The following is a 56472-nucleotide window of genomic DNA, read 5'->3' as shown; positions in this document are numbered from 1 at the left end:
GCCGGTGGCGCTGGTCGAGTCTCACGAATGGAACGGCAAAATCACGTTTCCCGACGATCTTGAACTCGCCCGCGCGATCGTGCGCGGACGCCGGCCCCCCCGTTGACACTCGTGTTTTGGCGATTCTTCATCGTCGGCCTCGTTTGTTTTTTTCTCGGCACGGGCGCGGCGATGTTATTCGCGCCGATGCAGCAAAGGGGAGGCCCGCAAGAAATGCCGTCGTGCCCGTTCCTCGACGGCAGGAATTTTTCGGCGATGCGTCCCGAGGTGATCGCGGCGGCGGGTTCCTACGAGGCGATCCGCGAGACGTTGGCCCGCGCTTCGCTCGATGGCGTGGCGGCGCAGGCGGAGGTCATCGCGCGGGCTTTCGAAACCGGCGATCCGCAGATTGCAGCCTGTGCCAAGAAAGTCGCAGGGGCTCCCGACATTGAATCCGCCCGGCGGGCTTTTCTCCGACTGCACCGCCTGATGGCGAAGCACGCACAGCTTGAGCCGCAGGAGTAAGAACGATCAGTAGCTGTGCGGGGTGAGTTTCACCTTGCCCCGGAAAATGTAGTAAACGCTCGCGGTGTAAGCGAGGACGACGGGAACGCCGATCACGGCGATGACGAGCATGATCGTATGGGTCTTGGGCGTCGAAGCGGCGTTGTAGATCGTAAGGCTGTTTTGCGGATCGGGCATGGAGAGCACCATGTCCGGATAAACGGTCAGTCCGAACAGGGCCATGAGCAGGGCCATCGCGGCGCACGAGGAAAGGAACGCCCGGAATTCGTTGCCATTGCGATTTTCGCGCGGGATGTTCATCACCGCGAGCACGTTGAGGGCGAAGACGGCGAGCAACCACGGGCGGTCGCGCAGTTTCTCCAGCAGATGCGGCGCGTAAAACAGCGTGGCGATGTTCAGGGCGATATAAAAAAACAGGAACACGGCAATCGTGCGCCCGACCCATGTGCGCACGCGCGCCTGCAAGTTCCCCTCGGTTTTCATAACGAGGTAGATCGACCCGTGCATGGCAAAGAGCGCGACCGTGGTGAGCCCGAGCAGCAGCGCGTAGGGATTCAGAAGATGGAAAAATCCGCCGGTGTAATTGCCTCGCGCGTCGAGCGGGATGCCCTGGAGGATGTTGCCCATGGCCACGCCGATGAGAAGGCCGGAGACGATGCTGCCGAGGGAAAAGCCCGTATCCCACATGGTGCGCCACCAGTGCCATTGCTCTTTGCTGCGGAACTCGATGGCCACCGCCCGGAAAATGAGAGCGGCCAGCAGGGCCATGAACGCGAGGTAAAACCCGGAGAAAACCGTGGCATAGACCCCGGGGAAGGCGGCGAAGAGCGCACCGCCGCCGGTGACAAGCCACACCTCGTTGCCGTCCCACACGGGCCCGATGGCGTTGAGGAAGATGCGACGGTCTTCGTCTTTTTTGACAAAGAGGTGCAAAGCGCCGACGCCGAGATCGAAGCCGTCGAGCATGGCGTAGCCCGTGAAGAGGACGCCGACCAAAATGAACCAGATGGTGTTGAGGTCCATGGTGCGATCAGCCGGCCGCGCTGGCCTGCCCTTTGCGCCGTTCCATCAGCGCAATCCAGCTCTCCGGCATCGTTTCACTGTCCTCCTCGTTGTCCGGACCCCGTTGGATCTTGCGCGCAAGCAGGTAAAGGAAAACGGCAAAGAGCAGCGCGTAGATCAGGCTGAACATGATGAGCGATGCCAGCACGTGGTTGGCCGCGACCACCTCCGACAACCCCTGCGATGTGCGCATGAGCCCGTAAACGATCCACGGCTGGCGCCCCATCTCGGCGGTAAACCATCCGGCCTGGTTGGCGACCTGCGGTCCGAGCACCGAAAGCACGAGGATGCAATAATACGCGCGGACAAGAGGGTTGGCTGTTTCGAAGAGCCATCCGCGCCACCACAGAAATATCCCGAGCCATGCGACGCCGATGAGAGCCATGCCGATGGCGATCATGATGTGGTAAAATTGGAACACGGGTTGCACGGGCGGCCACTCCTGCGCGGGGAAAGCATCGAGGCCCTTGACCACGGTTTCCGTCGATCCGCCGACCAGATAGCTGAGCATCCCGGGGATTTTCAGTCCGATAACCTCTTGGCTGTCCGTATTCACCCAGCCGGCGACAGACATCGGAGCGTCGGTTTGGGTTTTGAAAATTCCTTCCATCGCTGCCAGCTTGGCGGGCTGGTTTCTCGTCACGCCATCGGCGGACTTTGCGCCGGTAGCCAGTTGAAGCAGCGACGCGACGGCCGCGACGCACAGTCCGATTTTCAGCGATGAGGCCGCGAATTCTTTGTGGCGTCCGCGAAGCAGATAAAACGCGCTGATCCCGACCACGAGGAACGCGCCGGTCTGCCAGGCGCCGACAAGGACGTGCGAAAGTCGGTCCATCGACGAAGGATTGAAAACCATGGCCCAGAAATCGTGGATGACGGCGCGCGAGTGGAGGATTTGGTCGGCGGTCGGCACGAAGCCCGGCGGCATGATCTCGCCGTTGTATTCGATGGAAAACCCGGCCGGTGTTTGCATCCAAGAGTTGGCGACGACGATCCACACCGCGCTGAAGTGCGCGCCGAGGCAGACCATGAGGGTGGAGAAAAAATGAAGTTTGGGCCCGACCTTGTTCCATCCGAAAAGCAGGATGGCCAGGAATCCGGACTCGAGGAAAAACGCGAAGATGCCCTCGGCGGCGAGGGCGCTGCCGAAGACGTCGCCCACGAAGCGCGAATAAGCGGCCCAGTTCGTCCCGAATTCGAATTCCATCACGATGCCGGAGGCCACACCGATGGCGAAGGTGAGGCCGAAGATGCGGGTCCAATAGCGGGCCATGTTGTGGTAGCGCACGTGGCCGGTTTTCAGCCACATGGCCTCCATGATGACCAAGATCACGCCGAGACCGATGCTCAGCGGCGGGTAGAGGTAATGAAACGCGACGGTGAACGCGAACTGGATCCGCGAGAGTATTTCAACGTCCATCGTCCGGGAGACTACAGCGGCGGGGACGCGAGCCGAGAAATAACTTCACTCGGCCGGAACCAGCCGCACGACTTTGCCCGGCTCGTCGTAAACGACGTAGAGAAATCCGTCGTCGAACACTCGGACATCGCGGATGCGTCCCGTATCTTTGAGCAGAATTTCCTGTGCGGCAACGATCGCTCCGGAGAGTTCGATGCGCACGAGCCGCTGTCCGGCGAGCCCGCCGGCAAAGAGGTTGCCCTGCCAGCGTGGAAATTTGTCCCCGCGGTAGAGCGCGAGCCCCGATGCGGCGATGACCGGGGTCCACTGCGCCACGGGATCCTCCATGCCGGGAAGGCTGGTTTTGTCGGTGATGGTCGTTCCGCTGTAGTTGATACCGAAGGTCGCGACCGGCCACCCGTAGTTGGCGCCTTTGCGGATGATGTTCAGCTCGTCGCCGCCCCTCGGTCCGTGTTCGGTTTCCCAAAGTCTTGCCGAAGCGGTGTCATAGACCAGCCCCTGCGGATTGCGCACTCCGTAGGCCCAGATGGAAGGCATCGCGCCCGGCGTGGCGACGAACGGGTTGTCCGGCGGCACCGCGCCATCGTCGCGAAGCCGGTGAATTTTTCCCGTCACGCTCGAAAGGCTCTGCGCGAGGTTCCGCGGATTGGTGGGTCCGCCGCGGTCGCCGATGGAAAAGAAAAAGTTGCCGCGTCCGTCGAACGCGATGCGCGATCCGAAATGGACCACGGCTTCGGTGGCCTGATCCGCGGGCGGTTCGAAGATGGTTTCCAAGTCCGCGAGTTTGCCGCCGTCCAGTTTCGCCCGGACAACCGAAGTGAGCGCGCCTTTGCCGGTCGGTTTGGAAAAAGTCAGATAGATCCATCCGTTCTCCGCGTAGTCCGGATGCAATTCCACATCGAGCAGTCCCCCCTGGCCGCGGGCGAAGACGGGTGGAACGCCCGCGATGTTTTGCGGCGGCGCCCCGGCTCTGTCGATCAGAAGCAGATTGCCTTGGCGCTCGGTGACGAGGAAGCGTCCGTCGGGCAGTTTTTCGACAGCCCACGGATGGTCGAGATTTTCGGCGACCGGCTCGACGCGGAAGCGGTGGGCTTCGGAGGTGACGGTTTCGCCCGGCGACGCGTGGCAGAAAACAAGGAGACTGCAGAGGACGGGGATGCCGCTCTTCATGGTGTATTGGTGTGCACAAGTTCAGCCGTCCCGTCGAAGCGAAAAACCGCACGGCGATCGCCCAGAGGCGGATCGGGCGGTGCGTTGGCTTTCCATGGCGCCGCGGCCACTTGGGGCTGTTTGCGGTCGGCCGTGCTCATCATCCACAAGGCCGCCGGCCCGACAACCGCGGCAAGGGGCATGTTTTCCACCGGCGGTTGCCCCGCGGTCGCAACGCGTCCGAAAGGCGAAATAACTGCGCCGCTGCCGTTTGTGACCGATGAGTTCATAACCCACACGCGCATCTGCGAACGGTCCGAGGGTTGCGCCACGCGGACATAAGCGCGGGGCAGCAGGGATTCGACGATGAACTTCCCCTCGTTCGTCCGGATCCCGAGGTAAGCGGCGCACTCGGTGACAATGCGCCCGCCGCGTCCGTGCTCGTATTCCAACACTTGCCCGGGGAAAAGGGGCGGGAGCAGACCGCCGTGGTCGGAGGCGTAATGCAGCACCGCCGCGCCCATGGCTCGCGTTTTGGCCAGTGCGTCGGCCCGGTCGCCGCGGTGCATCATGGTGCCGAACACCGCCGCAGCGAGCGCGGCGAGAAGGGCGAGAATGGCGATGGCGACCAGCAGCTCGCTCAGGGAGAAAGCGTGATTGCGCCGTCGGCGGTCTTGTCTGGCGCAAGGCCGCATGAACAAAAGGCCCGTCCTGGAGGACGGGCCTTTTCCGGATAAAAATCCGAACCTGATCAAGCAGGCGTTGTTCCGCCTCCCTTGGCTGCGCATTCCGCGCAGGCTCCGTAAAGGGTGAGCGAGTGGCGTTTGACCACAAATCCCTGCGGAGCAATCTGATCGATGCCGGAGGCGCAGGCCTCGACCTCGAACACGCGCTGGCATGCGTCGCAGAGGAAGTGGTGGTGGTGTTGAGGGTGCTTGCGCTCGTAGTGGGGCGGTGCACCCGGAATCTCCACGATCTCCACTTCCCCCATGTCCATGAGGATGCGCAGAGCGCGGTAAACGGTTGCGATGCCCAACCCGGGCGACAGGCCGCGTGCAACCGTCCAGATGTCAGCAGGCGTCATGGGACGGCCAGCATCCTCCAGCGTTTTCTGCACGGCGGATCGTTGTCTTGTAGCGTAGTTCACTTTTGTTGTTTCTTGTTGGATTATGTCTATGACACGAATGTCACATCCAAACAATTCCCACAGACCATTTTAATTTGCAAATTAATTTTACCTTCCGGCGCCAAGCCCAAGGACAAAGCAAATAACGTAAACGCCATTCCTATTGACTCTGGGCTCCGACAATTTGGCGCTGCGCAAGATCAGCGATGCTGGCGCGGCCCGACTAGGAATCGTTCCTTAACACACGGAAGACGCCGTTCTTGTCCCGGTAGAATCCGCGCAATTCGGGCTCTTCGCCGGTCAACGTTTTCATTGCGCGTTCCAGCCAACTGATATTCGCCTGTTTCTTGTCGGCACGCAGGCTGCCGTCCGGATTGTTGACCTCCTCGAATGGTCGCGTGATGGCCGCGTAGGCTTGATCCGGCAACCGCGCATGCTCCAGCAAATCGGGGCGATAGACGACAAACCAAGTGCCTCCGTAGCCGTCCGGATCGCGGGGCCGGATGAGGCGGAAAGCGAGTTTGCCGGCTCGAGCGTCCTGCCGCTTCGGGCTCAAACTGTAGAGCGCGCGTATCTGGTCTTTGCCGTCGAGATGGCCGGCGATGAATTCCCGGAAAATCCGCAGCGTCTTGCCGTTGAGCGGGCGGTCGCCGTAAATGCCCAACTCCACGGCGACCGGGCTGTCGGGGCGCCCGTAAACATTAAGCTCCCACTCGTGGTTCACCTTGAAGGAGAGGTAAGGGATGTTGCGCAACAGGCCGTTGTCGATGGCGGTCGGCGGAATCTGCTCGAAGGCCTGCACCGAGTCGTAGGTGCGCATGTCGTGCACGATCGAGCGCCACGAAGGCAGACCGTTCTTCTCGACGATGTCCTGAAAGATCGCCTCGCCGTTGGGCGCGTCGTCGATACGGCGGATGTATTCCTTGGGAAGCCGCGCTTCGCCTTTGTCGGTCTCCAGCACGACCATGTCGCGCGTGTTCTGCAGGATCAGGCCGTGCAACTCCGTGCCGTCGTTGAGTTCCACCGAATCGGGGGCTTGTTCGGATCGCAGCGCGGCGCCCGCAACGGTCGGCAGCAAGCACCCGATGGCGACAAGGACGCGAATTGCCAACATTTGGCGAAGATACTAACGTGCAAAATCCGATGCAAGCAGCCCGACTTCTTCTCGCCACCGCGCTGGTTGCTCTCGCCGGTTGCGTCACGCCGCCGGGTCAATACCGGAAGCCCGCGGATGCGGTGGTGTTGAAGCCTTTGCCGAAGGAAAAATTCTGGTGGGGCACATCGACCGCCAGTTTCCAGAACGAGGATCGCGGCATGGCGGCGGACGATCCGATGAACTTCCGCACCGACTGGGACGTCTTTGCCGGGGAGGGCAAAGCGCCGGCGCGCGGCGACAAAGCAGTGTCTTCATGGTCGAGGTTCGATCTCGACCTCAAAGCGCTGAAGCAGCTCGGGGTGTCGCATTTCCGTTTCGGCGTCGAGTGGGCGCGCGTGGAACCCAAGCCCGGCGTGATCAACGGGCAGGCCTTGGCCCGTTACGTGGGAATGGCGCGCCAGCTGCGCGCCGCGGGCATCGAGCCCGTCGTCAATCTCTGGCACTTCACGTTTCCCGATTGGCTTTACGACGGTCACGACAAGAGCCGTGCGAACTTTCTCCACCCTGATGCGCAGGAAGCCTGGCGTGCGCACGTGACCCGCGTGGTCCGCGCCATGAAGCCTTACGTGCGCATCTACGTTCCGCAGAACGAGCCCAACGGTGCGCTCAATCTGGGTTACATCGCCGGACACTGGCCGCCGGGGCTCCTGCTTCATCCCTTCGCTTACAAGCGCGCCATGCGCGCCTCTGCCGAAATGTTCCGCGATGCGGCGGCGATCATCCGCCGCGAACGCCCGGATGCCCTTGTCATGGGGATTTATTCCCTTCCGGACTGGCGACGGAGCTTCTTCGGCGATCCGACCGCGGTGGTTTACAATGTCGTGCAGCGCCAGAATTTCGACCATCTCGACAAGGTGGCCGACACCATGGACATCATCGGCGTGAACTACTACTACGCGCAGGATGCCAATATTATGCGCTTCCTCAACCGCGGCCACGGCGAAATGTCATCCAACTACACGCAGATGGGTTGGGAGATCGTGCCGGAGGGGCTCTACAACGTTCTCACCGCGGTGAACAAGCGCTACGGCAAACCCATCGTCATTTCGGAAAACGGCCTCGGCACGCAGAGCGAGCAGAAACGCATCCGCTACCTGCGCGAACATATCGCACAGATGCGGCGCGCGATGGCCGACGGCGTCGATGTGCGCGGCTATTTCCCTTGGACCCTCGTGGACAACTACGAGTGGAAAGAGGGCTGGCACGGCCAGTTCGGTCTATTCTCCTACGACAAGGAAACCAACGTCCGCAATCTCGAGCCGGCCGGCAAATGGTTTTCTGCCTACATCAAAGCGCGCCCCAACCCTTGAGCGTTCCCCGCACGCGGTGCGCAGCGGCCTGAACGACCAACGCAACATTTGCTTGATGCGTGGAGAAACTTTGACATCATATGATAACGCATTCTGCATTTGCTAATCATATGAAGATCAAATTGGCGGCTTGGTTGGGTTTGGCGGTGGCTGCGGTCACGTTTGCGCCGGGACTTCGGGGCGCGGAGCCGCTGCGCGTGGTCACGACGTTCTATCCTGTTTACGTGGCCACCTTGAATGTCGCCGCGGGGGTGGACGGCGTGACCGTGGAAAATTTGGCCAGCCCGCATGTCGGCTGTTTGCACGACTACCAACTCACGGCCGGCGATGTGCGCAAACTTTCGGAGGCGGATCTTTTGCTGGCCAATGGTGCGGGCATGGAATCCTTCCTCGGGAAAATTGCGCGGCAGTCGCCGGGGCTGCGCATTGTCGAGGTCAGCGAAGGAATTCCGCTGACGGATGGCAACGCGCATGTGTGGGTCAGCTTCGACGGGGCGAGGCGGCAAGCGGCCAACATTGCCGCGGCATTGTCCTCGGCCGCTCCGGAAAAATCGGCGGCGTTCCGTGCAAATGCGGACAGCTACAAGGCGCGGCTCGGCCGCTTGGAAGAAAAAATGCGCGCGGCTCTTGCCCCATTTGCCGGCACGCCGATTGTCACGTTTCACGAGGCGTTCCCTTATTTCGCGCGTGATTTCAAATTGGAGATTGCCGGCGTGGTGGAGCCCGAGCCGGGGACCGAGCCGAGTGCGCGCGAACTTGCCGATATGGTCGATCTTGTGCGCACGCGGCGCGTGAAAGCGCTTTTCACCGAGCCTCAATTTTCCGGCAAGTGCGCGCAGATCATCGCGTCGGAAACGGGGTCCAAAGTTTATGAGTTGGATCCCGTGGTGACCGGTCCCTCCGATCCCGGTGCCGCGAAAGACGCATGGCTGGCCGCGATGGAAAAAAATCTCGCCGTTCTGCAGGAGGCCTTGCGCTGATACGATTGCCGCCGATGGAACTCCCGTCCGACAACGCACCCGCGCACCACGGCATCGCCCCCCACCGCTGCGGGGAATGCTGCACGACGCTCCGTGACGTCGGCGTGCGCTACCACGGTGTCCCCGTGTTGGAGCATGTCGATCTGCACCTTCATTGCGGCGAACTCACGGCGGTCATCGGCGAAAACGGCGCGGGCAAGACCACCCTCGTGCGCTGCCTCTTGGGCGAGATGCCGCACTCGGGCGAAGTGCATTTCATGGACGCAGCGCACCGCCGCAAAGACAGCCCGTTGATCGGCTACGTTCCGCAGCATGCGTCGTTCGACCGCGATGCGCCGGTGAGTGTGCTCGACCTTTTTGCCGCCTCGCTTTCCAAGCGCCCTGCATGCCTCGGTGTTCCCCGGGCGGTGGTCGGCCAGGCTCGCGAGGGGTTGGCGCGCACCGGCGCCGAGCACTTGCTGCGTCGCCAACTGGGGACGCTGTCCGGCGGCGAATTGCAGCGTGTGCTCCTCGGGTTGGCGCTCACGCCGGTGCCGAATATTCTCGTGCTGGATGAGCCGATGTCCGGCGTGGACCACAGCGGTCGCGAGAAATTCTACGAGCTGATTTCGAAGCTGCGCCGCGAATACGATCTGGCCGTTCTCCTCGTTTCGCACGACTTGGCCACGCTCGCCCGATTTGCCGACCGCATGGTCTTTCTCGACCGGCGCATCGTCTGCGAGGGCACGCCGTCCGAAGTATTGCACGATCCCCGCGTGCGCGAGGCCTTCAGTCTGGAGTCTTTGTCATGACCGGTGCTTGGCTCGAGTTCTGGCACCGTTCGGTGTCGCAGCTTCCCTTCGAGTGGGCGCAATACTCGTTCATGCGCCTCGCGCTGCTCGCGGTGCTCGTCATCGCCCCGCTGCTCGGCGGTCTGGGCACGGTGGTGGTGGCCAACCGTTTGGCGTTTTTTTCCGAGGCGATCGGCCATGCGGCCTTCACCGGCATCGCCATCGGCGTGCTCCTCGGACTCGGCAACCCGCTGTGGTCGATGGTCGGATTTGCCTTGATCCTGACCCTTGCCATCGCGTGGGTGCGGCAACGCGGAGGATTGTCGTCCGACACCGCGATCGGGCTGGTCATGGCTTTCACGGTTTCGCTTGGCATCGTCATTTTGTCCAAAGGCGGCGACTTTGCGCGTTACACGAATTTTCTCATCGGCGACATGCTCGGTGTCACGCCGTCCGACATTGCTGTGCTCGGTGTTCTCGCCGTTGCGGTGCTCGTTCTCTTTTTCGCTTTTTTCAACCGTCTTCTGCTTGCCAGCGTGAGCCCGGCTTTGGCCCGCAGTCGCGCGCGTCATCCGGGCGCAGCGCAGCTTGCTTTCGCCTGCATGCTCGCCGTGGTGGTGACGTTCAGTCTCCCTTGGATCGGTATTCTCGTGATCAACGCACTGTTGCTCCTGCCGGCCGCCGCCGCGCGCAATCTCGGGCGCAGCACAGCCCAATTCTTCGGATGGGCGGTGGTCATCGCCATCATCTCCGGAGTCGCGGGATTGGTCGTCTCGTTTTACGCCTCGACCGCGACCGGCGCGACCATCGTGCTCGTGTCCATGGCTGTCTATGCAGCCACGCTTTTTGTGCCGGGCCGCGCGTCGTCGTGAAACCGCGCGTCGTTGCTTTGCACGGCTTTCTCGGCCGGGGAAGAGATTGGGATGCCGTGCGCGCTGCGTCATCTGCGGACCTCGAATGGATTTGTCCCGATTTGTTCGCGCCCGGTGCGCCGGCGATCGGCGAGGCGCCCGCGTTTGAGGCAAAGGCGTGGCTTGCGGGCTATTCGTTCGGGGGAAGGCTCGCCCTGCGGTGGCTGATGTGCGAGCCGCAGCGTTGGCACGGCGCGCTGCTGCTTTCGGTCAATCCGGGAAATTTCCAGACGGACGAGGAGCGTGAAGAGCGCAGAAAATCGGATGACGCTTGGGCGGCTGCGTTCCGGAGCGAATCGTGGGAAAAACTCATGGCACGCTGGAATGCGCAGCAAGTTTTTGATGGAAGCGGCGTCCTGCCACGCCAAGAAAGGGATTTCGACCGTGCCAAGCTCGCCGGGGCATTGGATAGGTTTTCCGTCGCGGAGGAGTTCACCGATACGGCCCGCCTCGAGGGAGACTTCGTTTGGATGGCCGGGGGAACCGACACAAAGTTCCGCCGGTTGCTCGAGGAAATGCGCGTCGGCGGTTTTCCCGGAAGCTTTTTTGCCGTCCCGCGCGCGGGTCACCGTCTGCTGATCGACGCCCCGGCCGCGATCGCTGCTGCCGTGGACCGGCTAACGGCTTGATTTCATCCGCCGCGGCAAACGACCCTTCCAAATCTCATGGCCAGACTTCTTTGCGCGCCGAGCCCGCAATCCGCCGACATGCTTTACGCCACCGGCTTCCAGGCCCCGGATCCCTTTCTGTTCCTCGAGCACGGCGGGGTGAAGACCATCGTGCTCGGCGATCTCGAATTCGACCGCGGACGCCGCGATGCGCGCGTGGACGAGATTCTTCCGCTTTCGGAGCTGGCGCGCGAAGCCGGCGGGAATCCTTCGCTCCCGGCCATCGCCGTGCATTTGCTGCGGCGTTTCAAAGTGCGGCGTGTCGATGTGCCTTCCGATTTTCCCCTCGGAATGGCCCGTGCGATCGAGCGGGCGGGAGTCAAAGTCTTCGCGATCGAGGGACATTTCTGGCCCGAGCGCGAATGCAAAACCGCGGAGGAAATCCGCGCCGTCAAACATGCGTTGCACATCACCAAGGCGGGGATTCTTCGTGCCGTGGAAGTGCTGCGCGCGGCGGGCATCGGTCGGAACGGAATTCTTCGCTGGAACGGCAAAACGCTGACCAGCGAAATTGTCCGGGCCGAATCCGACGCCGCGGTTCTGCGGGCCGGTGGAGTGCCGGATGGGACGATCGTGGCGGGCGGGCGGCAGGCCTGCGACCCGCACGAGCGCGGTCACGGTCCGTTGCGCGCACACGAACTGATCATCCTCGATATTTTTCCCCGCGATGCGCGGAGCGGTTTTTTCGGCGACATCACGCGCACGGTGGTGCGGGGACGGGCTTCCGATGCACAGCGTTGCATGTGGGAAACCGTCCGTGCGGCGCAGCGACTCGCCATCAGCATGATCAAACCTTCGGTCCGCGGCGCGGAGGTGCATGATGCCGTGAAGCGTTTTTTTGCGGACCGCGGTTATCCGACCGGTCGCAAACGCGGCCGTTGGACCGGATTTTTCCACGGCACCGGACACGGACTCGGGTTGGATTTGCACGAGGAACCGCGGCTGGCCGCGACGACATTCCGGACCGGGCAGGTATTCACCGTGGAGCCGGGGCTTTATTATCCGGAGACAGGCGGTGTGCGCCACGAGGATGTCGTTGCCGTGACCCGAGCCGGCTGCGAGCGGCTCTCCCGGGTTGCGGTCCCCCTCGAGCTGCATTGAATCTTCGAACGGGATTGCGCATTTGTTGTCTGTTGAGATGATTTCCAAGCCATGAACATGTCCATTTACCTTCTTCTTATCGGTGTCCCTTTGGTCCTGGGACTTTATGCCCAGATGCGCGTTTCGGGCGCGTTCGGCAAATACAAGAGAGTCCCGGCCACCTCGGGGATCACCGGTGCGCAGGCGGCTCGGGAGATTCTCAACGCGGCCAAAATCCACGATGTCGAGGTGCGGGAGATCAACGACATGCTCGGCGACCACTATGATCCGATGAAAAAGCGTCTCTGCCTTTCATCGCACGTTTACAACTCGCCGAGTGTTGCCGCTCTCGGGATCGCCGCGCACGAGTGCGGCCATGCCATCCAGCATGCGCGCGCCTACGCTCCCCTCAAATGGCGCATGGCCATCGTCCCCGCCACGCAGTTCGCCTCGCAGATCCTGCCGCTCGTGATCATCGGCGGTTTCATGTTCCATATCAGCGGACTCATCACCATAGGCATCATCTGCTACGCGGTGTTGGCCGTGTTCCAGCTCATCACGCTGCCGGTGGAATATGACGCGTCGAACCGCGCGAAAGTCATCCTCCAGCAAATGGGCATGGTCCAACCCGGCGGCGAAGCCGCGGGTGTGAATGCCGTGCTCAACGCCGCGGCGCTCACCTATGTTGCCGCCTTTGTCGCCGCGCTCGGCAACCTCGCGTATCTGATCATGGCCCGCCGGAATGAGTAAGCGTGCCCCCGCTCCGCCGGTTGCGTTGACCATCGCCGGCTCCGACAATTCTTGCGGGGCCGGCATTCAGGCGGATCTCAAGACTTTCACCGCCTTCGGTGTTTACGGGCTCACGGCGGTGACCTGCGTCGTCGCGGAAGTGCCGGGTCGCGTCGAGCATGTGCAGGCCGTGAAGCCCGGTGTTCTGCGCTCGCAGATCCGCATGCTTTTCGACGCATATCCCGTCGTCGCTGTGAAAACCGGCATGCTTTATTCCCGCCCCCTTCTGCGCGTGGTCTCCGAGGAACTGGCCGACCGCATCGGTCGCTTTCACCTCGTGGTCGATCCCGTGATGGTGGCAAGCAGCGGGGACCCGTTGCTGAAGCCGGACGCGGTGCGCGCCTATGAACACGAATTGTTCCCGCTGGCGGATGTCATTACGCCGAACCTCGACGAAGCCGCCGTCCTGCTCGGACGCAAAATCCGGACGCGGCATGCGATGGATGCCGCGGCCCGGGAGTTGCATGGAAAATACAGGGCTGCGGTCCTGCTCAAAGGCGGGCATTTGCGTGGATCGCGTGCGGTGGATGTGCTCTGCGACCGCAAAGAAATCCAGGAATTCGTGCTTCCGTTCATTCCGCGCCGCGAAACCCACGGCTCCGGGTGCACGCTGTCTTCGGCTGTCACCGCCGGCCTCGCGCGCGGACGGTCCCTGCGGGTCGCGGTCGGCGATGCGAAGAAGTTTCTGCATCGCGCCATCGAACGCCAGTTGGCGTGGCAACGCGGAAACATCCGCACGGCCGCGCTGCGTTTGGCGTGACGACTCTTTGTCCTGCATCCGCGGAATCGCTTTGAAAACGCGGCCCGCGCCCCCCACATTGGGCGGCATGGCCGCCATTAAAAAATCCGCTGCAGTCGTCACGGTTCTTCTCCACGCGGCGTGCGCTTTTTCGCGGCAGCCCGCGTCCGGTCCCGGGGATCTCGACTCGGCGCAGGTCAAACAGGCCATTTCCATCCTGCGCGAGAATTCGCTCAGCGGCACGGGGATCGATGACACCACCGTTGAGCGCGCAACCTTGGCAGGATTGCTCGAACTGCTGGAGCCCGGCGCGGAAGTGAAGCAGCAGGGCAAGGCGGAAACCAAACCGTCGCCTTTCCGTTCCGAGCTGCTCGAGGGAAACACGGGCTACATCCGTCTCGGCGCGCTCGGATCCGAGAATATCGCGCAGCTCGACGCCGCGCTGCAGGACTTTGCCTCGAAAAAAGTGGACGGTATCGTTTTGGATTTGCGGGCCACGCCCGAGAACCAGGACTATGACCTGGCAGCACAGGCCGCTTCGCGTTTTGTGCCGCCGGGGACAAAGCTTTTCTCCCTTGTCAAGGCCGGTGGCACCGAGGCGCGCGCCTTCAATTCCTCATCTGCCCCGCTTTTTTCTGGCATCCTCATCCTGGTGGCCGACGGTGAAACAGCCGGTGCGGCCGAAGCCTTGGCTGCCGCGCTGCGCGGCAAGGCTGATGCCATGCTCGTGGGTGCACCGACAAGCGGACGCGCCGTCGAGTTCACCGAAGTGCCCCTCGGCGGTGGAAAGGTCCTGCGCTATGCGGCGTCGGAGGTGCGCGTCGAAAAAGAGCCCGCGCTTTATCCGGACGGTCTGGTCCCGGATCTCGAGGTCGAGCAGGACGAGGAGACGAGGCAGGCCGTGTTGGACGGATCGTTGGACAAAGGCGTCGCCGGGTTTGTTTTCGAGACGGAACGACCGCACATGAACGAGGCCGCCCTTGTTGCCGGAACAAACCCGGAAATCGAGGAGGACACCGAAGAAGCTCCCGCTCCTGCGACGATCGACCGTCCGCTCCAGCGCGCCGTGGATCTGGTGACGGCGATGCGGATTTTCCGCAAGCGCGGCTGAAGGCTCAGCGGCGCAGGAAGCCGCGAAGCAAACTGCCTGCAGCTTCCACGGCGGTGCCCGGCATTTCGGCTGCGGCTTCGACAGCCTCGGTCGCGGGTGCCGCGGCGAGCGCTGCCACCACGCGGGCCGTCAGATCTTCCGTCGGTGCGGCGGGCGTGCCGCCCACGCGCACGGACGTCCAGAGATACCCGTCCTTTTCACCGCGGAACAAAAGCGGCACGAACCCGACCAACCACGGACGGCCTTGGCGGCGAACACCGAGCTGCAGATCGGCGCCCAAGCTGCCCGGTGCGTAATGACCCGAACCGTTAACCGAGAGACCCTTGCCCGATACAGCTTCGAGATTGGAAAATTCCATCCGCCCGTCGGGCGAGCGGATAAAGTCGAAGCGGAAAGTTTCCCAAGGGATCTCGTTCCAGTTTTCGCCGGCGAACAAACTGGCCATTTTGACGAGTTGCGGCATCGACTTGCTCACCCCGCCGGTGATTTTCATGCTGCCGCGGAGCGTTCCGCCGCTCAGCCGGGCGTCGCCGCTGCAGCGTCCTTCGAAGTGCGTGCTCACCGCGGGAGACAAAACCGCATCGAGACCGACATCCTGCCACGAGAATTCGCCGGTCCACCCGCTCTCGCTGTGACGCGCAGAGCCGCCGAGCACACCGCCGTGACTGTCGTGCACGGCGAAGCTCCCGATTTCCAGATGTCCGTCGCGCAACTGCGCCGACACACGCTCGATCTTCAGGGGCGGGGTGCCCGGCAAAACGGCCGTGCCGTCTTTTCCCGAGAACGACCAGACACCGTTCTCGCAACCGGCTCGCATGGACATATCGCGCAGTTCCCATCCGCTGTGGTCTGCGTGGCGGAATGTGAGTCTGCCGACGAGAAGATCCAGCGCCGGCAGCCCCGGTCCCGTCGTTGATTTTGCGGCGGATGCGGCGGCTTTTTGGCGTCCGTTCCACACCAACTCGGTGCGGTCGGTCTCGATGTGCAAACGTCCCTGCGCCGGATCGAGGAGTCGCTGCCAGGCGACCGGTGCGCGGACGCCCTCGGCCGCGAGCGATTCCAGCGGCAAATTTCCTTCCCCTTCCAAACGGAAATGTCCCGCGCGCAGAAGCCCCGGTTCCCATGACACATCGTGCAAAGAAACCTTCGCGCCCAATACCTGCGAGAGCGACGAGGCAAGTTCCCTCCGGATCCACCAATTCACCAGATCGTTGCGGAAGAAATAGAGCCCGCCGGCAAGCAGCAGCATGGCGACGAGGAGTCCCGTCGCGGCACGCACCATCTTCATGCGGAAAATAGAGCACCGGCCGGGACGATTGGCCAGAGCCGCTTTGTTTTCTGCTGTGCAACGGGCCCGGCAGCCGTTTTCATGCGCAGGAGATGCAGTCACGATTTTTCCCCTTCGCCGCGGCAGCCTTGCTCCTGCTGACCGGCTGCCCGAAACCCCAGAAGCCTCAACCGCCCGAATTCACCGTTCCCGTTGCCCCGCCGGTGCAGAAAAGTGTGCCCGTCGTCCGGGAATGGGTCGGACTGACCTACGGCATGGTCAATGCCGACATCCTCGCGCAGGTATCCGGCTACCTCGTGTCGCAAGATTACGTGGACGGCTCGCTGGTCAAGAAAGGCCAGTTGCTTTTCCAGATTGACCCGCGTCCGTTCAAAGCCGCGCTTGATCAGGCCTCGGGACAGCTCGAGCAGGCGCAGGCCCTGCTCATCCGCGACGAAGCCAACGCCAAGCGCGCGGTGGACCTGTTGGCGAAAAACGTCATAAGCCGCGAGCAATACGACGACCAGATCCAGAGCTTCGAATCGAGCAAGGCGGCGGTGTCCGCGGCACAAGCAGCCGTGGAACAGGCGCGCCTGAACCTCGAATTCACCAGCATCACCGCGCCGGTCGATGGTTTGGCGGGGATCGCCAAGGCCCAGGTGGGCAACCTCATCGGACCGTCCTCCGGCACGCTCACCACTGTGACCATGGTCGATCCGATCAAAGTGCGGTTCTTCGTCAGCGAGAACGAATACATCAGCTACATCAAACCTTACTTCGGAGATCCCGCGCATCTCTTGAAGGTATCGCAGCGCGGCGGGCTCGGTTTGCAGATCATGCTGAGCGATCAGACGATTTACCCGCAGCCCGGCCGCCTTCTGGCGATCAACAACCAAGTAAGCCAGAATACCGGATCGCTGCAGGCCGAGGCCGAGTTTGCGAACCCCGGTAACCTCCTCCGCACCGGCCAGTTCGCCCGCGTGCGCGGCGTCACCAGCTGGGTGAAAGACGCGCTCCTCGTCCCGCAGCGCGCGATCAACGATCTCCAAGGCAAATCCCAGATCGCCGTTGTCGGCCCGGACGGAAAAGTCGATTTGCGCATCGTGGAGACCGGTCCGACTTACGCGTCGATGCAGGTGGTGACCGACGGGCTCAAGCCGGGTGAAAACGTTGTCGTCGAGGGAATGCAGAAGCTGCGCCAGGGAATGACGGTGAAAACCACTCCGTGGAAGATGCCGCCCGGATTCGCCGAGGATCCCACCTTGCCGGCTCCCGTCGAACCGGAAGATACGGATTTCCAGCGATTGCCGCCCGAGGCCGCCCTCGAGGGAGCGCCCGCTCCTGCCGAGCCCGTCGTGCCGCCCACGCCCGCTCCGACACCGTCGCCTGCAGCATCACCTGCGCCCGGCGCCTGAGGATCGCCCGCATCGAACGCCATGCCGCAGTTCTTCATCAACCGTCCGATCGTGGCGATGGTCATCGCCATCATCACGGTCATCGTCGGCTTGGTTTCCATGGCCGGGCTGCCGGTCGCGCAATACCCGAACATCGTTCCCCCGCAGATCCAGGTTATGGCGACCTACGTGGGTGCCGACGCGCTCACTGTCGAACAATCGGTGGCCACGCCGATCGAGCAGCAGGTCAACGGCGTGGACAACATGGAATACATGTATTCCATCAACGCGAACAACGGGCAGATGACGCTGAACGTTTTCTTTGGCGTCCAGACCGACGCGACGACCGACCAGATTCTCACGCAGATGCGCCAGAGTCAGGCCGTCTCGCAATTGCCCGCGGCAGTTTCCAATTACGGCGTGACCGTGCAGAAAAGCACGTCGGCCCCGCTGCTGCTCTTCTCGCTTTATTCGCCCAACGACGAGTTCGACGCGACCTTCCTCGCCAACTACGCCTACATCAACATCAACAACGAACTCGGCCGCGTGCAGGGCATCTCGCAGGTCTCGATTTTCGGAGCCGGCCAATACGCGATGCGCATCTGGGTGCGCCCCGACCAGCTGGCCAAACTTGATGTCACCACCGACGAGATCGTCGCTGCCGTGCGCTCTCAGAACCGCGTCAATCCGGCGGGCAAAGTCGGCGCGCCTCCCGTCCCGCAAGGCCAGGAGTTCGCCAAGTCGGTCATCACGCAGGGATATCTCACGACGATCGAGGAATTCGGCAACATCATCGTGCGTGCCAACCAGGACGGCTCGACGTTGCTGCTCAAGGACGTGGCGGAGATCCAGCTCGGCGCGCAGAACTACAACCTGCAAGGCCGCTTCAACGGGAAACCTTCGGCGATCATCGCCTGTTACCAGACGCCAGGCTCGAACGCGCTCGACGCAGCGGAGAGCGCAAAGAAATTGATGCAGCAGCTTTCGGAGCGCTTCCCGCCCGGGCTCGCCTACGTCGAGTCGCTCGACACGACCAAGGCGGTCACCGCCGGCATCGAGGAAATCGTCAAGACGCTCTTCGAGGCGCTGCTGCTTGTCATAGTCGTCGTCTTCGTTTTTCTCCAGGGCTGGCGCGCAACGCTCATCCCGCTGCTGGCCGTTCCGGTCTCGCTCATCGGAACGTTCGCCTTGTTCCCGCTCGTCGGTTTTTCCATCAACACGCTTTCGCTCTTCGGGCTCGTGCTGGCCATCGGCCTCGTCGTCGATGACGCCATCGTCGTGGTCGAGGCCGTGGAGCACCATATCGAGCAGGGGATGAGCCCGCGCGATGCCACGATCAAAGCCATGCAGGAAGTGTCCGGCCCCGTGGTCGCGATCGCACTCGTGCTTTCCTCGGTCTTCATCCCGACGATCTTCATTCCCGGCATCACCGGAAGTCTCTACCAGCAATTCGCCGTCACCATTGCCATCTCGGTCTGCATCTCGGCTTTCAACGCCCTTTCCCTCAGCCCGGCGCTTTCCGCGCTCATTCTCAGGCCCAAGACGGGAAAAACGCGCGGGCCGCTCGGCGTTTTCTACGACTGGTTCAACCGCGTGTTCGGACGCGCGACCGACAACTACGTGCGTCTCTGCGGCACCGCGATCCGCAAACTTGTCATCAGCCTCGGGTTCCTCGTCGTGATGGGGGTGCTGGCGGGATTCTTCGGCAAGAAGCTTCCGCCTGCGTTCCTGCCCGAAGAGGACCAGGGGTATTTTTACGCCGGCGTGCAACTGCCCGATGCCTCGTCGATGGAACGCACCAGCCAAGCGTGCAAACAGATCGAACAGATCATGATGAACACGCCCGGGGTGGAATATGTGACGACGGTCGTGGGCTTCAACCTTCTGAGCACGGTGCAGACGACATACAATGGATTTTTCTTCGTCACGCTCAAGGATTGGGATCAGCGCACCACGCCCGAGTTGCAATACAAGAACATCATGCGCCGGATCAACGCGCAGTTGGCCGCGTTGCCCGAAGGAATCGCGTTCGCCTTTTCGCCGCCGGCCATTCCCGGTGTCGGCACTTCGGGCGGTGTCAACTTCGTGCTGCAGGACCGCAGCGGGGGATCGGTCGATTTCCTCGCCCAAAACACGAGGGTGTTCATCGAGGCCGCATCCAAACGCCCGGAACTTGAACGCCTCAACACGACGCTGCTTCCGAGCGTCCCGCAGATCAAAATGGACGTCGATCGCGAGATGGCCATGACCCAGGGTGTTCCGATCGACAGCGCCTACAACACGCTGCAGACATTCCTGGGCGGCACGATGGTGAACTACTTCAACCGTTTCGGCCTGCAGTGGCAGGTCTATGTGCAGGCCGCCGGCGAGTTCCGCAATTCGATCGAGAAGGCCGGGCAGTTCTATGTTCGCAACGGCGAGGGAAAATCCGTTCCGCTTTCCGCGCTCATCACGTCCAAACCCCGCTACGGCCCGGAATTCACCATGCGCTTCAACATGTATCGTTCGGCGCAGATCAACGCCAATGCCGCGCCCGGCTACAGTGCAAACCAGGCGATGGCCGCCCTCGAAGAAGTCTTCGCCCAGACCATGCCGAAGGAAATGAGCTACAATTACCTGGGCATGTCGTTCCAGGAAAAGCAGGCGGCCGAAGGTGTGTCGCCCGCCGTCATTTTCGCCCTGGCCCTGGTCTTCGTGTTCCTCATCCTTGCCGCGCAATACGAAAGCTGGTCGCTTCCGTTCAGTGTCCTCCTCGGCACGCCCATCGCCGTCTTCGGCGCGTTCTTCGCGCTGTGGGGACGCTCGATGGACAACAACATCTACGCGCAGATCGGCCTCATCATGCTCATCGGCCTCGCGGCCAAGAACGCGATCCTTATCGTCGAGTTCTGCAAGTCGGAATACGAGGGCGGTAAAAATCTTTTCGATGCCGCGCTTGCAGGTGCGCGTGTCCGCCTTCGCCCGATCCTCATGACCGCCTTCGCCTTCATTCTCGGATGCGTCCCGTTGTGGACTGCCACCGGCTCGGGCGCGATCTCGCGCCAGACCATGGGCACAGCTGTCATAGGAGGCATGCTTGCCGCCACGCTGTTCGCCATTTTCATCATTCCGGTGACTTTCTACGTGGTGGAAAAATTGTCCGGATCGAAACCGGGCGAATCCGGGACAGAAGCTTCCCCAAAGTGAAAAGCGCGCCGGCACTGGTCGCCTGGCTCGCATTGACATTCTGCGCGGCGCTCACAGGCATTTTCATCCAGCCGGCGGGCTATTACGACGAGCTGGTCAAACCTGCCTGGAGCCCGCCCGCGTGGGTCTTTGGTCCGGTATGGACAGTGCTTTACATCATGATGGCCGTCGCCGCTTGGCTCGTCTGGCAATGCGGCGGATGGCGGAAGCAGAGTCGTCCCTTGGGGATTTACCTCGTGCAGCTCGCGCTCAACGCGCTATGGACGCCCCTCTTCTTCGGTTTGCGCAGCCCGGGTTTGGCTTTCGCCGAGATTCTCGTCCTTTGCATTTTTGTCATTCTCACCCTGCGCGCCTTTTTCCGTGTGCGTCCCGTCGCCGGATGGCTGCTTGCGCCCTACGGGCTTTGGACGGGTTTTGCCGCCGCCTTGAATTTTGCCATCTGGCGCCTGCAGGCCTGACACTGCGAGTTCGTCCATTTCGAGCATCCGGCGTGCGCTGCGATCACCCAGCCATGCGCCGAAGCGGATCCACCCGGAATTTTTCGCGGCCTCGGCGATTTTCCCGAGCCGTTCGTTCTCTGCCCGCATCTTGGTTAGATCTTCGCGTGTGCGCCGCAGGGCGGAGGCGTAAGCGGCCAAGTCGGGGGCGTCTCCGCCCGTCAGGAGATCCTCGAGCCGCGCGGGCATGGCGAGTGCCCCGAGTGCGTTGGAAATTCTTTCGGTGAGGCGTTCCGCGAGCCTTTCGTCCGCATCGGCGGCGAGGCAGAGGACGACTTGCTGGAACAAGTCTTCGCGGACACCGGAAATATTCTGCCATGCGGCGCGGTGGTAGTTCACGAGGTTGCGGCGCGTCTCGGGCGAGTCCGGCAATTTGTCCCCGAGTGTCTTCAGGATTTTGACCTGCATGCGCAGCAGGTCCGTGGCCGTGCTGGCGGAGTGCTCGGGCTGTCCGCCGCCCGGGTAGTGGCGGAGCAGAGGCTCGTCGATGACCGTCAGAAGACCTCGCAATCCGGTCAAAACCGTCAACCACTGGACCAAAATAGGCACGTCTTCGGGAAGTGGATTGCCTTCGAGAAAGGCACGGCGCACGAACAAATTGGAAAGCGGGCCGGCGAAGTTTCCCGCGCCGAGCCAATCGGCCAGACCAATGCCGCACCTGCCCGGCTCCCAGAGACGATCGTAAAATTGGCTGCGCCGGTCCTCCTCCGGAATGTTTTCGCCGCGGCTGTCCACGGCGACGAGGGCGGTCACGGCGACCGCGGGTGGGCGTATGGCGTGCGCGTCGCGCATTTCGACGAGGCAACGCTCGATCCGTGCCGGGGCATAAGCGTCGCCTGCCTGCAGAAAGGCGATGTAGTCCGTCTCCGACAAGTGTTTGGCCACGTGGTTGACCGCGGCAGGCAGAGGGCCGTGGGGAACTTGCACAATCTCAGTGCCAATACCGTCGAGAGTTTTTGCTGCGGTATCCGCTTCTTTGCTTGTTCCGTCGTCGAGCAGGACCACCGTATCGGGCCGCCTGCTTTGGGAGAGCAGGGACTCGAGCGACTTGCGCAGTCCCGGCATGCGCGGAAAGAGCGGCACGACGACCGCTACTTTTTCGTCGTTTGTTGGCTGTTGCATGCTGCTGCGCAGTGCTTCCATTCCTATCCGATCGTGTTGTAGAATTCCACCCACATTAAATTATGAGCAACCGCACCTTTCCTCCGTTCAGTTTGAGCCGTCTGCTCAAGACCACATTCGATCCGAAGCCCGGGCAGCGTGTCGCGGTCCTTATCGATCTGAAAAATCCGCGCGACATCGAAGGGTTCAAGTTTCTCCAGGATCAGGCTTTGACCGTGCAGCGGAAGGCGCACGATGTTTTCTACCAGGGCCTCAAGAGCGGTGTTCTCGCGGAACTCGGGCTCAAGGGTGGCGAGCTTTACGCCTACGAAATGACCGGCGGCAGCAACCTCGACCTCCCCGATGAAGCGTTCACGCCAGAGGGCAAACAGGTCAGCTTCGAAAAAGATATTTATCCCAATTACGACCTTATTCTCTGCGTATCCACTTATTCGGCGACTGCACCGCTCACCGCATCCGCGAAGAAACACGGCTTCCGCGGCGCCACGTTGCACGGGGTCAACGACATCATCCTGGGTTCGGGCCTGGCCGTCGATTATGACGAAGTGAGCGCCGAAGCCGAGAAGCTGCGGCAAGGCATGACCCGCGCCGACTGGGTGGAGCTGGATTTTTATCTGGGCGACAAAAAGCACACGCTCAAATTGGAACTCGGCAAGCAGGAGGCGCAAAAAAGCCACGGCCTTTGCCGCGGCACCGAACCGGATGTCGCCAATCTTCCCGCTGGCGAAATTTATTTTGTGCCGGTCGGCGCGGAAGGTGAGTTCCCCATGAAATACGAGGACGGGACCCTCGGCCTCATGCACGTGACCGGCGGGCGGATCGCCAAGGCGACGCTTATCAAGGGCAACGCCCCGACCATCGAAGCGCACAACCGCAAGCTCCAAGGTGATCCCGTCACCGGCGAACTCGGCGAACTCGGTTTCGGCACGCAGGTGCTCCCGGTGTCCGGCCGCGACATACAGGACGAAAAAATCCGCGGAACGTTCCACATTGCCACCGGCCGCAGCGACCATTTGGGCGGGAGTCTCACACCGGACCGCTTTGCCAACAAAATGAACGCGACGCACGACGATATTCTTTTCTCCCCGGAGAAAACGCCCGAGATCACAGCATCCGAAGTCCGCATATGCCGCGACGGGAAGGTCGAGGTTTTGCTCGAAAACTTCCGGCCCGCGCCCTACATGGAAGGCCTGCTGAAATAGGGGGGTGGCCGGAGGCGTGGTGGCGGCGATCTACGAAAGCGACCGGCTTGTCCGGGAATATCTTTTGTTCCACTACGGGGAGCCGGAGGAGGTTTTGCCGTGGAAGTCCGGACCGCGTGATGCGTTGGAATTTGCGCGGCGCTGCGTCAGCGAGTTGCTGAACTCATCCTCGCTGGGTCGCGGATCGCGGGCGCTGGATCTGGGCTGCGCGGTGGGAAGATCCGCTTTCGAACTTGCCGGTCATTGCGGCGAGGTGATCGGAATCGATTTCTCGCGCGCGTTCATTGCGGCGGCGGAACAAATCCGGACGGCCGGAAACTTGGATTACGAATATACCGTCGAGGGTGCCCGCACGGCGCGCGCCACGGCGAAAATTCCCGCGGGAATCGATGCCGACCGCGTGAAATTTTCCGTTGGCGATGCCATGCAACTGCCGGAGGATCTGGGGGCATTCGACGTGGTCCTCGCCGCGAATCTTGTCTGCCGCCTTCCGGATCCGGCGAAGTTCCTCGCCCGCCTGCCGTCGCTGGTCAAACCGGGCGGCCAGTTGCTGATGACCACGCCCTTCACCTGGCTGGAAGAGTTCGCGCCCAAGGAAAAGTGGATCGGCGGAACACAGGCTGCGGGAAGCGCGTCGGAACTCGCGCGCATCCTCGAGCCGCACTTCGAACTCAAGCTTTCCAAGGATCTGCCGTTTCTCATCCGCGAGCACGCGCGCAAATACCAATGGACCGTGGCTTGGGGAACACGATGGGTTCGACGATGACCGACTGGAACCGGCGCTACGAGGAAGGCGACACGCCTTGGGAAAAGGGCGTGGCGCATCCCGTCCTCGGCGGAATGCTGGCCCGCGGTGTGCTCGACGGCCGTGTGCTCGTTCCGGGGTGCGGCACCGGACATGACGTTCGCGAGCTTTCGCGGTTCGGCCTGGCGCCGGTGGGGCTCGACGTTGCCCCCTTGGCCATCGAACGTGCGCGGGCCCATGCGCCTGCCGGCGAAGAGTCATACCAGCTCGGTGATCTCTTCGATCCACACGACGAGTGGCTCGGCGCCTTCGACGGTGTGTTCGAGCACACTTGCTTCTGCGCCATTGATCCCGCGCGGCGCGCGGATTACGTCCGTGCTGTGTCCTCGGTGCTGAAGCCCGGCGGTCGGTTGCTGGCGGTCTTTTACGCCGACCCGGACAACGGGGGCGAGGGGCCGCCGTTCGGATGCACGCGCGGGGAACTCGACGCGCTGTTCGGGGAAAACTTCCGTTTGCTGGAGGAGCATTTTGAGATCCCCACATATCCCGAGAGGGAAGGCCGGGAGTTGCTTCGGCTCTACGAGCGGGTTTGAATGCCGTTGTGAAATTCCGCGCCGTGATCTTCGATCTCGATGACACGTTGGTGTGGGACGAACGCGTTTCGCGTCAGGCTCTCATGGAAACGGCGGCGCTCGCCGCGGCGGAGACCGGTTCTGATGCGGGGCGTCTTGCGGCAGCAGCCAAAAGCGCGGCTGAAAAGCTCTGGCATGCCCATGCGCCGGTCGAGCGCTGTGATGCCCTGGGGATCGTGGCCTTCGAAGGAATGTGGGGCCATTTTCACGGCGAGGAGGATTATCTGCGCCATCTGCGCGAATGGGTGCCGCGGTTCCGCGCTGAAATCTGGCGGGAGGCGTTGCGCGAAGAGGGCGTCGAAGACAACGATCTTGCGGAGCGTTTGGGCGAATTTTTCCGCCAGCGCCGGCGCACGTTGCAGGATCGGTTGCCCGGCGCGGAGGAAGTGCTCCACCGGCTCAGAGCGGGCGGTGTGCGCATCGGGTTGCTGACCAATGGCGCTCCCGATCTGCAGCGCGAGAAAATCGAGCATTCCGGCCTCGGGATGTATTTCGATGCCGCTGTTGTCTCCGGTGAAATCGGCACCGGGAAACCGGAGCCGGCGATTTTTAATCATCTGCTGGACAAACTGCAGGCGCAACCCGCGGAGACCCTCATGGTGGGCAACTCGCTGGCGCGGGATATCGTCGGCGGCAAGCGCGCGGGGTTGCGCACGTGCTGGCTCGCGCTCGAAGGGGAAGAGGAGCCGGTCGGTCTGGTCGAACCGGACTTCACCATCCGCTCGCTCGGGGAACTCCCGGCGATCGTTTTTTAACGCACGCTCACCGGTTCTTCGTCCGCGGGAAGAACGCCGGGATATTGCTGCGGCGGAACAAACTTTGCCTGCGGTTGCGGAAGCGGCGGCTCGCGCAGAGGCCATGTCGGTTCGACGCGGGTCTGGAACAGCCCGGCCGCCGATTCCTTTTCGAGCTTGTCCGCATAGTCCTTGAGGCTCGGGTCCGCCCGCCTGACTTTGTCGAAAAAGAGCGCATACCACGCGCGTCTCGCCGCGCGGTAATCCTCGGGAGCCGGGGCTTTCTCGGCCATCATCCGCAGCTCCACGAGCCGGGGATCCTGCTCGATGCGCGCCTTCAATTTGCGAAGGCGGATGCGCGCTTTTCTTTCCGCTTCGCGCGGATCCTCGAGCACCGGCAGTCGTGCGGGAACGCGGGGTGCGGATCGCGAGTATCCGCCGGAAGAAGCTGTCCCCGTGCCGAACAAATCATCGCCGAAAATGTTTTCCTCGCCGGGCAGCGGCGAATCCATTTTCGGCAGGGGTTCCTCGCCCGGCTCAAGGGCGGGTTCCTTGAGGACGCTCTGCTCGGCGTCCGTGATCAGCTCCGCGCTCGGGGCAGGTTTGTCCGCGGCCGGGACCGCCTGCGCACGCAGCGGTGCGGAGGTCACGAGAAAACCGAGCGCTGCAACGAAATAGAACCACCGGCCGACCATGCGGAGCACCTTAACGCGCCGCCCCTTGAAATGGAACCGCTTTCCGGTTGAGATCGGCCCGTGCCGGATCCGTTCTCGCGTCTGTTGTTCCAAGGAGAAGAAGGGGCCTTCTTTGACGGCGGCGGCTTCCGTCACGGCGTCCGTGCAGCGACAGCACCGGAGAAAATTCTCGAAGGCACCTGGGAAGACTGGGGAATCATCGAAGAGAACCTCGGGCGAGAAGGACCGGGCGGGCTGGCGGGGTGGTTCGATTACGAAGGAAATTTCCGCTTCGGCGTTTTTTCCGAGTGGTTTTCGTGTGGGGATGCGCTTCCGGCAGGTGCGGCGCCAGTGCAAATGCCGGACTTTCGTCCCGGTGTGACGCATGAGGATTGGGTTCGCCGGGTCGGTGTGGCTAAGGAATATATTGCCGCGGGTGACATCTATCAGGTGAACCTCACGCACACGCTCGGCGCGCCGTGGACTGGAGATGCAGGTCCGCTTTATCCGCGGTTGCGTGCGACCAGTCCCGCACCGTTCTCTTGCTTTCTGCGCCTCGGTGACACCACGGTGCTCAGCACGTCTCCGGAGTGCTTCTTGGATATCGACGGACGGCACATCGTCACCCGGCCGATCAAAGGAACGCGTCCGCGTTGCTCCGACCAGGATGCCGACCGCGCGGCGGCGCGCGATCTGCTGCGCTCGCCGAAGGAACGTGCGGAACTCACCATGATCACCGATCTCGAGCGCAATGATCTCGGGCAGGTGTGCGATTACGGGAGCGTCCGGGTGACCGCGCTTTGCGCGCTTGAAAGTTTCGCCCAGGTGCATCATCTGGTTTCGACGGTCGAGGGCCGGCTGCGCCCGGAGGTGACCGCCCTGCAGGCGTTGCGCGCCTGTTACCCGGGTGGCTCGATCACCGGTGCCCCGAAAAGGCGCGCGCGAGAAATCATTTCCGAACTCGAGCCTTCTCCGCGCGGTATCTACACGGGCGCGATCGGATTTTTCGGCTTCGATGGACGCGCGATCTTCAACATCGCGATCCGCACTCTCGTCGTTCGCGGCGGCATCGCGACCTTCGGAGTGGGCGCCGGCATTGTCGCCGACTCGGATCCGGAGGCGGAATATGAAGAGACGATGCACAAGGCCGCCGGGCTTTTCTCGGCTCTTTCAAGTCGATGATGTTGGCTTCGTTGCCAGAGTGATGTTTCTTGGTCGGATGAAATCCCCGCGTTTCGTTTTGCTTGCCGCCGTTTTGGCCCTGGCGGGAAACCTCGTCCTGGCCGGCATCCTTTTGGGTGCACGCTCGGTAGCAGACACCAGGCTGCGCGGAATCGCCTCTGTCCTGACCGGGCTCGCCGGCGAGTCGATCAAGACCACCATCCGGGTCAACCAGCCCATGGAAATGCGTGCGACCATCGAAATCGTCAAACCGACCGGCATAGATCTTTCGCTCCAAGTGCACGACAAGCTTCCGGTCAAACTTCGTGTGAAGGTTGACGAGAAGCTCAAGGTGCCGGTGGAACTGAAGATCGACGAGTCATTGCAAGTGGACCGCGCGGTGATGGCGGCCGACAAAACGAAAATCCGCGCGCGTGCCAACATCAAAATCGACCAACCCATCCAGTGGCGCGTGGCCAGTCCTCTCCGGCCTCTGCTCAACATCAAGGGGTCCGTTCCGTTGGACCACGAAATGGAGGTCGAGTTTCCCGAGGATTTGCGGATCAGCGGAAAAATCCCCGTGCGGCTCAGCCTGCACGAGGAGATGGAGGTGCCGGTGAGTTTCGATGTTCCGGTGGATCAAGCGATGGATCTGGATCTCGCGATCAAGCAGCGGGCACTGGTCGGGTTCCCCGAACCGCTGGAGATTGTCGGCACGATCCCAGTGGTCATCGACATTCCCGTGGAAATTCCGCTGAAAGAGACTCCCGTCGGCCCCGCGCTGGATGAGATCGCTGTCGCTGTCGGGAAACTGCTCGATCTCCGCTGAGCTTCGCGGGAGGAAATCGGGGCGACAGGATTTGAACCTGCGACCTCCTGGTCCCAAACCAGGCGCTCTACCAAGCTAAGCTACGCCCCGTTTTGTCCTGACCGCAAACTAGCGCGGCCCGGCGATTTGTCAGGCGGAAACCCGCGGATAGACCTTTTCACCCTCGCTGCGCGCTATGATCGCGGCCCCGCAGGTATCGCCGAAAACGTTCACTGCGGTGCGCATCATGTCGAGCATGCGGTCGGTTGCCATCACGATGGCCACCGCTTCCAAGGGCAGCCCGACGGCTTGCAGGATGATCACGATCGCCACCAAACTTGCGGCCGGGATACCGGCCACGCCGACCGAGGTCAACAAGGCCAACAGGGCGACCAGCGCCTGTTGCGTCCAGTCGAGGCTCACGCCGTAGAGCTGGGCGATGAAAAGCACGACGGCGCACTCGTAAAGCGCGGTGCCGTCCATGTTCACCGTGGCACCGAGGGGCGCGACGAAGCCCGCGACGCGCGGCGAGATCCGCGCGTTTTTTTCCAGGCATTCCAGAGTGACGGGAAGTGTCGCCGACGAGGAGGCTGTCGAGAAAGCCGTGAGAAGCGCCGGCAGCATGGCGCGGTAATGCTGCCACGGCGAAAAGCCGCCGAACACGCGCATCAGCGCGGCGAGAACGCCGAACATGTGGACCGCCAGGCCCCCGGCCACGCAGATGAAAAAGAGAAGCAGCGGTTTGATGGCAGCCGCGCCTCCCGCCTGCACGGTTTGCGCCATGAGTGCGAAAATACCGAACGGGGCCACGCGCATCACCGCGTGTGTGATCGCCATCATCACATCGTTGGCGCTTTCCCAGAACGACTGGAATGCTTCGCGCCTGCCATCGGGCAGGCGACCGGTGAAGAACCCGAAAAGCAGGGCAAAGAAAATGACCGCGAGCATTTCCCGGTTCTGGGTGGCCGCTCCGAAGACGTTCACCGGAACAACGCGCAGCACCACATCGGCCAGATCGCCCGCCGAATGATCCGACAGACCCTCGCGAATGCTGTCCGCGTTTCCCGGCACCGCTGCAAGAAGGCGCGACGAGACCTCGCTGTCCACGCGTCCGGGTTGGACCGCGTTGAAAATCAGCAGGGCGAGCAGACAGGCGAGCAGTGTGGTCGTGGCGAAGTAAGCGAGGGTTTTGAGCCCGAGTCGCCCGAAGGCGTGGTCGCGTCCGAGGCCCGCCACACTGGTGATGATCGAGGTGGCGACCAGGGGAACGACGACCATTTGGAGCAGGCGGAGGAAAATGTCGCCGATGAATCCGAGCACTCCCCCCACCGTGAGCGTTCCGATGCCCGCACCGGATGGCGCCACTGCTCCGACGATGGCACCGACAACCAGCGCGACGAGGATGCGTGCGGCGTCTGACAGCTTTGGCCCCGCACCCATCAGAGGTTGTGGCGATCTTCGAGCTGTCGCACCATGCGCCTCACATGCGCGTGCTTCTCGCGGGGCTTGAGCACGGCGTAGCTGCGTTGCGGATCGCCCCATTCGAGGATTTCGATCGTCACGCGTCGCACGCCCCAGCGGTTCATTTGTGCCCGGGTCGGCTGGTAAAGATCGATGGTATTGGTCCCGGCGAGCATCCACCCGTAGTCATCGACCTCGTAAACTTCGCCGGTTTCCACGAGGCGGAACTTCGTGCCCAAGGGCCACCGCGACCAGTCGGCGGCCGCGCTGTTGATGCTGCCCCGTTGCAGGGTCGTTCCGGATGCCGTGCTCCTGCCGTGCTTGCGGTGATCCGACTCCGTGTGCGTGTAGGCAGTCGTGCGCACATTTTGCACCGGCGCCGGCTTGAGGGGCTTTTCGTAAGGCGGCAGTTTGCGTCCGGTGGCGCAGCCTGCAACGAGCAGGGCCGCGATCGCGCAGGGAAGGACGACTCGCATGGTGTTTGATGGCACGGCGAGCGTGCGCGCGCCAGTCGAATCTGCGTCCTTCTTGCCCCGTGCCGCCTGGGGCGATAATTTGGGCCGCCCATGGAACGCTATTTTTTGGCGGTCTCGACGCTTTGTTATCTTCTCGCCTCCGGCTACTCGCTGGTCTTGTCGGGCGCGGGAAAATTCCGCGCCAGCCGTTTCATCCTTGGCGCGATGCTGGCCGGGTTCGTCTTGCAGACCACGTTCCTTTACCTGCGCGGCCAAGCGGTCGGGCGTTGCCCCATCACAAACTCTTTCGAGGTTCTCGTTTTTCTCAGCTGGTCGATCGCCCTGTCCTATCTGGTCGTTGGCACCGCCTACCGCATCTCCCTCCTCGGCGCTTTCACCGCGCCGCTGGTGCTCGCGTTGCAGCTGGCGGCATCTGTGCTGCCTCTGGACCGGCCGTCCGCCCCGCGCGGTGTGCCCGATGCGTGGCTGGAGTTGCACGCCGCCACGAGCCTGATGGCCTACGGCGTGCTCGGGTTGGCCTGTGTCGCGGGCGTGATGTATCTCGTGCAGGAGAAGCAGCTGAAAATGCGCGTCCCGGGATCGCTTTTTCACGTTCTGCCGCCGCTGACAACTTTGACCGAGGCGATGCGTCGCCTGCTTTGGTTCGGCACGGGACTTCTCACCGCGGGCATCCTGGCGGGTTTTCCGGTCGGTGTGCCCGTGGGCCGGTGGAAGGCGGGCGCCTCGGTTGTGGTGTGGATTGTTTACGCGGGCGTGCTCGCGCTGTGGCGCCGTAGGTATCTCGGTCCGCGCGGCGCCGCGATCGCGTGCAGCGCGGCATTTGCCCTGGCTTTGGTCACGCTGCCCGCGATGTATGCACTCAAAGGTTATTTTGCGCACTGATGGAAATCTTTTGTCTTGGTCTTAGCCACCACACGGCGGGCGTCGCGCTGCGCGAGCGTTTTGCCGTGGCGGACGAGCGCCGTGCGGCGATCCTCGCCGATCTGCGCGAGCAGGCGCGTTTGCGCGAGGCCGTGCTGCTCTCGACCTGCAATCGCGTCGAGGTTTACGGGCTCGCGCCGGATGCCGCGCAGGCCGCGAGCACCTGCGCCGAACTTTTGCAGCGCCAAGCCGGGATCCGCGCCGAGTTTTACCGCCGCGAGCACGAGGAAACCGCACGGCATTTGTTCCGCGTGGTCTGCGGCATGGACTCGATGGTCGTGGGCGAGACCGAGGTGCTGGGTCAGGTGAAGGATGCTTATGCCGAAGCGCTGCAAAGCGGACTCACGGGATCCGCGCTCAATCGTCTCTTCCAGCAAGCTTTTCGCGTGGCCAAGGAAGTGCGCAGCGTCACCGCGATCACACGGGGTTCGGTTTCGGTCGGTTCCGTGGCCGTCGAGTTGGCCGGGAAAATTTTCGGTGATCTGGCATCCTGCCGGTCTTTGCTTCTCGGAGCCGGCGAGACCGGCGAGCGCGTGGCCCGGAGCCTGCGCTCCAGGGGCGTGCGGAGCCTTGTGATTTCCAACCGCACTTTCGAGCGCGCGGCTCAACTCGCATCAGAGCTTGGCGGCATGGCGCTGCACTTCGACCATTGGAAAACCGCGCTTTCGGATGTGGATATTGTCATAACCTCGACCGCGGCGCAGGGTCGCCTGCTTTCGCGCGCAGAACTCGTCCGCGTGTCTTCGGAACGCGGGGACCGTCCTCTTTTTCTCCTCGATCTCGCTGTTCCGCGGGATCTCGATCCCGAAATCAACTCGCTACCGGGCATTTTCCTTCATGACCTCGACTCGCTGCAGGCCATGGCGCGCCAAGGCATGGATTTGCGCGAGCAGGAGATCTCGCGCGGTGAAGAAATGATCGCCGGCGAAGTCCGGACATTTTTCGAATGGCTCCGGCAAAGGGCGGGGCAAGGCCGCGTCGATCCATGAGCCGCGATTTCATCCTGGCCACGCGCGGCAGCGAACTTGCGCTGGCCCAGACCCGCAATACGGCGGCGCGGCTTTCGGCCTGCTGGCCGGATCTCGCCGTTCGCGAGATGGTTCTTCGCACCACGGGCGACCGCAGACTGGATGCGGATCTGAAGACGCTCGGAGGGCTGGAGAAAGGGCTTTTCACCAAGGAACTCGAGGAGGCATTGCTCGCGGGCAGGGCGCATGCGGCGGTGCACAGCCTCAAGGATTTGCCGACGCGCTTGCCGGATGGCCTCGCCCTCGGCGCGATTCTGCCGCGCGCCGCAACGGCCGATGTCCTCGTTTCGCGCACACCCGGCGGTCTCGACGCGTTGGCCGACGGTGCCCGCGTCGGCACGGGAAGTCCAAGACGCCGCGCCATGCTTCTTGCCGACCGTCCGAAAGTGCTGCCCGAGGGCATACGTGGCAATGTGCCGACGCGTTTGCGCAAGCTCGTCGCGGGTGAATTCGATGCCGTCATTCTTGCCGCCGCCGGTCTCGAGCGCCTTGGCTACGCGCCAACCGGGAACCTTTCCTTTGAAGGGGAAACGTTGCACTGCGGCGCGCTCCCGAATTTTTTGCCTGCGCCCGGGCAGGGTGCCGTCGCGGTGGAGATCAGGGCCGGCGACGAGGTGAGCGGGGAGAGATTGCGCCCTTTGCACGATACCGACACCGCCGAGGCCGTTGCCGCCGAGCGTGAAGTTTTGGCCCTTTCCGGAGGAGGATGCCATGCGGCTCTCGGTGCACGCGCCACGCTGGCGGGTTCGAGGATAACGATCGAGGCGATGATGTTTGACGCGCGGGACGGTTCCCCGAAGTATGCCACGCTCTCGGGCGGACGGGCCGATGCCGCGCAATTGGCCCGGGAAATCGTGCGTCGATTGAATGAAAGCTGAAAAAACATCGGGAATTTGTCATCTCGTCGGGGCAGGGCCGGGCGATGTCGGGCTGCTGACGCTGCGAGGCCGCGAGGTTTTGGGAGCGGCCGACACCGTGATCTACGACCATCTTGTGAATCGCGAACTTCTCGGCTTCGCCCCCGCAAAGGCGGAGCTGATTTATGCCGGAAAAAAATCCGGTGACCATGCCATGGCGCAGGATGAGATCAACCGCCTTCTCGTGGAAAAAACTTCCGCGGGAAAACGCGTTGTCCGGCTCAAGGGCGGGGATCCGTTCGTCTTTGCCCGCGGCGCCGAGGAGTGCATGGCGCTCGCTTCCGCCGGATTGCCTTTCGAAGTCGTGCCCGGCGTCAGCTCCGCCGTCGCCGGCCCGGCTTACGCGGGCATTCCGGTCACGGCGAGAACGTTGAATTCGGCGCTGACGATTTTCACCGGCCACCAGGATCCGTCCGGTGCGGAAGCGGCGGCAAGCTATCGCGCCATCGGCGCTGCTCCCGGCACCAAGGTGATGCTCATGGGAGTCGAACATCTGCGCGGTATTGCGGCGTGCCTTGTGGCCGGCGGAACGTCACCCGCCACGCCCGCCGCCGCCGTGCGATGGGCCACCCGGGGCGACCAGAACGTCGTGCGCGGGACGCTGGCGGACATCGCGGATCTGGTCGAGTCCGCAAATCTGCGGCCGCCGGCAGTCGTGGTTTTCGGCGACGTTGCCGCCTTGGCCGGGGAAATGTCCTGGACAAAATTCCGTCCGCTTTTCGGCCGCCGCATTGTCGTCACGCGCAGCCGCGCCCAGGCGTCCGCGCTTTCCGGCGCGCTTCGCGCACTCGGGGCCGACGTTTACGAGCTGCCGCTCATCCGGCGGGATCCTCCGCACGACCTCCGCGAGTTTGCCGAACTCGTCCAGGACGCCCACGCCTACGAATGGATTGTTTTCACCAGCGCCAACGGTGTGGACGCCTTTTTCGAGTTTTTCCGGAAGCTTTATGACGATGCGCGGGAAATCGGGGGAGTGAGGTTTGCCGCGGTCGGCTCGGCCACGGCCGACCGCATACGCGCTCAGCATTACCATGTGGATCTGGTGGCGGAGAACTTCCACGCCGAGTCGCTGGTGGAAACCTTCCGGCGTCACACCGATGTCGAGAACGTGAAAATTCTCGTGGTGCGGCCGGAAGAAACCAGCGGCAGGCTGACAGAGGGACTCAACAAGCTCGGTGCGATCGTTGATGAAGCGATCGCCTACCGCACGGTCGCCGAAACGGATGACCGCACCCGCGCCCGCGAACGCCTTGCCGAGGAAGGTGCCGACCTCGCTGTTTTCACCAGCTCCTCGACGGCGCGCAATTTTTTCACTCAGAAGATCCCTTATGCAGCGGATCTGAAATTTGCGAGCATCGGGCCGGTGACGACAAAAACCCTCGCGGAGTTCGGCGTGCGTCCCGTGATCGAGGCCGATCCGCACAGCATCGAAGGGCTTGTCGCCGGTGTCACCGCGTATTTTGCGCGTTTAGGATAAAAATCAGAACCCGTCGCAACCGGGAGAGGTTCTACTCCCCGAGACAGATTCCGAGACCTCTGGCGTGGCGCAAAATCTGGCTGTCGGGCGTCACGGTGCGCCGGCGGTTGACCGCATCAGCCAGCGCGACATCGGTGACGCCCCCGAAGCGGTAGCTGACCATGCGCCCGAACATGCCGTCGGCGGCAAGTTCCACCGCTCTCACGCCGAATTGTTGTCCCAGCACACGATCGAAAGCCGTGGGTGTTCCGCCCCGCTGCAGATGCCCGAGCGCGCAGCAGCGCGTCTCGCGGCCCGTGCGTGCCGCGACGAGGGATTCCACATAGTTGCCGATGCCGCCGAGTCTGCTGTCGCCCGTCGAGGTCTGGCGCCTTATCTGCCGTCCGGATTTCGCGCGTGCGCCCTCGGCCACGACGGCAATCACCGACCGCTGTCCGCGCCTTTCGGATTCCTTGATGAATTTCACGATGTTGTCCCCGTCGAAAGGTATCTCGGGCAGCAGGACGAGGTCCGCACCTCCGGCGACCGCACCGTGCAAGGCGAGCCACCCGCTCTGGCGCCCCATGACTTCGACAACCATGACGCGCCGGTGACTCTCCGCGGTCGTCCGTAATTCCCCCACGGCTTCCGCCACGCGCGCCACGGCCGTGTCGAAACCGAATGTCACGTCGGTCGAATCGAGGTCGTTGTCGATGGTCTTCGGGACGCCAAGCACGCGGATGCCCGCCCGCGAAAGATGCAACGCGGTGCGCAGCGAGCCGTCGCCTCCCATGACGATCAAAGCGGCCGCGCGCTGTTGCTCCATGGCGTGTCGCGTCGCGCGCAGCAGGGCATCGGGCAAAACGGGCTCGCCGGCCGGCCCCCGGCGCAGTTGGAAGCGACCCTTGTTGGTCGAGCCGAGAATGGTTCCTCCCTGCGATTCGATGCCGCGCGTGTTCGCCGGCGTCAGAAGACGCGCGCATGACGGGTCGAGCAGACCTTCGTAGCCCTCGGCGAAACCGACGACTTCCGTGTCGCGTTGAGCCGCCGCGCAAACAATTCCGCGGATCACCGCGTTGAGACCCGGGCAGTCCCCGCCTGCCGTGATGATGCCCAGTCGGGATGAAGGCATGGTGGGCCTCCGCTCAAATGGAAGACCGTCGCGACACCGGGCGACCTTCGGCGGACCACTGCGCGTGCAACTCCCAGGCGCGGCGGACGAGTTGCAACCCTTCGCCGAAGCGGTCGGGCGATGCGAGCAGGACGACGATGATGCGGCGTGGTATGGCCACGGTCTGGCCGTTGTTGTCCACCGTCGCCGGCGCCTGATCGGCCGAGAGAACCAGGCAGTCGCCGGCGCGCGCTGTGCGCCCGGTTTTCACGCCGTCGATGCCGTCCTGCCCCAGCACCTCGTTTGTGTTGCGCAACAGGAACCCGCGCTTGGTGCCGTCCGCCCCCGTGATGGAAATCTCGCGGGCGGGTTGCGAGACGTAAAAATTGAAACCGGCGTGTTTGTAAGCGTAGCGCGTCAGGCGCGCGAGGTCTGTCGCCGTGGAATGCGGGGGCGTCTCCATGTTGTCCAGCCCGTGGGGATTGAGAAAAATCGTGCGCTTCATCCCGAGGGTGCGCGCCAGGGCGTTCATGTGCGCCGTGAAATTGTCCACCGGCCCGAGTTGCTGGGGATTGGGCAGTCGCTCTCCGACATTGTGCGCCAAGGTGTAAGCGGCATGGTTGTCGGACACCATCATCGCCGCGTAGATCAAATCGCGCAGGGATACCATGTCCCCGGGTTGCAGCCCGCAAGGGTTCATTCCTCCAACGCTTTGCACGCCGGGCGGCACCGGCACTTCCGCGGCGAGCGAGGCGCGCGTGGCGTCGGCCCAGTCCATGACCACCATCGCGGTGGCAATCTTCGTCAGGCTGCCGATCTGCAGCTTTTCGTTCTCGTTACCCGAGGCCAGAACATGGCCTGTGAGGTCGTCCACGACGATGAAGCTGCGGGCGGCGTCCGCCCGCGCGAGCAGGGCGGTCGCAAGCATTAGCGCAAGGAATAGTTTTCGCATGGTAGTCTGAGGCCTCCGACCGTAGCGGCCGCGCGGCAAAAATCAAAATCTTACCGCGCGCGCGGCGGTTGCCGAAGCTCGCACGGACTGCTTTACTGCAGGGCTGTGAGCAAAACGGCGTCCGATCCCATCGAGGATGTGCTTAAAGACATCCGTGCCGGCCGCATGGTCATCGTGACCGATGATGCTGAGCGCGAGAACGAAGGCGATCTTGTCATGGCCGCGGCCAAGGTCACGCCCGAGGCCGTGAACTTCATGACCCGCCACGGGCGGGGCTTGGTCTGCGTTCCGCTCGCCGAGGCGCGCGCCCGCCAGCTCGGGTTGCAGCGCATGGTGGCCCACAACCGCGAGCTTCACCGGACGGATTTCACCGTGTCGGTCGATGCCGCGCGGGGCGTGACCACGGGCATCAGCGCCCGGGACCGAGCGCGCACGATCAAAATTTTGTCTTCGTCGAAGTCGGGACCAGCGGACCTCACCGAGCCCGGCCATGTTTTTCCTTTGCAGGCGAGGGAAGGCGGCGTGTTGCAGCGCGCCGGCCACACGGAGGCCGCGGTCGATCTCGCGCGCATGGCGGGACTCGATGCCACCGGTGTCATTTGCGAGATCCTCAACGACGACGGGTCGATGGCGCGTCTTCCGGACCTGCTCAAGTTCCGCCGCAAGCACCGTCTCAAGATGTGCTCCATCCGCGACCTGATCGCCTACCGCCGGCGGAGGGAAAAACTCGTCGAGCGCGAGCAGTGCGTCCGTCTTCCCACCGACTTCGGCGATTTCGACCTTTATCTTTACCGCTCGCTCACCGACGGCGCGCACCACCTCGCGCTGGTGCGGGGCGACATCAACCCGCGGCAGCCCGTGCTCGTGCGTGTGCACAGCGAGTGCCTGACCGGCGACGTGTTCGCCTCGCGCCGTTGCGACTGCGGGTCGCAATTGCACCAGGCCTTGCGCCAGATCGCCGCGCACGGGTCCGGCGTTCTCGTTTATATGCGGCAGGAGGGGCGCGGCATCGGTCTGCCCGCGAAAATCCACGCCTACAAACTCCAAGAAGATGAAGGGCTCGACACCGTGGAAGCCAACAAGCGGCTCGGCTTCCCCATGGATCTCCGCGAATACGGGCTCGGCGCCCAGATTCTCTCCGATCTCGGCGTGCGCAAAATCCGCCTTCTGACCAACAACCCGCGCAAAATGGTCGGCCTCTCCGGGCACGGACTGGAAATTGTTTCGCGCGTCCCAATCAAGTCCAAGCCGCACGCCCACAACGCGCGCTACCTGCGGACGAAGAAACGCAAGATGGGTCACCTTCTTTGATTGCGACCCGCCGGTCCTCCTGCAAAAAAACTCCATGGCAGTCAAAGTCCAACCCCGCCCGGCGAAGTTCGAATCCGGGACCGCCCCGCGCATCGCGATCGTGGCCAGCGAATACAACGCCGAGTTCGTGCAGGCTCTGGTCAATCACACATGCAAAGAGATTTATCTCATCGATGAAGGTTCCGTCATCGAACTGTTCGGCGCATCCGGGGCGTTTGAAATTCCCGTGGTCGCCGAAATCGTCGCGGCCAAGCATCGCCACGATGTCATAATCGCCCTCGGTCTCATCATGCAGGGCGCGACGAAGCATGCGGAATTCATCGGCCAGAGCGTGAGCTTCGCCCTGCAACAGGTCGCCCTCAAGCACACGATCCCGGTCATCCACGAGGTGCTCCTGGTGAACAGCGAGGGGGAGGCGCGCGAGCGTTGCATCGAGAAGGAGCTCAACCGCGGCGTTGAGGCTGCGCGCGCGGCCTTCGTCATGCTCCGCGTGAAACAGCAACTCAAAGACAAGCCGACATCTCGCTGAGGTGACCCGTGTGAGCAAAGAAAACCGCCGCGAGTCGCGCCTCCAAGCCGTGCAGCAACTTTACGGTTGTGAAATGCGCGGTGCCCTTGCCCCCGGAACCGGCAAAGACGAGGTGACGTTGGATGCCGGGACTCAACCCTTCGCGTGTGAATTGCTTGATGCCGCGCGGCAAAACCTGCCGAAAATCGACAGCCTGCTTTCCGGCGCGCTGCAAAACTGGGATCTCCGCCGCCTCGGGGCCGTCGATCGCGCGGTTCTGCGGCTGGCTGTGGCCGAGATGCTCACGCGTCTCGATATACCGCCGGCGGTGACCATCAATGAGGCGATCGAAATCGCCCGCCAGCTGGCGACCGAGGACTCCGCGCGCTTTGCCAACGGCGTTCTCGACCGCGTGCGCAAAGAAATCGGCCGCGATCCGCGGGCTGTCTCCTGAGAACATGGCCGTCGGATTTCTTCGCGGCATCGTCGAGCGTTTCCGCGGCCGTCCCGTCGATTGGGACGAGCTGGAAGCCATTTTCCTGCAGGCGGACCTCGGAGTGAAGACCACGATGCAGCTTCTCGAGACGCTTCGCTCTGCCGCCGGGTTCTCGGCCACGGCCGACCAAGTGACGCGTGAAGCGCGCGAAGAGCTTGTCCGCCTCCTTCCGCCGGCCCACCCGCCGCTTCTCCCGCTCCCGGGCCGGCCGCGCGTCGTGCTCGTTGTGGGCGTCAACGGAACAGGCAAAACGACTTCCATGGCGAAACTCGCGGCCACGCTCCGGCGCGAAGGGCGCACGGTCATGATGGCCGCCGGCGATACTTTTCGCGCGGCCGCCATCGAGCAGCTTGTCCATTGGGGCGAAAAGCTCGGTGTCCCCGTCATTCGCGGAGCTTACCAAGGCGACCCCGCCGCCGTTTGCCATGATGCTTACGACTCCGCGGAGCGTCAGGGAATGGAGTTTCTCCTGTGCGACACCGCGGGCCGCTTGCATACCAAGCACAACCTCATGCAGGAATTGGCGAAGGTGCGGCGCGTGCTCGGGCGTCGCGACCCGGAGAGTCCGCACGAGGTCTTCATCGTGCTCGATGCGACGACCGGATCGAACGCGCTCGAGCAGGCACGGCAATTCCAACAGGCCGCGGGGCTGACCGGGGCGATCCTCACCAAACTCGACGGCAGCGGGCGCGGAGGCATGGCCGTGGCCTTGCAGCAGGAACTCGGTGTCCCCGTTCGCTTCATCGGGACCGGGGAAAAGGAAGCGGATTTCGCGCGCTTCGATCCCGAGCGCTTCGCCGCGGAGATGCTCTGACCCGGGGTTCTACTCCGCGCAGTAGTGCACGCTCACGCGTCGCATTTTTTCTTCGCCTTTTTGCGCCGTGTAATGGACCAGACGCAACGACACGAAGTTTTGCACCCACATCCATCCTTTGAGTGTGTGCACAAGACCGTTTTCATCGCCCTTCTCGTCGGCATAGAGCCGGCCTGCCCCGTATTTTTTGTCCCACGAAGCTTTGATCGTCGAAACCCAGTCGGCGACCTTGTCCTCCTCCCAGTTCGGCCTGTCGTATTGCAACTCCACTTCGCTGAGGCCGCCGTTGCTGAAGTAGAAAAGCGTGCGCTTCAGCCCTTCCTGCACGATGCCTTCGACGACGATGAGGTCGCGTGGCCCCGATTCGCGCTCTTCCATGACCTTGGCTCCGCCCTTGCCCACCACCTCCTTGATGCGTCCCGGTGTTTCGCCCCACTGCATGCCGAATGGCGGTTTGATCTCCTGCTGCGCGCCGGCAGGGAACAGGCCTGCATGCAGCACCAGCAAAGCTATGGCAAATGAACGGGCGTTCATCGCGTCCATGTTGCCTGCAAAAACCCCCCGGTGCAAACCGCGGCGCTGCCGCACCCCGTCCGGTTGACGAGGCCTGGCGGCCCTTGCCATGATGATTTCGTGAAAACGCTCGTTATTGTCGTCGTCATCGTGGTTCTTTTCGTCCTCGCCCGGCGTCTGCTTGGTGGTCCCTCGGTTTCGCCTTCTGAAGCCGCACAGCGAGTGCAAGATGGATCGGCGATTCTCGTCGATGTGCGCGAGCCTGCGGAATGGCAGGGTGGTGTCGCCGGGCCGGCCCTGCTGCTGTCGCTGGGAGACCTGCGTGGCAAAAGGGACGCATGGCGCCCGGTCCTCGATGCCAACCGCGACAAAGAATTCATCCTCTACTGCGCTTCCGGAACGCGGTCGGGAATAGCTGCCGGCATCCTGCGCAAAGAAGGATTCAATGCGGTCAATGCCGGCGGCTTTGGATCGTGGCGCGCGGCAGGTCTGCCCGTGCGCCAGCCGTGAATCACACGCCGCCGGCCGCGGGAAGCTTCTCGTAAAAACGCAGCGCCTCGACCGGGCTGCCGAACTCGGAAAGATAGTAGAGTCCCCGCCCGTGCCACGAGCCGGGGTCGCGCACGAGATATTCGGAACCGCTCTTGCCGACCACCACGACGAAGTGCGTGATGCCATTGGGAAAACGCAGGCGCACGATCACCGGATTGCCGCGCAGCAGGTTCCAATCCATGAGGAAGTGCGACGCTTCCGCCTCGTAGGCGTGGCGTGCGATGACGGGCGGCCACTCCGCGGCCTTTTCCCAGTAGATCCAGCCCTCCGGCGTGTAGCCGCCGTTGCCTTGGAGAAATTTGTTCAGCCGTCCCGGATCGGTATCCGCCCCGTAGGAGGCGAGCACCATCGCCGCGGAAGTGACGGCACAACCCTCCGCGCCCAATGTCCCTGGCGTCGCGGCAAGTTTGTCGCCCGTCCACGCCGGATCATCCTGCGCGAAATGCGGCACGTCGTTGAGCACCGTGCGCGGGAACCAAAGGCCGCCGCGCGGCTCGAGCGGCGATTGGGTTCTCGTCCAAGCATACACCCATGCCGCGGCCGCAACGGCCGCTGCGAACAGGACGACGATTGTCGCTCGGAGCCAGCGCATGATCCTGCAAGAAAGCGGAAAACCGCGCCGCGACAAATGTTTTTTGCCGGTCTGCGAACGAAAGCCGTTCTTGAAGGCATCCGCCGCCGCGGCAATCCTTGCCGCCTCCGGGCCCGCCGATGAGAAAAGGAAAATTCGCCCTTCTGCTGCACGCGCACCTTCCTTACGTGCGCCACCCGGAGCATGAGGACTTCTTGGAAGAGGACTGGCTCTACGAAGCCATCGCGGAAACTTACATCCCGCTGCTTCGCATCTTCGAACGCATGGTGGACGATCGGACGCCGGTGCGCATCACCATGTCGATCACGCCGCCGCTGTGCGCGATGCTGGAGGACGCGCTGCTGCAGGAACGCGCGGCACGGCATCTCGAGCGTTCCGTCGCCCTTGCTGAAAGTGAAGTCCGTCGCACGCGGGATGACGGGCGGCAGAACGCGCTGGCGCGTTTTTACCATGAGCGTTTTGTCGCGGCCCTCGGTTATTTCGAGTCGAGAGGGCGGAAACTCCTCCCCGCTTTCCGCGCGCTCCAGGATGCGGGCTTTCTCGAGATCATCACCTGCGCAGCGACCCACGGATTTCTTCCGCTCATGGCGGACCACCCCGGTGCCGTGCGCGCGCAGATTCTGACGGCCTGCGATTACCACCGGCGATGCTTCGGCCGGGCTCCCGAAGGCATCTGGCTCCCGGAATGCGCTTACTTTCCCGGGGTTGAAAAATATCTGCGCGAGGCGGACCTGAAATGGTTCGTGCTCGACGCCCACGGGCTGATGTTCGCCCGGCCGCAACCGCGCTTCGCCATTTACGCGCCGTGCTACACGCCGGAAGGTCCGGCTGCCTTCGCGCGCGATCGCGTGTCGAGCCGCCAGGTGTGGAGTGCGGAGGAAGGATATCCCGGCGATCCGGCCTACCGGGACTTTTACCGCGACATCGGCTACGACCTCGGCCTGGACTACCTCCGGCCTTTCCTCGGGGCCGACGGACAAAGAAAATTCACCGGCCTGAAATATCACCGCATCACCGGGCGCACGGAACACAAGGATCTTTATCACCGCCCGTGGGCCGATGCCGCCCTGGAGGCCCACGCCTCGGACTTCCTTGCCCGGCGCATCGCGCAATTCGAACCGCTTTGCGCCGAGATGCCCATCGACCCTGTGATTGTCAGTCCTTACGACGCGGAACTCTTCGGTCATTGGTGGTTCGAGGGCCCGGAGTTTCTCGATCTGTTCTTGCGCAAAGCCGCGCACGACCAGACGGTTTTCGAATTCACCACGCCGTCCGCATATTTGGCCCGGAACGAAATTCTCCAAGTCGTGCAACCCTGCGCGTCGAGTTGGGGGAATAATGGATACTGGGAGGTCTGGCTCGATGGATCGAACGCCTGGATTTACCCGCATTTGCACCGTGCCGCCCGGCTCATGACCGGCATGGCGCGCAAGCACGCAAAGACCAAAACGCCTTGGCGCAAGGAAACCCTGCGGCAGATGGCCCGCGAACTTCTGCTTGCCCAGTCAAGCGATTGGGCGTTTCTCATGCGGACCGGCACCGCGCGCGAATACGCGGAAAAACGCACGAAGGATCATCTTCTCCGCTTCAATCGCCTTCACGACAGTCTGGCTGCCGGGCGGGCCGACGGGGAATTTCTCGCCGCGTGCCGCGAACGTGACAATATTTTCCCCGACCTCGAATGGAAATATTACGCCTGATTGTTGCTCTTCTTGTCGGTCTTGCCGGAACGGTTGCGGCACAAGACGCCGCCGCTCCGCGCAGCGTTGAGATACGTTTTGTTCCCCCGGGCGGCGAGGGAACGGTAAGCCTCGGAGTTTTCGACAACAGCGGCAAACTTGTGCGCGCCATCTGCGACGAATGGACGTTCAACCGCTTCCGCATAGGAATCAACGGCCTTGCCGTTTCCTGGGACGGGTCGGATTCGTCGGGCCAGCCTGTCGCGGCCGGGACTTACGACGCTGGAGGTTTTGTGGTCGGCGATGTGAAAGTGGAAGGCGAGGCCGTGCATTTCAACGACTGGATCGAGGGGCACGATTCACCGCAGATCGTGACCGTGGCCGCCGCGCAATTGATGTCCGACGGAGATGTGCTCCTTGCAGCCCGTCTTGCGGGTGCAACCGGGGCTCTGGTGCGTTATTCGCCCGAGAGCGAGGCGCGATGGCGCACCGTGGTGAGCGCACCCCGCCCTGAGCCGGCAAAGAACGCCCAACTCTGCGTCTCCGACACCGCGGCCTTTGTTCTGCTCGACGGTGTTTTGCGCGCCGCCAATCTTGCCGACGGATCGGAAATCAAATTGCCCTCCGCTTTTGAAAACACACGTGCTATCGGCGCGCGCGGATCGCGACTGGCGGTGCTCGACGACAAGGCCCTGCACTTTTACGCGCTGCCGCTTGTTGCACCGAAGGGATCCGCGGATAACCCACCGCCCGGACTGGTCTCCGTCGCCCTTTTGGACAACGGCTGCGTTGCGGCTTCCGGGGACGGGCAGCTCTGGCTCTGGCAGGACAAGTGGTCGCGCATCGATCTGCCCGGCGGCTTGAAAGTGCGCCAAGTTTCCCCGGGGCGGGGGCAGACGTTCTGGGCACTCGAGGAAAACAGCGAAGGCATTTCCTCCGTGGCCCAATACAGCCCGGAGGAGGGCAACCTCGCCCGATGGACGCCCGCGCCGGGCGAAGGGAAAATTTCCTGGATGGCGGCCTCCGCCGGCAAAGATTACTTCGTCGCCGCGATCGCTTCGCCGGGGGTGCAACGCACAGTCGCCATACGCCGTAAGGAAGGTGGCGGATGGGAATACGTCTTCGATAAAAAAATCACCGCCTGCGCGAATTTCGGATGGTCCGCGGGAAAACTGGAACCTTCATCCGGCGAACTTCCCGCGGAGCTTCCGGTGCAACTCGATGGAAATCCTCTCGACCCGGATGCGCCCGGCGAACTGACCCTGAGGGCCTTTGCGAACGAAACGGGAACCGGCCTTTCGGCTGCCGACGGGTTGCCGCTGGTGCGCGTTTCCGACGGCCCCGGATTTTCCCGTGTGATGATGGTCGCAGGCTCGGAGCCGAACAGCGTGCGGTTTTTTCAAAGCAACGGCGCCTGCGTTGAGGAATACGTCATATCCAATCTCGGTGCGATCACGCCCTTCGATGCCGGGGAAATCGAAATGACCGCCACCGGCGAGGCAAGCCCTCCCCCTGCGGAGGAGCCCGAAGAGGGCGCACCTGCTCCGCCTCCAGCCGCAACCCCTTAAACGTAGGGGAGAAAGGCCGTGTGCACTTCGGCCGGCACATCGATCATCTTGTAGTCCGTCGAATCAACGAAAAGCAGGCTTTGCTGGCCTTTGCCGAGAAGTTGGTGGGCCGAGTCATAAATCTCGTGCTCCAAGGTGACGAACTTCCGGTTGTAGCCCGCGATTCGGATGCGCACGCTCACGGTCTCGAACTCGCGCGTCTCGCGCACGAACTTGTGCTCGAACGAGCGGGTGAGGATGTAGAAAGGCGTGTTCTTGAGGTTGAACTTCGGCATCACGCGGTTGAAGAACAGTTCGCGTGTCTTGCCTACCCACATTGCATACATTCCGAAATAAACGTTGCCCACCGAGTTGGTGTCCGCATAAGTGGCGACGAAGGAATGGACGAACCACTTTCCGTCGAAGTGTCCGCCCAGCGGATGCTGCACGGCCCCTACGAGGGACTTGGCCGCGTCGCCGATCGCCGCGGCGGTCTCTGCCACTGTTTCCGCGAGTGTCGCGCGCGGTGCAACCACTGCTGCTTCCGCAGGGCGCGAGGGCGCGGCCATCGGCGCCATCTCGTCGGCGGGCGCGCCGAGCTGGTCGGCATCGCTGACGAATTCCTCAGCCGAAGTCGGTTTGCACAACGTCCAGACGACATAGCCGAGCGGCAAAAGTGAGCCGATGATCATGAACGCCGGATAGGCCAGCAGGTAGCCGAAGGCGAAAATGACGACGGCCAAGCTCCCGATGCAGAACATTTTGATCTGCGGAATACGGTTCGCCGGCGTGTTGACGAAGCAGCGCGCCACGGCCAGCGCCGAATAGCCGACGAAAAACGTCGCGTAGAAAATCATGAAATATTCCAACTCGAGACCGAGCGCTGCACCCGCCAAGGCGACGATACCGCAGAAAAGGAGGACGGGGATCGGCGAAGTGACAAGCGACGTCGGGATCAGGGCGAAAATGGCATTCACGCTCGTGCGCACGTTGCTCTGCAGGAACCAGCGCAGCGCGATGTAGCCGCTATCGAGGGTCGTCAGCACGCACCCGCAAAGGAACACGCAATAGGCGCCGAAAATCCACGGATGCTCCGAGGCTTTGCTGAAAAGCAGACGCATCACCGAGTCATGGCCGTAAATGTGCCCGCCCAGACCAGCATGCAGGTGCTGGTCCGCCCCCGCGCCCAATGCCCACAGCGCGAGAAAGCCGTGAAAAAGCAGGAGCAGGAAAAATTGCGAGCCACCAATGAGATAGGCCGCGGCCACCGACACGCGCTCCCGGTGCATCTGGATGGCGCGCTGCCATTGCTGCAGGTCGAGCCAGGGTCCGAGCAGGAACCCGATGCAGATCGGGATCATGTAGCCCCAGTAGTTCCAATCGTCCGTGGGCAGTTTCTCCACCGCGACACCGGGCGCTCCGCCGGAAATCTGCCACGGAGCCGACCAGAGAATTGCGATTGCGGTGGCGAGGATGAGGAAAATCACGCCGTGGCTCCACTTGATGCGGCGGATGTTGAACTCTTCGCCGAAGAGTATCGCCGCCGCGAGAATCACCAACAGGATGAGCGGCAGATACAGCACCCCGGGCTCCAGGCCCAATGGCATCCACCCGTAGCGGATCAGCGCGAAAATCGTGAGCGTGATGGCCAGAAGCTGGTAGAGGAAAAAAATCAGACGGAATGGACGCGACCATCCGCCGAAAAACCGCGCGAGCGATTCCGAGCCTCCCTCCTGCCTGCGCGCCAGGTGATGCGTGATAAAGCCGAACCCGAAAAGACCGAGACAGTTCGGGATGGCAAAGCTCAAAAGCCCCGGCAGCCCGAATTGCGTGGTGAACTGGACGGAGAAAAACAACCCGAGGCCCCACATCCAGGAAAGGGCGACGGTGTTGCCCCACAAGATCGTGTTGAACCAGCGGTATGGCTTGAGTTCGTTGGAAGGCATTTTTTTGCGAGTCAGGAGATTAGCCTAACACATGGCATTCCCAAGCCCAAGCGCCGCGCGCGTTCTTGTCCATCCGGCGCGGGGCGTTAGAGTAAGCGTCTTTTCCGCGAAGCAATGACCGCCCTTTCCAGCACCGAAATCCGCCGCAGCTTCCTCGATTTCTTCCGGGAGAAGCAACACACGATCGTCCCCTCGTCGAGCCTGCTTCCGGACTCGCCCAACCTGCTTTTCACCAACGCCGGAATGAACCAGTTCGTTCCGATTTTTCTCGGCAAAGCCAAAGCCGATCTCTCGCGGTGGCCCGGCGTGACGGCCGGGTCCGATACCCGCGCGGCCGATACGCAGAAATGCATCCGTGCCGGCGGCAAGCACAACGACCTCGAGGACGTCGGTCTCGACACCTACCACCACACGTTCTTCGAAATGCTCGGGAACTGGAGCTTCGGCGACTATTTCAAAAAGGAAGCCATCGCGTGGGCGTGGGAGTTGCTCGTCGATCGCTGGAAGTTTCCGCCGGCGCGGCTTTATGCCACGGTCTATTCGCCCGGGCCCGGTGACCCGAGCGAGTTCGATCAGGAAGCGTGGAACTATTGGGCCGAGCACTTCCGTGCCGCAGGACTGGACCCCGCGGTTCATATCGTGCGCGGCGACAAAAAGGACAACTTTTGGATGATGGGCGACACCGGGCCCTGCGGTCCGTGCTCCGAAGTTCATGTCGATCTTACTCCCCAGGGCGATACGCATGGAGCGCTGGTCAACAAGGGCACCGCCGAGTGCATCGAGATCTGGAACCTCGTCTTCATCCAGTTCAATGCCAACCCCGACGGCACATTCACGCCGCTGCCCGCGCGCCATGTCGATACCGGCATGGGCTTCGAGCGCGTTTGTTCGGTGGTCCAGGGCACGAAGGGCTTCACCGATTTTTCCAACGCGCGCATTTCGAATTACGAAACGGATGTGTTCCGCCCGCTCTTTGCCGAAATCGAAAAACTCAGCGGGAAAAAATACGGTTCGACGCTGCCCGAAGCCGGATCGACCGGGCACACTGGGCAGGAAAAAATAGACATCGCCTTCCGTGTTATTGCCGACCATGCGCGCACACTCAGCTTTGCCGTTGCCGACGGTATCTCGCCGGGAAACAACGACCGCAACTACGTGCTGCGCCGCATCCTGCGCCGAGCTGTCCGCTACGGCCGCACGCTCGGATTTCACCAGCCCTTTTTCCATAAACTCGTCGGTGTGTTGGCCCAGACGATGGGTGATGTCTTTCCCGAATTGCGCGCCAAGCAGGCGCACGTCGAGCAAGTGCTGCGCGGCGAGGAAGAAGCCTTCAACCGAACGCTCGACAAAGGTATCGCGCTATTTGACGCCGAGACCGCGAAAATGGAAGCCGGCGGGAAAATTTCCGGCGCCTTTGCATTCAGGCTCTATGACGAACAGGGATTTCCTCTCGATCTCACGGAGTTGATGGCGCGCGAGCGCGCACTCGCGGTCGATACCGGCGGATTTGAAAAACTCATGGAGCAACAGCGCGCCCGCGCCCGCTCCGCCCAGAAAAAAGAAGTCATTGCGGTCTCGGAGATTTCGACCAAGGCAGCCACACGATTCACGGGCTATGACGAACTGACGGTGCGCGCCAAGGTGCTCGAAGTCGTCGATCTCAAGGGCAAGCTGGCCGTTGTCCTGGACGCCAGCACTTGCTACGCGGAAATGGGCGGACAGGTCGGCGACACCGGCGAATTGCGCTCAGGCTCGAATCTCTGGCGTGTCGGCAACACGCAGAAAGCCGGTGACGTCTGGCTTCACATCCTTGAAGGTGAAGAGGCGCCCGAAGCCGGAGGCGAAGTGGAACTTCATGTCGATGATGCGCGCCGTGCCGCCATCCAGCGTCATCACACAGTCACCCACATTCTTCATTGGGCATTGCATGAAATCGTTGGCCCCGAGGCTGTGCAAAAGGGCAGCTATGTCGGGCCCGACAAGCTTACCTTCGATTTCAGCAGCGCGGCGCTCGCCCCGGAGCAAGTCGCGGCTGTCGAGCGCCTGGTGAACGAAAAGATTCTGGAGAATGCACCGGTGGCTTGGACGGAAGCTGCCTACGCCGATGTGCGCGGGCGTGCTGACGTCATGCAGTTCTTCGGTGACAAATACGGCGATCGTGTGCGTGTGGTCCAGATCGGCGGCACGCCCGGAACATTCGATGGATACAGCATGGAGCTGTGCGGCGGAACCCACGTGCGCGGCACCGGCGAGATCGGCCTCTTCCGCATCACAAGCGAGGCGGCTGTGGCAGCCGGAATCCGTCGTATCGAGGCCGTAGCCGGTGCGGAAGCCCGTCGCATGGCCGAGTCCGAACGCGAGCGCCTCAAATCCATCGCTGCAAAGTTGGGATCACCGCTCGCCGATCTCGAAAAGAAACTCGATGCCTTTCTCGCACAACAGAAAGAAACCGAAAAAGCTCTCAAGTCGGCGCGTCAGCGCGAGGCAACCGCCCAAGCTGGTGATCTTCTGTCGAACCAGGAAGTTATCGGCGGTGTTCCGGCGATCATTGCAGACCTCGGGCCGGCAGACGGTGACACACTCCAAGCGGCTGCCGATGCTTTGAAGAGCAAGTTCGACGGTGTTGTCGTTCTTTCCGGTGTTTCGGAAGGAACCGTCTCCCTTGTCGCAACCGTCGGCAAACATCACACGGCTAAAATTTCTGCCGGCAAAATCATCCAGACCATCGCCCCGCACGTCGGCGGCAAAGGCGGCGGCCGCCCTGAATCCGCCCGCGGTGCCGGCAAAGATCCCTCCGGATTGCCTGCGGCTTTAGCCGCCGCCCGCGATTTTCTCTCCATGTAGCAGGTTTATTCCTGGTGCAAAACTCCCTCTGTGGAGCTGTATCACTGCGGACTGAGGGCTCGGACGCGCAAGAAGTGTTTATCGCCGGAAAGATCAACAGGCAATGAAACAGGTGCGCCGCTGTTGGTGAATGGCATCGAAAGATTCGTCGTGGTCTGGATTTGCAAGCTTATGGTGGCGTTGTTGCCTGACTTTTGCAGCATCACGCCGCCGAGATTAAGGTCGGTGATGGAACTGCTTGTGTAGAGCCCGTAAACGACAGGATCTCCCAACACATCGGCGCGTCCGGCAAAACGGTTGTTGGTATATTGAGCACCGGTGAAGAGATTGTTGGAATTGATGTCTGACTGGATGGTTTGGACTTGAATGACAGCGTCGTCCGCGCGTTTTGCCAAGGCGGCGAGTGGAACAACAGTCTCAGAGCCATTCATGGTCATCACCGAACCGTGCCCGTAAGCTGCAAGCCCGTTGTATGTCAGTTGTCGCATGGTCGAGATCTCCCATGTTTGCATCCCATTCGTTGACTCGATAGCGAAGGAGTTGTCCCACCAGGTCGCTTGGAAGTAGAGGCGGTAACTGTCGCCGCCGAGAGGAAGGACGAATTGACCCTCGAAAGGCGTTGCACTCCACCAAGCTGCTGAATTTGTAAGGGCTGCCGCCTGCCTGAAGTTGGTGCTCACCACGACAGGTTCGCCGTATCCTGCGAAGGCGCCCGTCGTGCTGACCCGGTGAAGTATGTTGCCTGTGCCGGTATTGCCGCCGTCATCGGTGAACAAATGATATGTGGAGCCCACCTTCAGCAGAAAAGGATCGTTCTCGTTGCTTCTCGGCCCGGGCAGCACGTTGAAGTCGCTCCAATTGGTCCAAGTTCCGGGATCCTTGCACTCCAAGTAACAGATGCCGGGCGCCCCGTAGTTGTTACTCCGAGTCTGGGATGACCGGACAAGAACGTAATACTGGCCGTCCTCCACAAACCACTCGGGTGCCCATGTGTTGTTCGGCGTATTGGTCATGGCGGCACCAGCCAGTTTGACGTTTGTCGCGGTCCAATTGACCAAATCCGTGCTGCGGGCGATCCCGAAAGTGCCATTAGTGCTTTCGAAGGCGTCCGTATAGACGCTGATGAATTCGCCATTGAAGCGAATGATAGATGCATCGCGGCAGAAGTTTGTCAGTGTAGGTTTGGTGTAAATCCAGTGCCACTCGTATCCGTTCGTGCTGACTCCGAGAGCCAGCTTTTGATAAAACTCGGCGGGAACTCCTTGGCCCGATCCCGTGCTTGAACGCAGAAGGATCTGTGATTGAGCGGGCGAGGTAGCTGTTGTTCCGATGAGCATGGCGGCGTGCACCATAACCACCGCAAAGGATTTCATGCCATTAGGGTTGTGCCGCTGGATACGGAGTGCAAGTGATACATTCGATCCCGCTATCTTGCGGTTGAAGATTGCGGGCAGGTATCCTGCGAACGCATGCGTTGGGTTTCGTGGATTCTTCTCGCGGTCTATGCCGCATTTCTATTGGCCGTGATCGGGGATTTTCGCGCCGTCATGGGTGACGAGGCTGCCTACATCGACCCTGCGTTGCGCTGGTGTGACGGGCTCGGTTTCACCAGTGCGGCTTGGTGGCAAAGCCCCGAGCAGTTATGGGCCTGCAACGTTCCGCTCTATGCCGTGGTCGCAGCCGCGTGGGTCAAAGTGACAGGGCTGTCGTCCTTGTGGGGCCTTCGAGCCTTGAGTCTGTTGCTTTACGTCTCAGGCATCGCCTTCTGGATTCTCGGGTGCCGCCGTGCTGGATGGTTCAAATCACCCGCGCAACAGGCGGTCTTTGTCGCGCTCTTGCTTGGGAGCCTCTACGCCACCGCGCCTTCGCAATACATCCGCCCCGAGGCTCTCGCGGCATTGATTCTGGGACTATCCCTGTGGGGTCAGACACTATCATCTTCACACGCGCGTTCTCTTGCGGCCTTTTTGTCGGGAGTCTTGGCGTCGTTGTCCGGACTCCAGTTCGCCGTAACTCTTTCATTATTCGGTTTGGTTTGGTGGCTTGGCACCTCGATAAAACCGTGGCGCTCGCTCGTCTGGTGTCTGGCTGGTGGGGTGGCCGGCTTCCTGGTTCTCGCCGGGATCTATTTTCATTCTGGTGTGCTTGAGATATTTCTCCGCTCCACATTCGGATTGGGGTCCAACCGCATGGCGCAATGGCACGGTTGGCGCGACCCCATGCTGTGGACGGGTAGTGCCGTGCTTGTGCTTGCAGTGCTTCAGCACGGCATTCCAAGGCGCGAGCGCTACTGGGCTGCCGCGGGATTGGCTGCCGGTCCTGGTCTTGCCGCGGTGCTATTTCTTCTGAGTAAATATCCCCAATACTACGGATTCCTCGCTGCGCTGCCCACCTGCACCGCCGTCGCCGCTGTCTATCCGTGTTTTCGCGGTGGAGTGCGCTTGGGAGTTGTATTGCTGCTCGTAGCTGCCTCGCTGGCAGGATTTCCCCTTGCGGCACTCATGAACTGGAATCTTATGTCATCACGCCAGCATGATTCGCTGGAGCGCTGGACCGACAACGCTCTGGATGATGTGCCGGCCGTGTTTGTCGATCCTGCAGCTTATTTTGCAGCCAAGCATTCCAAACGTCTTGTTTACACGCATGCAGTTCTGCCTGCGCTGACTTCTGACGAAAGAAACGGCATCGAGGCGCTAGTCCTCATGCCGGAGCATCCTCACCATCACCTGAAGCGAGACACAGTTCTGCAACTTCTCGGCGGCACGTGGAAACTTGCCGGCGCTTTCCGTCAGGGCGATGCACCGCCTTCGCGGTTTCCGTTACTCGACGTGCTTTCGAGATTGTCCTATGCAGGCACTTACCGTTTCGAGGTTTGGCGGCGAGAGCATCCTCGAATGGAAAAGAGTGACGACGACAGTCTTGGAGCAATACGGACTGGTTTGTGATTTGATCGCATCGATTGCATGCAAAAAAACAAAAACGCCGGGGGATAACCCGGCGTTGGCATTGTTTTCGATGGGTTCGCCGCTACTTGCGCCTCGGAGTTTGCAGAGCCCGCAGAACTCCTGCGGTAAAATTCGAGGCCATGTTTTCGATCGTGAACTTGCCAGCCGCTTCGTATCCCTTCGCCGCTAGCGACTCACGTTTGCGGTCGTCTCGGAGCAATTCCGCAATAGAATACGCGTAGGCCTCCGCGTTTTTCCAATCCTGGACAATCACACCGTTTAAACCATTGTGGAGATAGTCGATTTCCGGGCTGTGGTATGGAAATGCTGTCGTTACCATAGGCGTGCCTAGGGCGAAGGAATCCAAAACAACAAGTCCCACAAGACCAGGCATCAGCAACAGCTTGGCTGCCGCCCAGTAAGGGACTTTCTCGCTGTCGTTCTTGGCCCCCGCGTAATGCACCCACGGAAAACGCCGTGTAGCATCTTCCACCAAATGACGATCGGGACCGTTTCCGATGATGATCAGCTCGAAGTCAGAAACGAGAGCTCGCACCCGTGCGGAAGCCTCGATAAGGAAAGCAATGCGTTTGTCCGGATAAAGCCCGCCGGCAAAGATTCCGATATTTTCCGAGGAGAGGCCGAGTTCCTTTTTGACCCGCAGCAATTCATGGTCCGGCATTTTCTCCCGCTCGCTGCGGAGAAAACGTGTATCGATGGCATTTCCGACATTCGTGATTCGTTCCTGCGGGAAACCGATGTTTTCGACGATTCTCGCGCTCAAGTCATTGTAAGCGAACCACCAGTCTACTTTTCCAGATACGAAGCGCTTCCAACGCTCTGCCAAGGAATCCGGGTTGCGCGTCTGGAAATTGCGCCCGTGCCCCCAGAAAGCCAGCTTTTGCTGTCTCCCAAGGTATCGCCTCACCAGCAGGACGTATAGTGCGCCGTATTTGACCTCTTGGGGAACAATGACCAAGTCCTGCCCCCGTGTTTGCGCCAAGACACTTTGCCAGACAAAACCTGCCACGCACCGCATTTTCACCGGCACAGCCCATGGTAAGTCGGCGGGCAAGTTGCGCGAAACGGAGTCTGCAGAGTAGAGAACGCGCAGAGCAACGCACTGCGATGCAAGTTGGGCGCGCAATTCATCGAAGAAAGCTGCGCGGTAGTGCGGCAGTTTCTCCTGGATAATTGCGACGAAGTGTTTGATGGACAATCGAACCTGTGTGTGTTTCTGGGCTTGTGCGGCGCAATCGTTTTGGAAACTCAAGCGGCGCACACGCGATTGAGGGCGCATTCCATGTTTCGTTGGAACTGGCTCGCAGTAAACTTCTCAACGAAACGCGCCCTGCCCTTGGTGCCCATGACTTGGCGCGCATGCCGGTCTGCAAGCAAAGTCTGCAGCCCACCGGCCAGATGTTCCGGATGGCCGGGCTCCAATAGAATTCCCGTCTGGCCATCTTCCACGATCTCCGGAATGCCCCGCCATTTTGTCGAGACGACGGGCAGCGAAAACATCATCGCTTCAAGCAAGACGACAGGGAACCCTTCGGCGCGGTAAAATGTGGGAAAACAGAAAATATCTGCATTCAAGTAGCAATCCCGTTTCGCGTCACCGGTGACTTTTCCGGCGAGCGTCACATCGCCCTGCAAACTCCCGCACAGGTCTTTAACGCGCCGTGCTGTTGAATCGCTTTCCGCCTCTCCCGCGATCACAAGCCGATAGAAAACTTTGCGATCATCCAAAATTTGACAGGCCTGCAAAAGGTCATCCACTCCCTTTTCGCGGCTCAGCATCCCCAAAAAAAGAATCGTTGGAGGACGGTTGCTGTGGTCTTGCGTCCGGCGATCCTTGAAATGCTGAGCGACATCCTCGATGCCATTGGGAACCACGCACGTTGCAGAGGCGTTGATGTGCTCGGCGTCAGAACGCGTGGCTTCCGACAGGCAGATGGCTAGCTCCGGCCGCGAGTAGGCAATCCGGTAAAGCCACCGCCCAATGCGCGGAAGGTGCCCGTAATATCCTGCCAGTCCTGCAGCATGGAAATGGAACACTGTGGCTCGGAACATCCAGCGTGTTGTTACAAGCACGACAACATCCCTCAAGAACGGCACGAGATTGGGGCTCGCCGGCTGATAGTAGAGAATGTTTGCGCCCGTCTTTGTCCTTTGCCATGCGATGCGAAGCACGAGGGATATCAGCGAAGCCAGTTTGCCCAGACGGAATCTGCCCACCTCCCGTATGGTGGAGGAAAACGCCATGCGAATGTGGACGAGATCCAGCGTTGCGTATTCACCGTGCAGAAAAATTTCATTCATCACGGCTTGGCCGTGGTAAGGCGGTGGCGTCTGGGCGACAACCAGCACTTTTTTGCGACGTGTTTCCATACGCGTCATTTTCCAGTGGAATCAGACCGCAGGAAACTCAGGCTCGGAGAATGAAGGACAACTCGCGGTTCGACCGGGAGACAGAAAAGAGAGCGTATCCCATTGAGCGAAGCGTGTTGATACTCTTTCTCGTCGTGGCGACCGAAATGCCAGGAAATCTGTGGTGGAACTCGACCAGAATTTGTTTGGGTCGGATGGATGATTTCGCCAAGTCCTCGATCACATCGTATTCCGCTCCCTCGATGTCCATCTTAAGCAGATCTATGCGCTCGTGACCAAGTTCGCGCATGATTGTCGTCAGTTTCTTGACTGGCAACCGCACGTCCCGTGGTTCGTATTCTTCTTCTGTCATCAGTCGATGGGACACGTGCGTGGGGTTTTCCGGCGGACGGAAGGCGACACCCCCGTCGCGCGCCGCCAAACCATATTCATGGAGAATGAAAGCCTCTGGAAGCCGGGAGTGTTTGACCCACGCAATCGACTGCGGTGTTGGATCAAAAGCATGAACCGCGAGGCCGTAGCGGGCTATGAGCGCCAGATCGAATGAGGCGTCGGTTCCGATGCCAAATGAATACACGACAGAGTTCTTGTCGAGGATGCCCTCGGCGACCCTCCAACCCTCGTAATCGGATCCGAGCAAAAGGACCGCGCAGTCGATGTCCCTTCGATAAATGAGGTCTCGTCCGAGAATGGCTTTTGCTATGGTCTTGAGCGTCGGGAGCATTGCTGGGTGAGGAATATTCGTCGAAAAGCGGATCAGGATTCTTTCGGAATGCTTACAGATTAGTTATTCCGTAAGTGCGAGCCCACAACTCGAGGTTGACGAATCGCCAAAGTGGAAACTTCTCAAGATTGCCGATCTCGAAATGCCTCTTGATGACCTCTGCGTTCCAGATCGGCCTTTGTCTGAACTCCGCGCTGTCGAGCAGATCTGAAATGACGGCTGCCATATCGCTGCGTTTCAACCATTCATCCACGGGAGTATTGAATGCAATCTTCCGGTGGCTTTCCACAATCTCACTGGGCATGCGATTCCGGAAGGCCTCGCGCAAAACCCGTTTTGTGACCCCCATGTCCAGTTTCATGGAATCGGGCATACGGAAGGCAAGTTCCATCAGGCGATAATCCACAAAGGGCGAACGCATCTCCACCGAATGTGCCATCGAGGAATGGTCCTCATAGTGGAGGATCTGGGTAAAACCGTAATCTTCGATCTGCGAACGAAGGTGTGCCTCCATATTACGGCGGCGGAAATTGGCGCGCTGCTCGGGAAGATAAGCGCTGTGTTCGTCATTGAAGCGTGGGGTGAGGGCATCCCAAGTGTCTTCCAAGTATTTCGAGCGTATGTAGGAAGCGGCGCGGCGCCCAAGGGCTGCTTTTGCCACTTGCGCCACCAAGCCGGTCGGGCTGACCGGCATTATTCGTTTTGCGGCTATGAACTGACGCGCGAAGGCGAACGGCGACAGGAGCAATTGGTCGAGCAACTGGTAGCCGATCACATTGCGGCCGTAGCCCGCCCATGCTTCATCGGCGCCTTGACCGTTGATGGTTACTTTGCACCCGTTCTCGTGGATTGCTTTCAGCACGGACCAGTGCGCGAAGCCCGTGGGGCTCTGCACCGGCTCATCCGCATCTCGGACAAACTGCCCGATGTGCTGCGCGAGATTGTTTCCGCTGAGGTGCAGCACGCGAAGATCGATATTCGGACAGGTGCTGATGAGCGAGCGCACACGGTATGACTCGTCCATTTTGAAACCCGGAAAAGCCGCGTGGAAAGCCGTGACCGAGCCACACCCTAGACGCCCGCTCTCAATG

54 protein-coding genes and 1 tRNA gene (1 of these 55 only partly in view) are annotated in these 56472 nt (G+C 61.8%); 33 read left to right on the top strand and 22 right to left on the bottom strand.

Annotation, left to right across the window (positions count from 1 at the left end; all coding sequences use genetic code 11):
• Positions 1-106, top strand: partial view of a 2-C-methyl-D-erythritol 4-phosphate cytidylyltransferase gene (ispD, locus tag FGM15_05880; protein ID MBU3665392.1) — the end only. It extends 647 nt beyond the left edge of the window; 106 of the gene's 753 nt are visible here — the last part of the coding sequence; its start codon lies beyond the left edge, outside the window; its stop codon occupies positions 104-106.
• Positions 107-111: 5 nt separating this feature from the next.
• Positions 112-504 (top strand): hypothetical protein, encoded by a 393-nt coding sequence (locus tag FGM15_05875; protein ID MBU3665391.1) that lies wholly within the window; start codon positions 112-114, stop codon positions 502-504.
• A 6-nt stretch (positions 505-510) separates the two neighbouring features.
• Here the strand turns inward: FGM15_05875 and cydB are convergent, their stop codons facing one another.
• From cydB to FGM15_05845, 6 genes are all read right to left on the bottom strand, one after another.
• Positions 511-1527, bottom strand: coding sequence for a cytochrome d ubiquinol oxidase subunit II (gene cydB, locus FGM15_05870; protein MBU3665390.1), 1017 nt, complete (start codon positions 1525-1527; stop codon positions 511-513).
• 7 nt (positions 1528-1534) lie between these two features.
• The gene (locus FGM15_05865) at positions 1535-2986 is read right to left on the bottom strand and encodes a cytochrome ubiquinol oxidase subunit I (GenBank protein MBU3665389.1); all 1452 of its coding nucleotides are present in this window, start codon (positions 2984-2986) and stop codon (positions 1535-1537) included.
• 45 nt (positions 2987-3031) lie between these two features.
• Positions 3032-4156: a PQQ-dependent sugar dehydrogenase gene (locus tag FGM15_05860; protein ID MBU3665388.1), complete on the bottom strand. Its 1125-nt coding sequence runs from the start codon at positions 4154-4156 to the stop codon at positions 3032-3034.
• Positions 4153-4923: a prepilin-type N-terminal cleavage/methylation domain-containing protein gene (locus FGM15_05855; protein MBU3665387.1), complete on the bottom strand. Its 771-nt coding sequence runs from the start codon at positions 4921-4923 to the stop codon at positions 4153-4155. Before FGM15_05855 ends, FGM15_05860 begins: the two co-directional genes overlap by 4 nt.
• Entirely contained in the window at positions 4887-5282 is a 396-nt protein-coding gene (locus tag FGM15_05850) for a transcriptional repressor (GenBank protein MBU3665386.1), read from the bottom strand. The genes FGM15_05855 and FGM15_05850 overlap by 37 nt, the downstream gene beginning before the upstream one ends.
• Positions 5283-5484: 202 nt before the next feature.
• Positions 5485-6375 (bottom strand): hypothetical protein, encoded by an 891-nt coding sequence (locus FGM15_05845; GenBank protein MBU3665385.1) that lies wholly within the window; start codon positions 6373-6375, stop codon positions 5485-5487.
• Between the two features lie 29 nt (positions 6376-6404).
• Between FGM15_05845 and FGM15_05840 the strand changes: the two genes are divergently transcribed.
• The 9 genes from FGM15_05840 to FGM15_05800 all read left to right on the top strand — a co-directional run bounded on the left by FGM15_05840 (position 6405) and on the right by FGM15_05800 (position 14775).
• Positions 6405-7727, top strand: coding sequence for a glycoside hydrolase family 1 protein (locus tag FGM15_05840; GenBank protein ID MBU3665384.1), 1323 nt, complete (start codon positions 6405-6407; stop codon positions 7725-7727).
• A gap of 80 nt (positions 7728-7807) precedes the next feature.
• The gene (locus FGM15_05835; protein MBU3665383.1) at positions 7808-8707 is read left to right on the top strand and encodes a zinc ABC transporter substrate-binding protein; all 900 of its coding nucleotides are present in this window, start codon (positions 7808-7810) and stop codon (positions 8705-8707) included.
• A gap of 14 nt (positions 8708-8721) precedes the next feature.
• Positions 8722-9498 carry a metal ABC transporter ATP-binding protein gene (locus tag FGM15_05830; protein ID MBU3665382.1) on the top strand — a complete coding sequence of 259 codons (777 nt, stop codon included), beginning with the start codon at positions 8722-8724 and terminating at the stop codon, positions 9496-9498.
• Entirely contained in the window at positions 9495-10349 is an 855-nt protein-coding gene (locus FGM15_05825) for a metal ABC transporter permease (protein ID MBU3665381.1), read from the top strand. The genes FGM15_05830 and FGM15_05825 overlap by 4 nt, the downstream gene beginning before the upstream one ends.
• Positions 10346-11017 carry an alpha/beta fold hydrolase gene (locus tag FGM15_05820; GenBank protein MBU3665380.1) on the top strand — a complete coding sequence of 224 codons (672 nt, stop codon included), beginning with the start codon at positions 10346-10348 and terminating at the stop codon, positions 11015-11017. Before FGM15_05825 ends, FGM15_05820 begins: the two co-directional genes overlap by 4 nt.
• Positions 11018-11053: 36 nt before the next feature.
• Positions 11054-12157 (top strand): aminopeptidase P family protein, encoded by a 1104-nt coding sequence (locus FGM15_05815; GenBank protein ID MBU3665379.1) that lies wholly within the window; start codon positions 11054-11056, stop codon positions 12155-12157.
• 51 nt (positions 12158-12208) lie between these two features.
• Positions 12209-12886 (top strand): zinc metallopeptidase, encoded by a 678-nt coding sequence (locus FGM15_05810; protein MBU3665378.1) that lies wholly within the window; start codon positions 12209-12211, stop codon positions 12884-12886.
• On the top strand, positions 12879-13685 hold the full coding sequence (gene thiD / locus FGM15_05805; GenBank protein MBU3665377.1) for a bifunctional hydroxymethylpyrimidine kinase/phosphomethylpyrimidine kinase: 807 nt from the start codon (positions 12879-12881) through the stop codon (positions 13683-13685). Before FGM15_05810 ends, thiD begins: the two co-directional genes overlap by 8 nt.
• Complete coding sequence (locus tag FGM15_05800) at positions 13597-14775, top strand: hypothetical protein (protein ID MBU3665376.1); 1179 nt, start codon at positions 13597-13599, stop codon at positions 14773-14775. Before thiD ends, FGM15_05800 begins: the two co-directional genes overlap by 89 nt.
• 4 nt (positions 14776-14779) lie before the next feature.
• On the opposite strand, the gene FGM15_05795 is transcribed toward FGM15_05800, so the two are convergent.
• The gene (locus FGM15_05795; GenBank protein MBU3665375.1) at positions 14780-16063 is read right to left on the bottom strand and encodes a hypothetical protein; all 1284 of its coding nucleotides are present in this window, start codon (positions 16061-16063) and stop codon (positions 14780-14782) included.
• A 92-nt stretch (positions 16064-16155) separates the two neighbouring features.
• Here FGM15_05795 and FGM15_05790 point away from each other — a divergent pair, with 92 nt between their 5' ends.
• Genes FGM15_05790 through FGM15_05780 form a run of 3 tightly spaced genes read left to right on the top strand, consistent with a single transcriptional unit; the run spans position 16156 to position 21080 of the window.
• Positions 16156-17457, top strand: a complete 1302-nt coding sequence (locus FGM15_05790) for an efflux RND transporter periplasmic adaptor subunit (GenBank protein MBU3665374.1) — start codon at positions 16156-16158, stop codon at positions 17455-17457.
• 21 nt (positions 17458-17478) lie between these two features.
• A complete protein-coding gene (locus FGM15_05785; protein MBU3665373.1) occupies positions 17479-20622 on the top strand; it encodes a multidrug efflux RND transporter permease subunit in 3144 nt (1047 codons plus the stop codon).
• A complete protein-coding gene (locus tag FGM15_05780) occupies positions 20619-21080 on the top strand; it encodes a tryptophan-rich sensory protein (protein MBU3665372.1) in 462 nt (153 codons plus the stop codon). The genes FGM15_05785 and FGM15_05780 overlap by 4 nt, the downstream gene beginning before the upstream one ends.
• Here FGM15_05780 and FGM15_05775 read toward each other — a convergent pair.
• Entirely contained in the window at positions 20880-22262 is a 1383-nt protein-coding gene (locus FGM15_05775; GenBank protein ID MBU3665371.1) for a glycosyltransferase family 2 protein, read from the bottom strand. The genes FGM15_05780 and FGM15_05775 overlap by 201 nt on opposite strands.
• A gap of 41 nt (positions 22263-22303) precedes the next feature.
• On the opposite strand from FGM15_05775, the gene FGM15_05770 reads away from it, so the two are divergent.
• Genes FGM15_05770 through FGM15_05755 form a run of 4 tightly spaced genes read left to right on the top strand, consistent with a single transcriptional unit; the run spans position 22304 to position 25575 of the window.
• Entirely contained in the window at positions 22304-23443 is a 1140-nt protein-coding gene (locus FGM15_05770) for a hypothetical protein (protein ID MBU3665370.1), read from the top strand.
• Positions 23444-23462: 19 nt separating this feature from the next.
• Positions 23463-24209 (top strand): putative 4-mercaptohistidine N1-methyltransferase, encoded by a 747-nt coding sequence (locus FGM15_05765; GenBank protein MBU3665369.1) that lies wholly within the window; start codon positions 23463-23465, stop codon positions 24207-24209.
• On the top strand, positions 24206-24781 hold the full coding sequence (locus FGM15_05760; GenBank protein MBU3665368.1) for a methyltransferase domain-containing protein: 576 nt from the start codon (positions 24206-24208) through the stop codon (positions 24779-24781). The genes FGM15_05765 and FGM15_05760 overlap by 4 nt, the downstream gene beginning before the upstream one ends.
• Entirely contained in the window at positions 24730-25575 is an 846-nt protein-coding gene (locus FGM15_05755; GenBank protein MBU3665367.1) for an HAD family hydrolase, read from the top strand. The genes FGM15_05760 and FGM15_05755 overlap by 52 nt, the downstream gene beginning before the upstream one ends.
• Here FGM15_05755 and FGM15_05750 read toward each other — a convergent pair.
• Positions 25572-26249, bottom strand: a complete 678-nt coding sequence (locus tag FGM15_05750) for a hypothetical protein (GenBank protein MBU3665366.1) — start codon at positions 26247-26249, stop codon at positions 25572-25574. The two genes, FGM15_05755 and FGM15_05750, sit on opposite strands and share 4 nt — an antisense overlap.
• A 336-nt stretch (positions 26250-26585) precedes the next feature.
• Here FGM15_05750 and pabB point away from each other — a divergent pair, with 336 nt between their 5' ends.
• Both pabB and FGM15_05740 read left to right on the top strand, forming a co-directional pair.
• A complete protein-coding gene (pabB, locus tag FGM15_05745; protein MBU3665365.1) occupies positions 26586-27410 on the top strand; it encodes an aminodeoxychorismate synthase component I in 825 nt (274 codons plus the stop codon).
• Positions 27411-27447: 37 nt separating this feature from the next.
• Positions 27448-28218 (top strand): hypothetical protein, encoded by a 771-nt coding sequence (locus tag FGM15_05740; protein MBU3665364.1) that lies wholly within the window; start codon positions 27448-27450, stop codon positions 28216-28218.
• A 16-nt stretch (positions 28219-28234) separates the two neighbouring features.
• Here the strand turns inward: FGM15_05740 and FGM15_05735 are convergent.
• The 3 genes from FGM15_05735 to FGM15_05725 all read right to left on the bottom strand — a co-directional run bounded on the left by FGM15_05735 (position 28235) and on the right by FGM15_05725 (position 30134).
• A tRNA-Pro gene (locus tag FGM15_05735) sits at positions 28235-28308 on the bottom strand.
• Between the two features lie 39 nt (positions 28309-28347).
• Positions 28348-29637: a dicarboxylate/amino acid:cation symporter gene (locus FGM15_05730; protein MBU3665363.1), complete on the bottom strand. Its 1290-nt coding sequence runs from the start codon at positions 29635-29637 to the stop codon at positions 28348-28350.
• Positions 29637-30134 carry a hypothetical protein gene (locus tag FGM15_05725; GenBank protein ID MBU3665362.1) on the bottom strand — a complete coding sequence of 166 codons (498 nt, stop codon included), beginning with the start codon at positions 30132-30134 and terminating at the stop codon, positions 29637-29639. The genes FGM15_05730 and FGM15_05725 overlap by 1 nt, the downstream gene beginning before the upstream one ends.
• Before the next feature lie 90 nt (positions 30135-30224).
• Here FGM15_05725 and FGM15_05720 point away from each other — a divergent pair, with 90 nt between their 5' ends.
• Genes FGM15_05720 through cobA form a run of 4 tightly spaced genes read left to right on the top strand, consistent with a single transcriptional unit; the run spans position 30225 to position 34477 of the window.
• Positions 30225-31016, top strand: a complete 792-nt coding sequence (locus tag FGM15_05720) for a hypothetical protein (protein ID MBU3665361.1) — start codon at positions 30225-30227, stop codon at positions 31014-31016.
• Positions 31016-32044, top strand: coding sequence for a glutamyl-tRNA reductase (locus FGM15_05715; GenBank protein ID MBU3665360.1), 1029 nt, complete (start codon positions 31016-31018; stop codon positions 32042-32044). The genes FGM15_05720 and FGM15_05715 overlap by 1 nt, the downstream gene beginning before the upstream one ends.
• A complete protein-coding gene (gene hemC, locus FGM15_05710; GenBank protein ID MBU3665359.1) occupies positions 32002-32961 on the top strand; it encodes a hydroxymethylbilane synthase in 960 nt (319 codons plus the stop codon). Before FGM15_05715 ends, hemC begins: the two co-directional genes overlap by 43 nt.
• A complete protein-coding gene (cobA, locus tag FGM15_05705; GenBank protein ID MBU3665358.1) occupies positions 32951-34477 on the top strand; it encodes a uroporphyrinogen-III C-methyltransferase in 1527 nt (508 codons plus the stop codon). The genes hemC and cobA overlap by 11 nt, the downstream gene beginning before the upstream one ends.
• 31 nt (positions 34478-34508) lie before the next feature.
• Here the strand turns inward: cobA and FGM15_05700 are convergent, their stop codons facing one another.
• Together FGM15_05700 and FGM15_05695 are read right to left on the bottom strand one after the other, a co-directional pair.
• Entirely contained in the window at positions 34509-35588 is a 1080-nt protein-coding gene (locus tag FGM15_05700) for an ATP-dependent 6-phosphofructokinase (GenBank protein ID MBU3665357.1), read from the bottom strand.
• 13 nt (positions 35589-35601) lie between these two features.
• Positions 35602-36519: a D-alanyl-D-alanine carboxypeptidase gene (locus tag FGM15_05695; protein MBU3665356.1), complete on the bottom strand. Its 918-nt coding sequence runs from the start codon at positions 36517-36519 to the stop codon at positions 35602-35604.
• Between the two features lie 105 nt (positions 36520-36624).
• On the opposite strand from FGM15_05695, the gene FGM15_05690 reads away from it, so the two are divergent.
• The 4 genes from FGM15_05690 to ftsY are packed head-to-tail and all read left to right on the top strand — an operon-like array spanning position 36625 to position 39648.
• Positions 36625-37830, top strand: a complete 1206-nt coding sequence (locus tag FGM15_05690) for a bifunctional 3,4-dihydroxy-2-butanone-4-phosphate synthase/GTP cyclohydrolase II (GenBank protein ID MBU3665355.1) — start codon at positions 36625-36627, stop codon at positions 37828-37830.
• A gap of 34 nt (positions 37831-37864) precedes the next feature.
• A complete protein-coding gene (gene ribH, locus FGM15_05685; protein ID MBU3665354.1) occupies positions 37865-38359 on the top strand; it encodes a 6,7-dimethyl-8-ribityllumazine synthase in 495 nt (164 codons plus the stop codon).
• Between the two features lies 1 nt (position 38360).
• Positions 38361-38792: a transcription antitermination factor NusB gene (gene nusB, locus FGM15_05680; GenBank protein MBU3665353.1), complete on the top strand. Its 432-nt coding sequence runs from the start codon at positions 38361-38363 to the stop codon at positions 38790-38792.
• Positions 38793-38796: 4 nt separating this feature from the next.
• Positions 38797-39648, top strand: coding sequence for a signal recognition particle-docking protein FtsY (gene ftsY / locus FGM15_05675; GenBank protein MBU3665352.1), 852 nt, complete (start codon positions 38797-38799; stop codon positions 39646-39648).
• A 9-nt stretch (positions 39649-39657) separates the two neighbouring features.
• On the opposite strand, the gene FGM15_05670 is transcribed toward ftsY, so the two are convergent.
• Positions 39658-40182, bottom strand: a complete 525-nt coding sequence (locus FGM15_05670) for a hypothetical protein (GenBank protein MBU3665351.1) — start codon at positions 40180-40182, stop codon at positions 39658-39660.
• A gap of 30 nt (positions 40183-40212) precedes the next feature.
• Here FGM15_05670 and FGM15_05665 point away from each other — a divergent pair, with 30 nt between their 5' ends.
• Complete coding sequence (locus FGM15_05665; GenBank protein ID MBU3665350.1) at positions 40213-40671, top strand: rhodanese-like domain-containing protein; 459 nt, start codon at positions 40213-40215, stop codon at positions 40669-40671.
• Between the two features lies 1 nt (position 40672).
• Here FGM15_05665 and FGM15_05660 read toward each other — a convergent pair whose 3' ends face one another.
• Positions 40673-41305 carry a hypothetical protein gene (locus tag FGM15_05660; GenBank protein MBU3665349.1) on the bottom strand — a complete coding sequence of 211 codons (633 nt, stop codon included), beginning with the start codon at positions 41303-41305 and terminating at the stop codon, positions 40673-40675.
• A gap of 119 nt (positions 41306-41424) precedes the next feature.
• On the opposite strand from FGM15_05660, the gene FGM15_05655 reads away from it, so the two are divergent.
• Together FGM15_05655 and FGM15_05650 are read left to right on the top strand one after the other, a co-directional pair.
• Positions 41425-43005: a DUF1957 domain-containing protein gene (locus FGM15_05655; protein ID MBU3665348.1), complete on the top strand. Its 1581-nt coding sequence runs from the start codon at positions 41425-41427 to the stop codon at positions 43003-43005.
• Positions 42987-44552, top strand: a complete 1566-nt coding sequence (locus FGM15_05650; GenBank protein ID MBU3665347.1) for a hypothetical protein — start codon at positions 42987-42989, stop codon at positions 44550-44552. Before FGM15_05655 ends, FGM15_05650 begins: the two co-directional genes overlap by 19 nt.
• Here FGM15_05650 and FGM15_05645 read toward each other — a convergent pair.
• Complete coding sequence (locus FGM15_05645; GenBank protein MBU3665346.1) at positions 44549-46477, bottom strand: hypothetical protein; 1929 nt, start codon at positions 46475-46477, stop codon at positions 44549-44551. The two genes, FGM15_05650 and FGM15_05645, sit on opposite strands and share 4 nt — an antisense overlap.
• Before the next feature lie 114 nt (positions 46478-46591).
• Here FGM15_05645 and alaS point away from each other — a divergent pair, with 114 nt between their 5' ends.
• A complete protein-coding gene (gene alaS, locus FGM15_05640) occupies positions 46592-49321 on the top strand; it encodes an alanine--tRNA ligase (protein ID MBU3665345.1) in 2730 nt (909 codons plus the stop codon).
• A gap of 41 nt (positions 49322-49362) precedes the next feature.
• On the opposite strand, the gene FGM15_05635 is transcribed toward alaS, so the two are convergent.
• Positions 49363-50694, bottom strand: a complete 1332-nt coding sequence (locus tag FGM15_05635; protein MBU3665344.1) for a hypothetical protein — start codon at positions 50692-50694, stop codon at positions 49363-49365.
• Between the two features lie 96 nt (positions 50695-50790).
• Here FGM15_05635 and FGM15_05630 point away from each other — a divergent pair, with 96 nt between their 5' ends.
• Positions 50791-52266, top strand: a complete 1476-nt coding sequence (locus tag FGM15_05630; GenBank protein MBU3665343.1) for a hypothetical protein — start codon at positions 50791-50793, stop codon at positions 52264-52266.
• 82 nt (positions 52267-52348) lie between these two features.
• On the opposite strand, the gene FGM15_05625 is transcribed toward FGM15_05630, so the two are convergent.
• Genes FGM15_05625 through FGM15_05610 form a run of 4 tightly spaced genes read right to left on the bottom strand, consistent with a single transcriptional unit; the run spans position 52349 to position 56471 of the window.
• Entirely contained in the window at positions 52349-53566 is a 1218-nt protein-coding gene (locus tag FGM15_05625; protein ID MBU3665342.1) for a glycosyltransferase family 4 protein, read from the bottom strand.
• A complete protein-coding gene (locus tag FGM15_05620; GenBank protein MBU3665341.1) occupies positions 53536-54666 on the bottom strand; it encodes a glycosyltransferase family 4 protein in 1131 nt (376 codons plus the stop codon). Before FGM15_05620 ends, FGM15_05625 begins: the two co-directional genes overlap by 31 nt.
• A 28-nt stretch (positions 54667-54694) precedes the next feature.
• Positions 54695-55381 carry an FkbM family methyltransferase gene (locus FGM15_05615; GenBank protein MBU3665340.1) on the bottom strand — a complete coding sequence of 229 codons (687 nt, stop codon included), beginning with the start codon at positions 55379-55381 and terminating at the stop codon, positions 54695-54697.
• Positions 55382-55433: 52 nt separating this feature from the next.
• The gene (locus FGM15_05610; GenBank protein ID MBU3665339.1) at positions 55434-56471 is read right to left on the bottom strand and encodes an asparagine synthase; all 1038 of its coding nucleotides are present in this window, start codon (positions 56469-56471) and stop codon (positions 55434-55436) included.
• Position 56472 lies beyond the last annotated feature (1 nt).

This window comes from Chthoniobacterales bacterium, assembly GCA_018883245.1.
GTDB lineage: Bacteria > Verrucomicrobiota > Verrucomicrobiia > Chthoniobacterales > JACTMZ01 > JACTMZ01.
The sequence above is the reverse complement of the archived record's forward strand: the minus strand, read 5'-3'. Positions and strand labels throughout refer to the sequence as shown.

What these genes read in the sequence shown, in the direction of transcription:
- FGM15_05655 (MBU3665348.1), top strand. Translation starts at nt 41,425, where the DNA reads ATGAGAAAAGGAAAATTCGCCCTTCTGCTGCACGCGCACCTTCCTTAC.
- FGM15_05650 (MBU3665347.1), top strand. Translation starts at nt 42,987, where the DNA reads ATGGAAATATTACGCCTGATTGTTGCTCTTCTTGTCGGTCTTGCCGGA.
- FGM15_05725 (MBU3665362.1), bottom strand. Translation starts at nt 30,134, where the DNA reads ATGCGAGTCGTCCTTCCCTGCGCGATCGCGGCCCTGCTCGTTGCAGGC.
- FGM15_05740 (MBU3665364.1), top strand. Translation starts at nt 27,448, where the DNA reads ATGAAATCCCCGCGTTTCGTTTTGCTTGCCGCCGTTTTGGCCCTGGCG.
- FGM15_05840 (MBU3665384.1), top strand. Translation starts at nt 6,405, where the DNA reads ATGCAAGCAGCCCGACTTCTTCTCGCCACCGCGCTGGTTGCTCTCGCC.
- FGM15_05845 (MBU3665385.1), bottom strand. Translation starts at nt 6,375, where the DNA reads ATGTTGGCAATTCGCGTCCTTGTCGCCATCGGGTGCTTGCTGCCGACC.
- FGM15_05660 (MBU3665349.1), bottom strand. Translation starts at nt 41,305, where the DNA reads ATGCGCTGGCTCCGAGCGACAATCGTCGTCCTGTTCGCAGCGGCCGTT.
- ftsY (MBU3665352.1), top strand. Translation starts at nt 38,797, where the DNA reads ATGGCCGTCGGATTTCTTCGCGGCATCGTCGAGCGTTTCCGCGGCCGT.
- alaS (MBU3665345.1), top strand. Translation starts at nt 46,592, where the DNA reads ATGACCGCCCTTTCCAGCACCGAAATCCGCCGCAGCTTCCTCGATTTC.
- hemC (MBU3665359.1), top strand. Translation starts at nt 32,002, where the DNA reads ATGGCTCCGGCAAAGGGCGGGGCAAGGCCGCGTCGATCCATGAGCCGC.
- FGM15_05775 (MBU3665371.1), bottom strand. Translation starts at nt 22,262, where the DNA reads ATGGAAGCACTGCGCAGCAGCATGCAACAGCCAACAAACGACGAAAAA.
- FGM15_05855 (MBU3665387.1), bottom strand. Translation starts at nt 4,923, where the DNA reads ATGCGCAGCCAAGGGAGGCGGAACAACGCCTGCTTGATCAGGTTCGGA.
- FGM15_05825 (MBU3665381.1), top strand. Translation starts at nt 9,495, where the DNA reads ATGACCGGTGCTTGGCTCGAGTTCTGGCACCGTTCGGTGTCGCAGCTT.
- ribH (MBU3665354.1), top strand. Translation starts at nt 37,865, where the DNA reads ATGGCAGTCAAAGTCCAACCCCGCCCGGCGAAGTTCGAATCCGGGACC.
- FGM15_05670 (MBU3665351.1), bottom strand. Translation starts at nt 40,182, where the DNA reads ATGAACGCCCGTTCATTTGCCATAGCTTTGCTGGTGCTGCATGCAGGC.
- FGM15_05645 (MBU3665346.1), bottom strand. Translation starts at nt 46,477, where the DNA reads ATGCCTTCCAACGAACTCAAGCCATACCGCTGGTTCAACACGATCTTG.
- FGM15_05810 (MBU3665378.1), top strand. Translation starts at nt 12,209, where the DNA reads ATGAACATGTCCATTTACCTTCTTCTTATCGGTGTCCCTTTGGTCCTG.
- FGM15_05770 (MBU3665370.1), top strand. Translation starts at nt 22,304, where the DNA reads ATGAGCAACCGCACCTTTCCTCCGTTCAGTTTGAGCCGTCTGCTCAAG.
- cydB (MBU3665390.1), bottom strand. Translation starts at nt 1,527, where the DNA reads ATGGACCTCAACACCATCTGGTTCATTTTGGTCGGCGTCCTCTTCACG.
- FGM15_05860 (MBU3665388.1), bottom strand. Translation starts at nt 4,156, where the DNA reads ATGAAGAGCGGCATCCCCGTCCTCTGCAGTCTCCTTGTTTTCTGCCAC.
- FGM15_05625 (MBU3665342.1), bottom strand. Translation starts at nt 53,566, where the DNA reads ATGCGCCCTCAATCGCGTGTGCGCCGCTTGAGTTTCCAAAACGATTGC.
- FGM15_05830 (MBU3665382.1), top strand. Translation starts at nt 8,722, where the DNA reads ATGGAACTCCCGTCCGACAACGCACCCGCGCACCACGGCATCGCCCCC.
- FGM15_05630 (MBU3665343.1), top strand. Translation starts at nt 50,791, where the DNA reads ATGCGTTGGGTTTCGTGGATTCTTCTCGCGGTCTATGCCGCATTTCTA.
- FGM15_05760 (MBU3665368.1), top strand. Translation starts at nt 24,206, where the DNA reads ATGACCGACTGGAACCGGCGCTACGAGGAAGGCGACACGCCTTGGGAA.
- pabB (MBU3665365.1), top strand. Translation starts at nt 26,586, where the DNA reads ATGCCGGACTTTCGTCCCGGTGTGACGCATGAGGATTGGGTTCGCCGG.
- thiD (MBU3665377.1), top strand. Translation starts at nt 12,879, where the DNA reads ATGAGTAAGCGTGCCCCCGCTCCGCCGGTTGCGTTGACCATCGCCGGC.
- FGM15_05700 (MBU3665357.1), bottom strand. Translation starts at nt 35,588, where the DNA reads ATGCCTTCATCCCGACTGGGCATCATCACGGCAGGCGGGGACTGCCCG.
- FGM15_05785 (MBU3665373.1), top strand. Translation starts at nt 17,479, where the DNA reads ATGCCGCAGTTCTTCATCAACCGTCCGATCGTGGCGATGGTCATCGCC.
- FGM15_05635 (MBU3665344.1), bottom strand. Translation starts at nt 50,694, where the DNA reads ATGAAATCCTTTGCGGTGGTTATGGTGCACGCCGCCATGCTCATCGGA.
- FGM15_05695 (MBU3665356.1), bottom strand. Translation starts at nt 36,519, where the DNA reads ATGCGAAAACTATTCCTTGCGCTAATGCTTGCGACCGCCCTGCTCGCG.
- FGM15_05730 (MBU3665363.1), bottom strand. Translation starts at nt 29,637, where the DNA reads ATGGGTGCGGGGCCAAAGCTGTCAGACGCCGCACGCATCCTCGTCGCG.
- FGM15_05800 (MBU3665376.1), top strand. Translation starts at nt 13,597, where the DNA reads ATGCGAAGAAGTTTCTGCATCGCGCCATCGAACGCCAGTTGGCGTGGC.
- FGM15_05715 (MBU3665360.1), top strand. Translation starts at nt 31,016, where the DNA reads ATGGAAATCTTTTGTCTTGGTCTTAGCCACCACACGGCGGGCGTCGCG.
- FGM15_05835 (MBU3665383.1), top strand. Translation starts at nt 7,808, where the DNA reads ATGATAACGCATTCTGCATTTGCTAATCATATGAAGATCAAATTGGCG.
- FGM15_05620 (MBU3665341.1), bottom strand. Translation starts at nt 54,666, where the DNA reads ATGACGCGTATGGAAACACGTCGCAAAAAAGTGCTGGTTGTCGCCCAG.
- FGM15_05795 (MBU3665375.1), bottom strand. Translation starts at nt 16,063, where the DNA reads ATGAAGATGGTGCGTGCCGCGACGGGACTCCTCGTCGCCATGCTGCTG.
- FGM15_05790 (MBU3665374.1), top strand. Translation starts at nt 16,156, where the DNA reads ATGCAGTCACGATTTTTCCCCTTCGCCGCGGCAGCCTTGCTCCTGCTG.
- cobA (MBU3665358.1), top strand. Translation starts at nt 32,951, where the DNA reads ATGAAAGCTGAAAAAACATCGGGAATTTGTCATCTCGTCGGGGCAGGG.
- FGM15_05720 (MBU3665361.1), top strand. Translation starts at nt 30,225, where the DNA reads ATGGAACGCTATTTTTTGGCGGTCTCGACGCTTTGTTATCTTCTCGCC.
- FGM15_05815 (MBU3665379.1), top strand. Translation starts at nt 11,054, where the DNA reads ATGGCCAGACTTCTTTGCGCGCCGAGCCCGCAATCCGCCGACATGCTT.
- FGM15_05615 (MBU3665340.1), bottom strand. Translation starts at nt 55,381, where the DNA reads ATGCTCCCGACGCTCAAGACCATAGCAAAAGCCATTCTCGGACGAGAC.
- FGM15_05865 (MBU3665389.1), bottom strand. Translation starts at nt 2,986, where the DNA reads ATGGACGTTGAAATACTCTCGCGGATCCAGTTCGCGTTCACCGTCGCG.
- FGM15_05750 (MBU3665366.1), bottom strand. Translation starts at nt 26,249, where the DNA reads ATGGTCGGCCGGTGGTTCTATTTCGTTGCAGCGCTCGGTTTTCTCGTG.